Here is a 48059-nt window from a genome sequence, read left to right as displayed (position 1 = left end):
ACCGATTTAGTGGGTTCGCTCGGGCTCAAGTCCGACAGGCTCCTAGCAGCAGGATGTTCATCGCAGCGTAGTTCGTGACGCCGTCCTTTTTTCCTAGAACCTGGTCGATGAAACGCAGGTGGTCGTGATAGCCGCTGACCGTTCCGCAGATCATGCCGTCGGCGTCACCCAGGTGAACCATCATGGCGCCGATCAGCGTCAGGCGGCGGCGCATTTCAACGCGCGCCATTTCCTTGGTGATGCCGCGGCGGCACATCATTTCCCAGTAGGTCGTCCAGTACTGGTTGAACCGTTCATCGTGCTCGGGATTGGTTACCTCGACATCATGGTCGAGCTTGAGACGCAGGCCGAACTTCTCGATGCGAGAGCGCAGTACGGATGGGCGGCCTACCAGAATGGGGCGTGCCAGCGTTTCGTCAACGATGACTTGGACGGCCCGCAGGACGCGCTCGTCCTCGGCCTCTGTAAAGACGATGCGCGCCCGCCCGCCGTTGGTCACGAGTTGCTTGGCCGCGGCGAACAGCGGTTTCATGAAAGCGCCAGAGTGATAGACGAATTGCTGAAGTTGGGCTCGGTAGGCGTCGAGGTCAGCCAGCGGGCGCGTAGCCACGCCGTCATCCATGGCAGCCTTGGCCACGGCCGGTGCAATCCGGACGATGAGGCGAGGGTCAAATGGCTTGGGAATCAGATATTGCGGGCCGAACGAGAGGCCGTAGGAGCCATACGCGGCTGCGACGACGTCGTTTTGCTCTTCCTGAGCGAGGTCGGCGATCGCATGGACGGCAGCTTTCTCCATTTCACGAGTAATCGTCGTCGCGCCCACGTCCAACGCACCGCGGAAGATATAGGGGAAGCACAGCACGTTATTGACCTGATTCGGGTAGTCCGAACGTCCCGTCGCCATGACGATGTCATCGCGCACAGACAGCGCGGCTTCCGGCAGGATTTCAGGGTTGGGGTTGGCCAGGGCCAGTATCAACGGGCGCGGCCCCATGGCGGCTACCATCTCCGGCTTCAACACGCCGCCGGCCGACAGACCCAGGAAAACGTCGGCACCCTCGATCACCTCGATCAGCTTGCGTGCCTCGGTCTTTTGCGCGAAGCGCACTTTGTCCTGGTCCATCAACACGGTGCGACCTTCATAGACCACACCCTCGATGTCGGTCACCCAGATGTTCTCCAGCGGCAGGCCCAAGTCCACCATCAGGTCCAGGCAGGCCAGGGCTGCAGCGCCCGCACCGGACGTGACGACCTTGACCTTCTTGATGTCCTTGCCCACGACCTTCAGGCCATTGATGAACGCAGCCGATACGGTGATCGCGGTGCCGTGCTGGTCGTCATGGAATACGGGAATTCGCATGCGCTCACGCAGCTTGCGTTCGACAACGAAACACTCAGGAGCCTTGATGTCTTCGAGGTTGATACCGCCAAAAGTCGGCTCAAGGACCGCGATGATTTCGACCAGTTTGTCGGGGTCGGTCTCGTTGATCTCGATGTCGAACACATCCAGACCGGCGAACTTCTTGAAGAGTACCGCCTTGCCTTCCATGACGGGCTTGGAGGCAAGCGCACCAATGTTTCCCAGTCCAAGCACCGCGGTCCCGTTGGTGATCACTCCTACCAGGTTGCCGCGGCCGGTGAAGCGGAAGACGTTGGCGGGGTCCGAGACGATTTCCTCGCATGCGGCGGCTACGCCTGGCGAATAGGCTACTGCTAGATCTCGCTGTGTCACCAGCGGCTTGGTAGGCGTCACCGAGATTTTTCCCGGTACGGGAAACTCGTGGTAATCCAGGGCGGCCTGTCTGTCGGTTGTGTTCATTTCAGTTTTTCTTCCTATCGGTTCCAGGATCACGATTTCGTGTGTGGGAAAAGGCCCGTCGATAGGTAGCGGTCGCCCCTGTCGCACACGACGAAGACGATGGTTGCGTCTTCAACCTTCTTCGAAATTTCCAGCGCCGCCCAGCAAGCACCACCCGACGACGCTCCACAAAAAATGCCTTCTTGCTTGGCGAGCCTTCTTGCCATGTCCTCGGCATCTGTTTGGTGGACATTGATCAATTCATCCACTGCCTCTGGACGGAAGATGCTGGGGCGATATGCCTCTGGCCACTTTCGAATACCGGGGATGCGGGAGCCTTCCTCGGGCTGAACGCCGACGATGCGAATTCCCGGGTTCACTTCCTTGAGATATCTCGACACTCCGGTGATTGTTCCGGTCGTACCCATGGCGCTGACGAAGTGCGTGATTCGTCCCTGGCTCTGTCTCCAGATCTCCGGGCCTGTCGTTTCGTAGTGAATGAGTGGGTTGTCGGTATTGCCAAACTGGTCAAGGACCCGCCCGCGACCTTCCTGCTGCAGTCGGGTCGCCGCATCGCGCGCATACTCCATCCCGCCTTCCTTTGGCGTGAGCAGAACATCGGCTCCGAAGGCTTTCATGGTTTGAATGCGCTCGACGGAGCTGTCCTCCGGCATGAGGATCAGCATCTTGTAGCCGCGGATCGCAGCCACCATCGCCAACGCGATTCCTGTGTTTCCCGACGTAGCCTCGATCAGGGTGTCGCCAGGATGGATGTCGCCACGCTGTTCCGCGCGACGAATCATGGATAGCGCGGCCCGATCCTTGACTGAGCCTCCGGGGTTGTTCCCTTCCAGTTTCCCGAGGACAGTGTTTCTTCTTGGCCGATTATTTTGCGCGTCCACATGCCCGAGTGCGATCAGTGGCGTGTTTCCGATTTGGTCCTCAAGAAGGCTGTGACGTACGTCCATATAGTTTTCATCTCCAACGCGTTGAAAGGCATTCCATCTTCATTGGCATCAATGAAGCCAACGACTCTTTTCCTCCCAGCCGTTGAACCATTGGAGCGCTTTCTCCAAGTTGCCCAATGGGTAGAGGTGCAGGCTCAGCGGGCCCAGTTCGAGGCGTTCGGTACTCTCGAGCAACTCGGTCAGAAACCGGTCTGGCCCAGCCGAGTTCAACAGGGATGTCGTCTCCCATCCGTAACGCTGGAGCAACTCAACAGAAGTTCTGACGCGACAGAGCTTGGCAAACTTGAGTATTCCGGAGACACCGGCTGGACTGGGGATGCCAATTCGAATCGGCGCTTTTATGCCTATTCCCCTGACTCGCTGAATCCAGGCGATGACGGCCAGAGCATCGAATGAAAGCTGGGTGGTGATTTCCACATGCAGCCCCTTGGCCTTCAACGCCTCCACCTTGCGTTGCAGGCTATCCAAAAGAATGGCGCCTTCTATACGTGGATGCCCCTCTGGGTAGCCGGCGATACCGATGGCACTGATATTGGTCTCATCCAGGTATGACCCATTAATCACGTCCAGTGAGTCCCTGAATGGCCCACGTGGCACGGCTGGGTCGCCGCCGACAAGGAAGAGGTCTCTTACCCCTTTGATCTGTACAGCCTGATGCAAAAACGAACGTAGTGCTCCTTCCGAGGTGAATCGCCGTGCTGAAACAATCGGTCGTGGAGTGAGCCCCGACGATCGAAGCACATCGATCGCGACGATCCGCTCCTTGGCGGATTCCGCATCAATGAAAGCGATGTTGACCGAGGTGTTGGGAGGCAAATGGGACGCCATATAGGCGAAGCGAAGCGCACCGCCTGCTGTGGTTTCCAAGGAGGGCGTCTGGAAAATAGATGTGCGGACCGCATCCATAAGTATTCATCTCGGGCAAAGTGTTCGTGGGCTCAGGCCACTGGGTGGTAGGGACGGAGTGAGAGATCGCTCACCATTGCTACGGTTTCGGTGTTTCGTTGCGAAACAGGCGGATTGCGATCAGCGCCAGCACCGCCTCGACCGCGGCAAACATCCCGAAAGCAATGGGAAATCCTGCGTCCATGAGCTGACGAAAAGCGAGGCTACCGATCCCGAAGCCAAGAAACAGGGTGCACACGTTCAAGCCCATTGCCTGGCCGGGCCGGTCGCGTCCCACATCCGTGACGATTCCTGCAAGGAGAGGCTGGGTCATGTCATACCCGAGCGAGAGCATGACGACGGGCAGCAAGAACCAGGCAAGTGGCAGATCCTCAACCAACATCAGTACCGCAATCGTGCTCAACCCAAGCCCGAGGGGAAGCAATCGTCCGCGGCCGAACCTGTCGGCGGCACGCCCAATCAGCGGTCCGAGTAGTAAGCCAGGGACCCCGTAGCCAAGGAGTGCAATGCCAATATGCTGCGGCGACAGGCCGTATCTCTGGTCAAGATAGACAGCTAGCCAGGTGAAGACGCCAGAGTGGAACATCGAGTTCACCAGCACGTAGCCATAAGTGCGGGCACCCCGAGGACTTCTAAGCAACTCCCCATAGCCGGTGAGGACAGAGGAGAAGGTCATCGGCGGCATCTTCATTCCCCGCGATAGCCATTCGCGTCTGCACCACAGCAGAACGAGCGTAAGCGATGCCATGCAGGCGACGAGGACCATGACACCTTGCCAGCCAATGGCAGGAGAGATCACCACGCCAAGAGGGGCCCCCACTGCCATGCCGCCGGCCATGGCACCGAAGATCCATCCCAGGGGCCGGCCGCGCTCGGCGTAGGGATACAGCTTGGCCACGACCACCAATGCAAGGGGGACGATTCCGCTTGCCGCAACACCGGTGATCGCGCGCAATATGATCAGGGTCTCAACGGTCCTGCTCAACGCCGTTGCGAGCACCAGCAAGACGAAGAGCGCGAGGGAGCTCAGCATGACCTTGCCAATACCCAGGCGATCAGCGAGCAGGCCAGTGACGAGTGTCGCGATCCCGTAAGGGATCAGGTACGCCGGCACGGCCAAACCAGCTTCGCGCGCCTCTACCTTGAAGAACGACGCGAGTTCAGGAAGCATCGGTGCGATCGCGTAGGCCTGGAAGAAAACGACAAAGGTCGCGAACGCCAAGAGCACCAAAAGTCGTTCCCGGCCTGCCTGGCCAGAATCGGAACTTGCCGCCATATCAATCGGGTGGCTCATTGGGAGGCTGGCGATCGACGTGCGGGAGGCGGATCGATCAGATCGAATCCGGGGCCGGGAGAGTGCAGCCGAATTCCGGCGTCTCCCATGGCGCTGGTCACTGTGTCGACGTACTGGGCCGACAACGGGGTGAGCGGCAGACGCATGCCCTCGGGGATCAGGCCCATCCGCGCCATCGCCCATTTCACCGGAATCGGGTTGGACTCGATGAAGAGCGCTTGATTGATCGCCGCCAGCCGGCGGCTCAAGCTACGGACAGTTGCGACGTCGCCTGCCAGAGCGGCTGCACAAAGCTCGTGCATGCTGCTGGGAAGGATGTTGGCTGTGACCGAAATATTTCCCTTCGCTCCCATGAGGATCAGTGCCGCGGCCGTCGCGTCGTCGCCACTGTAGATAGAGAAGCTCGGCGACAGCCTGTGCAAGAGTTCGTTTGCGCGTCCGATGTCTCCAGTGGCGTCCTTCAACCCCACTACGCCGTCCACTTCTGACAGCGCCAGAATGGTTTCCACCGTCATGCTGGTGATCGTGCGGCTTGGAACGTCGTACAGAATCACTGGACCGTCGCCGGCCTCGACCACAGCGCGAAAATGTTGATAGATGCCAGCCTGCGTTGGTTTGTTGTAGTACGGGACAACGGAGAGGCAGGCGGCAACACCAACTTTCTGTGCTGCGCGTGTCAGTTCGATGGCTTCGCTGGTCGAATTCGCACCGGTTCCTCCGATGATGGGGATGCGACCTGCTGCATGTTCCACCGAGACTCGTATCAACTCGATATGGTCGTCGGTCGAGATCGTTGCCGTCTCTCCGGTCGATCCCATGATGACCAGCCCATCAGTGCCCTGATCGATGTGCCAATCAATCAGCTTTCGGAAGATGTCCCATTCAATGGCACCGTCCGAGGTCATCGGCGTGACCAGCGCCACCAGGCTTCCGCATATTGCCGAATACTTCGCTTCCATGGTTTTATCTCCTGCCCAAATTCACATCGCCACCGTTTCTCTGGATAGCTGCTTTACAGCTTTTGCCAGTCGGGCCAATCCTTCGTCGATCTCTTCGGTCTCAATGACCAAACTGGGCGCAAGCCGAATCACATCCGGTCCTGCCTGCAACACCATCACGCCATGCTCAAGACAGCAGTCCATCACATGCTTTGCTTGGCCCTTCCAGCGATCATTCAGCACGCAGCCAAGAAGCAAGCCGATGCCGCGCACTTCCTTGAACAGGTCGTAGCGCTTGCCGATAACGGTCAATGCCGAAACGAAGTGGGTATGCCGAATCTGGACGCCGCGCAACAGCTCGGGCCGGTCTATGAGCTTCAGTGCCGTCTCGCCTACTGCACATGCCAGCGGGTTGCCACCGAAGGTGCTGCCGTGGGTGCCAAACTCCAGGTGTCTTGCGGCTTCCTTGGTGGCAAGCATCGCCGCCAACGGGAAGCCGCAACCAATGGCCTTGGCCAAGGTCATGACGTCCGGGACGACATCGAAGTGCTCGTATCCGAAAAGGGTTCCCAGGCGGCCCATGCCTGTCTGCACTTCATCGAATATCAAGAGCGCGCCATGGGTGTCGCAAAGTTCACGGGCGCGTTGCAGGTACGCGCGGCTGGCGGGCAAGACGCCGCTTTCCCCCTGCACTGGTTCAATCACGACAGCGCAGGTACGGCTTGATACGGCTGCCTCCAATGCCTGGATGTCGTTGAACGCGACATGCCGGATGCCCTTGATCGGCGGACCGAACCCTTCGGAGTACTTCGGCTGGCCCGCCACACTGACCGTGAACAGTGATCGGCCATGGAAACTGTTCAAGTTCGCAACGATCTCATGCTTGTCCTCGCCGCCAGTACGAACGCCGTAGCGTCTGGCGAGCTTGAATGCCGCCTCGTTGGCCTCGGCGCCGGAATTGGCGAAGAAGACCCGGTCGGCGAACGAGGCCTGCGTTAGCGCGTGGGCCAGCCGCATGGCCGGCTCGTTGGTGAAGATGTTCGATGTGTGCCAGAGACGCTGCGCCTGCAGCGTGAGCGCTTCAACAAGGTCCGGATGGCAGTGGCCCAAGGCATTGACTGCAATACCGCCGGCAAAGTCGATGTACTCAGTGCCATCCTGATCCCAAACGCGTGCACCACGCCCGTCGACGGGAACGACAGACACGGGAGCGTAGTTGGGCACCATGACATGTTCGTAAAGGTCTCGCGATACGGCTACATTCATTGCTGCACTCCTTCCCGCAAAATGCCCTCGAGCGTCGCAAGAAGCCGCGAATTTTCGGATTCGAGCCCCACCGAAATGCGGAGGTGATGGGGCATCCCGTAGCCGTCCATGGGCCGAACGATGATGCCTTTGGCCAGGAGCGCTTCGTAGATCGCTTTAGCGGGACGTTCAAAATCGACGGTGACGAAGTTCGTACGCGAAGGAATCCATGCGACGCCCAACCGAGAAAAGCCATCCTGCAGCTGTTTCAAGCCCTGCCGGTTCACTTCACGCCCCTGTCGCAGATAGTCGTGATCATCAAGCGCGGCACAGGCACCCGCCAGCGCCAGGCTGTTGACGTTGAACGGCTGCCGGACCCGATTCAGGATCTCGGCGATCTCGGGCGACGATGCCGCGTAGCCAACCCGCAAGCCTGCCAGCCCGTAGGCCTTGCACAAGCTTCGGGTCACGATCAGGTTGGGATAGCGCGACAGATAGGCCAGACCGTCAGGCAAGGCCGGATCTTCTGCATACTCGATGTAGGCTTCATCCAGGACGACAAGTGTCTCAAGAGGAACCCTGTCCATGAACGCCTCGAACTGCGCACATTCAAACCATGTGCCGGTCGGGTTGTTTGGATTAGCGAGAAAGACGACGCGCGTGTCCCGGTCGATCGCTTTCAAGATCAGTTCGAGGTCGTTTCCCCACTCGCGAGCGGGTATCTCACGCACCTGCGCGCCAGCGGCAATCGTCGCGGACGCATAGACCGAGAAAGCGTACTGACTGAACACCGCATTGCGGCCGGCACAAAGAAATGACTGAGCGATCGTGATCAACAGCTCGTTCGAGCCGTTGCCAAGAGTAAGCCCATCCGGGTTCAACCCGAACTTGTCCCGGAGCTTGTTTTTCAGCCGATGTCCCGTGCCATCGGGATAGCGGGTAATGGTTTGAAGCGCCTGTTGAATCGCACGAAGAACATTCGGATTGGCGGCCAGGGGGCTCTCGTTGCTCGCCAGCTTGATGATGCTTTCGGCGCTTTGCCCCGTCTCTCGTTCCAGTTCCTCGATGGCCTTTCCGGGTACATAGGGTGCCAGGCGATGAACCTCGCTGACGGCAAGCGACAGATAGTTGATAGTCACGATGAAAATAGTCCGTTGATGTTAGCCATGACGCTGTTCGAACTCAGCCATGTAGCCGGCCAGTGCCGTGACAGCGTCTTCCGAGACGGCGTTGTAGATCGAGGCACGAATGCCGCCTTTGGCCCGGTGTCCCTTCAAGCCCAGAAAGCCTTGCTCGGCGGCACCGTCGAGAAATACCTTTTCAAGCGTTTGGTCGCAGAGCCGAAAAGGAACATTCATATGGGAGCGATCGGCATGCGATATGTCGTTGACATAGAAGCCGCTGCGGTCGATCTGGTTGTAAAGGATGTCCTTCTTGCGTAGATTTCTCGCGCGCATGGCTTCCAGCCCGCCGAGTGATCTGATCCACTGAAACACCAGACCTGACGCGTACCAGGCGAACGTCGCGGGTGTGTTGTACATGGAGTCATGCTCTGCGATCACGCCGTAGTTCAGGATGTCCGGGCAGTACGGATGGACGCGACCCAGCAGGTCCTCGCGAACGATCACCAATGTCATCCCGCTCGGGCCGATGTTCTTCTGCGCCCCTGCGTAGATCAGGCCGAATCGGGATACGTCCAGCGGGCCAGAAAGAATGTTTGCCGAGAAGTCCGCGACAAGTGGGATTTCATCGCCGATATCCGGTATCCAATGAAACTCCAGCCCATCTATGGTTTCGTTCGCGGTGTAGTGAAGATAGGCCGGCGCCGCGGAGATTCGCCATTCAGGCTCGCGCGGAATGGATTGCGGCGCAACGTCGCGGATCGAGGCTGCGATGTTCACCTCGGCATATCGACCAGCTGCGTCAATGGCCTTGCGGGACCAATGTCCGGTATCGATGTAGTCGCAAATTCGCGGTTCGTGGAGCAGATTCATGGGAATCTGGGAGAACTGTTGGGCGCCTCCGCCTTGCAGGAACAGAATCCGGTAGTGTTCAGGTACGCCCAGCAAGTCGCGCAGGTCCCTGCTCATCTGTTCCGCCATTTCCACGAAGTCGGGCGAGCGATGACTGACTTCCATGACGGAGGCACCAGTCTCACGCCAGTTCAACAGTTCAGTCTGAATCTGCGCCAGAACAGGTTCCGGGAGCGCAGCAGGTCCTGCGCTGAAGTTGTAGGCTCTTTTGGCCATTTCCATCGTCATTCGGCTCTTTCAGTCGTGTTGCTCGGGAACTGCTGGACGTTTTGTTGCAGCAGCCGGTCTTTGTTTTGAAGCATCAGGTGCTCATCCCAACCAGGCGCATGACTAGTCGCATACCGAGCGCGACGATGCCCAGTGCAGCGACGCTGCAGAACCAGATCAAGATCAGCCATCCGACGCGCCGCAAGGTTTCGCGGCGCGGGTGAGTAGATGGAGCGCCCATTCAGTGGTACCCCTCGCCAACTTTGACCTTTCCGCGGAAGACGTAATAGGCCCACGCCGAATAGCCGAGGATCATGGGAATGATTAGCAGCGCCCCGACCAAGGTGAATCCCAGGCTTTCAGAAGGTGCCGCTGCATCCCAGATGGAAAGCGATGGAGGCACGATGTTGGGCCAGATACTGATGACAAATCCTGTGTAGCCCAGAAAAATCAGGACCAGTGACCAGACGAAGGGCCCAGCATGAGGGTCGTCATTGAGCGTGCGCTGGATGTAGTACGTTGCAGCTGCTACGAGAACTGGAACCGGCGCGAAGAACCAGATGTTTGGCAGGCTGAACCATCGATCGGAAATCGCTTGATCGGCCAATGGCGTCCAGATCGAAGCAATGGCAATGGCCACCAACACGGCAAATGTGGTCGGCTTGGCGATCCGGATCATCTGCCGTTGTAGGTCGCCTTCGGTCTTGAGCACGAGCCAAGTCGATCCCAATAGCGCGTAAGCAATGACGACCCCTATACCCGTAAAGACGGAGAACGGCGTCAGCCAGTCCATGATCCCGGCGGCTGAGCGACCTCCGACGATCTCAACACCGTCGATGAACGCCCCCAGGATCGCACCTTGGAAGAATGCGGCGACGAACGAGCCCAGCATGAAGGCCTTGTCCCAGAATGGCTTGTGGGCATCGTCGGCCTTGAAGCGGAACTCGAAAGACACCCCGCGCCAGATTAGTCCGAGCAGCATCAAGATGGCCGGAACATAGAAGGCGCTGAGCAAGATCGCGTAGGCTTTGGGGAAGGCCGCCATGAGGCCCGCTCCACCCAGCACGAGCCAGGTCTCATTGCCGTCCCAAACCGGCGCGACACTGTTGACCATGGCGTCGCGGTGGCTGCGGTCCTTGACGAATGGAAAGAGAATTCCGATCCCGAGGTCGAAGCCGTCGGCAATGACATACATCATCACGCCGAAGCCGATGATCAGAAGCCAGATCAGTGGAAGATCGATACCCATGTCATAGCTCCTTTGTCAAACGTCGGTCGAGGTGGGTTGAGCGGGGTCCGTTGCAGCGGAAAGCGGACGTGCAGGTCGCTGATCCAGTGCATCCCCATCGGGCGGGTTCTCGTTAGAATCCGGGCCTCTCCCAATCAGCTTGAGCATGTAGCCGATGCCCGTCCCGAACACCGCGGCATACACCACAAGCAGCACGACCAAGGTGACACTAAGCGTCAGTGCCGAGTGGTTCGAGACCGCGTCTGCGGTGCGCATCAACCCATAGACGACCCACGGCTGGCGTCCAATTTCCGTGACGTACCAACCGGCCAAAAGCGCAATCAGTCCCGACGGTCCCATGAGCAAGGCGAATCGCAGCAGCGCGCGCGATTCGTAGGCTCGCCGGCGCCAGTGCGACCATGCGCTCCAGAGCGCAAGGACGAGCATCAACATACCCAACCCCACCATGACGCGGAAGGTCCAGAACACAATCGTCGCGTTGGGTCGGTCTTCTCGAGCGAACTCCTTCAACCCTGGGTACTGTCCGCTCCATTCGTGGGTCAGAATCAGGCTGCTAAGGTTCGGAATCTCGATTTTGTAGCGGGTGGTCTCGGCATCCATGTCAGGCCAGCCGAAGAGGATCAACGGGACACCTTCGCCTGGCTTGTTTTCCCAATGTCCTTCCATGGCAGCGACCTTCGCTGGCTGGTGTTCGAGCGTGTTCAGGCCGTGCAGGTCGCCGATGAAGACCTGAAGGGGAGCTGTCACGAGCAGTGACCACAGGGCCATGGAGAACATTTTCTTGACCTCGCGCCCGCGGTTACCCTTGAGAAGATGCCAAGCACCCGACGCACCGACCAGTAGCGCGGTGGAGATGAACGCAGCCATCACCATGTGTGCGAGTCGATAGGGAAAGGACGGGTTGAAGATGACCGCGATCCAATCCACCGGCACCACCACGCCATTGATGACCTCGTGTCCCTGCGGCGTCTGCATCCAGCTGTTGGAGGCCAAGATCCAGGTGGCGGAGATCAATGTTCCAATCGCCACCATAACCGTGGCGAAGAAGTGCAGGCGTGGGCCGACCTTGTTCCAGCCAAACAGCATCACGCCGAGAAAGCCTGCTTCGAGGAAGAACGCCGTGAGGACCTCGTAGGTGAGCAGTGGGCCGGTAATGCTGCCGGCGAATTCGGAGTACTGGCTCCAGTTGGTGCCGAACTGGTAGGCCATCACCAGACCCGACACCACGCCCATTCCGAAGTTGACCGCGAAAATCTTGGACCAGAAGTGGTACAGGGTCTTGTAGACCGCATCCTGTTTTTTCAACCACAATCCTTCGAGGATGGCGAGATACGTTGCCAGCCCGATGGTGATGGCGGGAAAGATGATGTGGACCGTGATCGTGAATCCGAATTGAATTCGCGCCAGCTCGAGTGCAGTGAGGTTGAACATGGCTATACCTACCTATTCTGGGAGAGACGATCCAATAGTGTCCGTGGACGCGCCTTGGATTGATCCAGCGCCATCGCTGCCTCTTTCCATCGGACCAGCGGTATCGCTGCTTCGGCGAGCACGCTGGTGTACCCGCACTGGATCAGCATCGAGAATTGGTCAGGCAGCAACGGACCGGCAGCGCGGATGTCGCCGTCGTAGCGATGACGCTCCCGAAGCACTCGCGCCAACGTGAACCCTCGACCATCACGGGATTTAGGGAACTCGATGACGACCACGCGCGTTCGATTGAGCAAGGCAAGCAGGTCGGCGGGGTCTTGGTCTCCAGTAACCCAGACCCCAGTCGCGGTCTTGCCGAACTGTTCTTGGTATGTGTCCCATTGCGATAACAGTACAACGCGGTGGTCGGCCTCGGTCAGTTCTTGATCGTCAACTGGGTACTGATAAGGGTCTGCCAATGGCGTTCCCGCTGTGTCAATGAGTGTCATGAAGTGCCTCCTTGAACAGGCCGATCCCCACGCGACGATAGGTGTCGATGAAGGTTTCGTTCTCGCTGCGATTTTTGAGATAGATGTCGTCAATCGCTTCGATGACGTCTGGAACGCTGTCGTAGCCCACCGAAGGGCCCAGGATCGTTCCGACCGCAGCGCTTTCGTCGGCGCTGCCGCCCAGGCTTATCTGGTAGGACTCCTTACCGCTCTTGTCCAGACCGAGGATGCCGATGTGGGCCACGTGATGATGCGCGCACGCATTGATGCAGCCCGACACATTGAGTTTGAGTTCACCGATTTCGCGCTGCTTGGCCTCATCGAATCGCAGCGCAATACGCTGTGCAACGGGCACGGAGCGCGCTGTGGCCAGACTGCAGTAGTCCATCCCCGGGCAAGCGATGGAGTCCGATATGAGGCCGATATTGGGTGTTGCCAATCCCGCCCTACGCAGCGCCTTCCAGACCGTATAGAGCTGGCTGAGTTCCACATGGGGAAGCACCAGGTTTTGCTCATGAGACACACGAATCTCATTGAGTGAATAGGTTTCCGCCAGGTCGGCAAGCGCTACCATTTCTTCTGCACTGATGTCGCCGGGAATGCCCCCCGCAGGTTTGAGCGAGATCACGGCGCTTATATAGCCCGGGCATCTGTGCGGGTGCGTGTTGTTGCGAACCCAGTGGCCAAACTCTGGATCGGCCTCCAGCATGAGTTCGTGCTCCGGCGATACCGCAGAAAGTTCAGCGAAGTCAGGTGCCACGAATCGCTCACGAATGGCCTGAACGATATCGGGCTCGAGATACTGACGGTCTGCCGGAAGGTTGGTGAACTCATCCTCGATCATCTCGATGAACTTCGCAGGCTTGAGCTCGCGCACAAGGATCTTGATGCGCGCCTTGTAGATGTTGTCCCGGCGCCCCAAGGTGTTGTACACGCGCAGGATTGCCTCTACGTAGCGCAGCAGCTCGCGCTCGGGCAGCCAGTCTCGGACTTTTGTGCCGACGATAGGCGTGCGTCCCAGGCCGCCGCCGGCATAGATCTGAAAGCCAACCTCGCCTGCGTCATTCTTTCTGGCGAGGATGCCTATGTCGTGGAACCGCACTGCAGCGCGGTCAACGGGGCTGCCGGTAATGGCGATCTTGAACTTGCGCGGCAGATAGGTGAACTCGGGGTGATCGGTGGACCACTGCCGCAATATCTCTGCATGCACCCGCGGATCGACCACTTCGTCCAGGGCGGCGCCCGCAAAATGATCGGTCGTGACGTTGCGGATGCAATTACCGCTTGTCTGAATGCAGTGCAGGTCTGCGTCTGCGAGCACGGACAGAATTTCGGGCGAATCCGACAGGCGCGGCCAATTGAACTGCATGTTCTGACGCGTCGTGAAGTGGCCATAGCCCTTGTCGTAGGTCTTCGCCACGTAGGCCAACTGTCGCATCTGGATGGCGCTGAGCGTGCCATAGGGAATGGCCACGCGCAGCATGTAGCCGTGCAACTGCAGGTACAGGCCATTCATCAGTCTGTAGACCTTGAATGCCTCTTCGTCGAGCTCACCCGAAAGGCGCCGTGCAACTTGCTGCTCGAACTGCTGAGCGCGCGTCTTGAGGAACTCGCGCTCCGACGGGTCGTAGCGGTACACGCCCGCATGCGCGACCTCGACGGGCACGACAGGTCTCTCGCGAACGGTGCTGAGCACCCCCGCACTCTCGGCTTGCTTGCCGAAATCCGGACGTACGGAAGGGCCGCGAGATCGCAGCTGTTCGCGGTAGTCGATCGGTAGCGGCAGTCCTTCAACGATCTGGGCAGCGCGTGGTGTCGGCCCAACGATCAGATTCTGCCCAACCGCATGCTCAGCTGCGAGCTTGGCTCCTTCGAGGCGCTCATCGTCAAAGGCACAGGCCAGCTCCAGGGTATCGACCCATTCAAGAGCATCGTTGAGCCACACGACCGCGCCATCGTCAAGCCGGTTCGCAGAGATCAGGTGGTGGTCTTTCATCGGGGTGCATCTCCATCACGGAACACTCGGCGCCGAGGACATGAAGACCCCCAACGCCACCTCATCGCCGGGCATGAGAACCATACAACTTTAAAACGTATGGTAAATATGAGACAATGTACGGCAATTATAATCTCCATTGTATGGATTGACAACCGAGGAATTCATATGGCTACTCGCAACGACGCGAGGGGGGAAGCCCGTGCAGGCTGGATCAAGCAACTGACACCAGGTGCCGGGCCGAGATACCTACAGATCGCAGATCTGATCGGTCAAGCCATCGACTCTGGCGAGCTTGTTGCCGGCGATCTGATTCCGGCACAGCGGTGGCTGGCTTCCAAACTGAATGTAGACCTGACCACCGTGACACGCGCCTATACAGAGGCACGTAACCGTGGGTTGATCGCAGCCTATAGCGGCCGTGGTTCATTCGTGATCGGCTCGGCTGCGACGCAAGAGCATGGTGAGATCGATCTCGCGATGAACATACCGCCTCAGCTCGCGGCGGGGTCCATGGCCGACCTGGTGAGGACCGGTATTCAGGAAGTACTGGCGCGTCAGCCTATCGAGACCCTATCCCAGTACCAGGATGGGTTGTCCAATCGGTCAGCAATTCAGGCCGCACAGGCTTGGCTCAGGCCAGCGCTTGACGGGCTGTCGGGCCAGGACCTGATTGCGTGTGCAGGTGCGCAAGCAGCTATCGCCGGCATCTTGGGTGCAATGGCCCGGGCTGGAGATACGGTTCTTTGCGAGCCGTTGACCTACCCAGGGTTTCTTCATGCTGCCAGGCAGTTGGGTCTAAAAGTGATGGCGGTGGACGCAGACGAGGACGGTGTCATGCCTGATGCGATCGAACGTTGCCACGCTGCCAGCGGAGCGAACCTGATCTATCTGAACCCGACGCTACAGAATCCAACTGCACGCACGATGCCAGAAAGTCGTCGACGCGACATCTCAAGCACGCTAGATCGGCTCGACATGACGTTGATCGAGGATGACCCGTACCGATACTTGGTCAGCGACGCTCCGCCTCCAATCACGACTTTGAGCGGGGGCAAGGGTGCCTATTACCTGGCGACCATGTCCAAGTGCATCTGGCCCAGCCTGCGGACGGCTTTTGTTATGCCGCCACCGGGGACGGACGTCTCCCGCCTACAGCAGGCGTTGCGAGTATCGGGGACGGGATCTGCACTTCTCCTGGCACTCGCTGAGCAATGGATACGTAGCGGGGTGGCAAGTCACATCATCCAGGAGATTCAGCGCGAGACGCGGGCGCGTCAGACGCTCGCCAGATCTCTTCTGCCTGAAGATGCCTACGCCCATCCGACTGGCCTACACATCTGGCTTCCCTTGCCAACGCATTGGAACCAGCACCTCTTTGCCCATGCGCTTGAGGACCACAAGGTGGCGGTAGCTTGCTCGGAATCCTTTAACGCGTCAGCCAAAGCGTGTGATGCCATCCGCATCTCCACAGGGGGAGCATCCAACCAAACCTTGCTGAGGCTGGCGCTCACCAAAGTCGCGAAGCTGCTCAAGGAGGATCGCCGACTGGGCTCGAGAGCGATCGTGTGAGGACGTCCCTACGTCTCGGACCTTATACCGATATGCATACAAGATATGTATAATAAACATACAACATACGAATTAATCCATACATTGAGGATGCGTATGTTTTTTATGGGGCCGACGTGAAGGTCCGATGTGGAGGCGTATGCCTTTTCCACCCTTATAAGAGTTGACTCAAATGAACAAACTAGACGTCCTAAACCGCATCGGTACTTCAAAGATAGTTGCGATCATTCGAGAAGATGATCCGGATGTCGCCTTCAAAGCTGCGATGGCATGCGTCGAAGGTGGCATCAGTTGTTTGGAAATTGCCCTGACAACCCCTTGCGGGCTTGACGTCGTTGAGAGTCTGGCAAAGATGGAAGACGTGACCGTGGGCGCCGGGACCGTATTGGACCCGGAAACGGCCAAAGCAGCAATCCAGGTGGGGGCAGCGTTTTTATTGTCACCTGCCGTCGATCCGGCCGTGATCCGCATGTGCTCTCAGTATGGAGTCGTATCAATACCGGGAGCGTTCTCACCGACCGAAGTCGTTAACGCGTTGGTGGCAGGCGCAGACATCATAAAAATATTCCCTGCGAGCACACTTGGTCCAAGTCATATTCAGAGCATTGCGGCGCCATTGCCGCAGGCGCTCTTTCTACCGAGCGGTGGCGTTACCGTGGAGAACTTTAACGATTGGTTTGTCAAGGGCGTGCTGGCGGTTGGTGTCGGGGGTTATCTGACCTCAACTGCGGCCGCGGGAGACTACGCCTCCGTGACAACGAAGGCGCAGAAGTTTGTGGAGCTTGCTCGCGCTCGGACCGTTCCAAATGTCTGATGCGCCGGCCGAGCAGGTGAGCACGCTCAGTTCGCTAACTGAGAGAGAGCGTGACGAACTGGCAGATTTCGTTCGGCAATCTCATGGACCGCTATTGTCGCGTGCGGCATTCGCTGACGCGCTCTGCCTAGTACTTGAAGATGTCTCGGGCTTTGAGAACCCCAGCCCGGACATGCTCGCGGACTTGATCTGCATCATCTGGGATTGTTATCGATCGATCTCCACCCAGTTGGCCGGTAATGAAGCTCGCGGTTAGCGTAATCGTAATGGATGAGATCCGAGTGACTTCGAGGGTAGCGACTTTGAGCACTGGCGAATTGCCAAGTTTGCTAGCGCAACATGACCACGTCTGGTACTGGTAAAGCACTCAAGCCGTGCTGGCCGTAGTGGTGCGAATAACTTGAAACCAAGCGTATTCTTTTATTCATTCCAGCGACAGTAACAGCCAACAGCCAACAGCCAGCATGCCGAATGGCTCAACCGCTTGCCCCGCAACCAGTTTGTCGATGATCGGCTCAACAAAGCTGTTTGCTGATGTGCATACCATACCGAGGCTGTAGGGGCCCGCATAAGCCAAGCGTCCGTCGGCACCCCATATTGCAACTGAAGGACTGGCAGGAATCTTGTCCATTCCTTCAATGCCATCCAGCGGGGTCAGTTTACCTTGGAGAAACGAAGGAAGTTCCCCTGTTGTCCCAGGCTTCCTCACACTATAAAAGTCGATGTTTGCGCGTCGATACATACTTATCAAATAGCTCAAATGAGCGCCGGTCTCTCGATTACAGACTTTGCAGGCTGGATCCCAAAAATGAACGATCCGAATTCGTCCCGTCGGTCCCGCCAGGTTATCGGGTAGGCGCAGGCCTGAATCGTCGAAAACGATCGCCTGCTCAGCAAAACTGCTAAGCCCCCCGAAGCCAAAGTAATTCCATAGAGCAGTTCCCATAGAAAACATGGCCAACACACCAAGGGAGATAAAAACCTTCCGAGAGTTGTTCTTTATAAACCGATACGACTTGGCTAGACGCGCTTCAATGCTCATTAAAATTGATCCATTGCTAAGGGCGCTCCTGAAACTTGTGCATGTATTGCTTTTCCATCTCCACATGTCATTTTCAGAAGGTGACTGCACGGAATATCAAGAGTCGGCTGCACAGTCTTTTCTGATCTGTGGTCGTCTCAGAAAACGGAAAATAAAGCACGCTAAGCTGTGGAAGCCCCTGCCAAGCTCGTTCCACCTTGCAACGACGCAATCAGCGGACACGAAACATTCCCCTGCCGCGAATGGCAGGCGCACACCAGGTCAGACAGCACAGCCTCCATGCGCGCCAAATCGGCCATCCTCTCGCGCACGTCCTTGAGCTTGTGCTCGGCCAGGCTGCTGGCTTCCTCGCAATGGGTGCCATCCTCCAGCCGCAGCAGCTCGGCGATCTCATCCAGGCTGAAGCCCAACCGCTGGGCTGATTTCACGAAGCGCACCCGCGTTACATCCGTCTCGCCATAGCGGCGAATGCTGCCGTAAGGCTTGTCCGGTTCCGGGAGCAAGCCCTTGCGCTGATAGAACCGGATGGTCTCCACATTGACCCCGGCCGTCCTGGCGAAAACGCCAATGGTCAGGTTCTCCAAATTGTTTTCCATATCGCTTGACTCCGTACATAACTACGGAAGTAAGCTTAAGCTATCCAATTCAGATTCGAAAGGACAAACGCATGTCTGAACCTCAAAACGGGCGCGGCGCGCTCTTCACTGGCGGGCTGGCCGCCATCCTCGCCTCGGCTTGCTGCCTCGGGCCGCTGGTTCTGATCGCCTTGGGGTTCAGCGGCGCTTGGATCGGCAACTTGACGGTGTTGGAACCCTATCGCCCCATCTTTATCGGCGTGGCGCTGGTGGCGTTGTTCTTCGCCTGGCGGCGCATCTACCGGCCGTCAGCCGCCTGCAAACCGGGTGAGGTTTGCGCGATTCCCCAAGTGCGAGCTACTTACAAGCTCATTTTCTGGGGCGTGGCCGTGCTGGTTTTGGTCGCGCTCGGATTTCCCTACGTCGTGCCATTTTTCTATTGATCACAGGAGTTCACCATGAAAAAGCTGCTTTCCGCCCTTGCCCTCGCTGCCGTTGTTGCCCCCGTGTGGGCCGCCACCCAGACCGTTACGCTGTCCGTACCGGGCATGACCTGCTCGGCCTGTCCGATCACTGTCAAGAAGGCGATTTCCAAGGTCGATGGCGTCAGTAAAGTTGACGTGACCTTCGAGACGCGCGAAGCGGTGGTCACCTTCGATGATGCCAAGACCAGCGTGCAGAAACTGACCAAGGCTACCGAGGATGCGGGCTACCCATCATCAGTCAAGAACTGATCATGAAAGACCCGAAGACACTGCTGCGGGTCAGCATCATTGGCACAACCCTCGTGGCGCTGTGTTGCTTCACCCCTGTTCTGGTCATTTTGCTCGGTGTGGTCGGCTTGTCCGCGCTGACCGGCTATCTGGACTATGTGCTGCTGCCTGCGCTGGCGATTTTCATCGGCTTGACCATCTACGCCATCCAACGAAAACGCCAAGCCGATGCCTGCTGCACCCCGAAATTCAATGGAGTAAAAAAATGACCGAAATCACCGTGAATGGCATGACCTGCACATCCTGCGCCACCCATGTCAAAGATGCTTTGGAAAAGATTCCCGGCGTGAATGCCGCTGTGGTGTCCTATCCAGAAAGCCGCGCGCAAGTCATGGCAGACACCGCCGTGAGCCACAACCAACTGCTGGCCGCCATCGCCGCATTGGGTTATCAAGGCTTGATCCGGGTTGGTGATTTCAAAGATGAACCAAAAATCCGTGATGCACTTGAGGGCGCCGGTTTGCATATCGCCATCATTGGCAGCGGCGGGGCCGCGATGGCGGCGGCGCTGAAGGCCGTCGAGCAAGGCGCGACGGTCACGCTGATCGAACGCGGCACCATCGGCGGCACCTGCGTCAATATCGGCTGTGTGCCGTCCAAGATCATGATCCGCGCTGCCCATATTGCCCATCTGCGCCGGGAAAGTCCGTTCGACGGCGGTATTGCGGCAACTGTGCCTGCGATTGACCGCAGCAAACTGCTGGCCCAGCAGCAGGCCCGTGTCGATGAACTGCGGCACGCCAAATACGAAGGCATCCTGGACGGCAATCCAGCCATCACCGTTTTGCACGGTGAAGCGCGTTTCAAGGACGACCAGAGCCTGGTCGTCCGTTTGAACGAGGGTGGCGAGCGCGAGGTAACGTTCGACCGCTGCCTGGTCGCCACCGGTGCCAGTCCGGCCGTGCCGCCGATTCCGGGCCTGAAAGAGTCACCCTACTGGACTTCCACCGAAGCGCTTGTCAGCGACACCATTCCCGCACGCCTGGCCGTGATCGGTTCGTCGGTGGTGGCGTTGGAACTGGCGCAAGCCTTTGCCCGGCTCGGCAGCCAGGTCACGATCCTGGCACGCAGCACCTTGTTCTTCCGGGAAGACCCGGCCATCGGCGAGGCCGTGACAGCCGCTTTCCGCGCCGAGGGCATCGAGGTGCTGGAGCACACGCAAGCCAGCCAGGTCGCCCATGTGAACGGCGAATTCGTGCTGACCACCGGACACGGTGAATTGCGCGCTGACAAGTTGCTGGTTGCCACCGGTCGGGCACCGAATACGCGCAGCCTCGCGCTGGACGCGGCGGGGGTCACTGTCAATGCGCAAGGGGCCATCGTTATCGACCAAGGCATGCGCACGAGCAACCCGAACATCTACGCGGCCGGCGACTGCACCGACCAGCCGCAGTTCGTCTACGTGGCAGCGGCCGCCGGCACCCGTGCCGCGATCAACATGACCGGCGGCGACGCAGCCCTCAATCTGACCGCGATGCCGGCAGTGGTGTTCACCGACCCGCAAGTCGCCACCGTGGGCTACAGCGAGGCGGAAGCGCACCACGATGGCATCGAGACCGACAGTCGCACGCTGACACTCGACAACGTTCCGCGAGCGCTTGCCAACTTCGACACACGCGGCTTCATCAAGCTGGTCATCGAGGAAGGTAGCGGACGGCTCATCGGCGTGCAGGCGGTGGCCCCGGAAGCGGGCGAACTGATCCAGACGGCGGTGCTCGCCATCCGCAACCGCATGACGGTGCAGGAACTGGCCGACCAGTTGTTCCCCTACCTGACAATGGTCGAGGGGTTGAAGCTTGCGGCGCAGACCTTCAACAAGGACGTGAAGCAGCTTTCCTGCTGCGCTGGATAAAAAAAGGAGGTTTTCAATGAGCGCCTACACCGTGTCCCGGCTGGCCCTTGATGCCGGGGTGAGCGTGCATATCGTGCGCGACTACCTGCTGCGCGGATTGCTGCGTCCGGTGGCGTGCACCCCGGGCGGCTATGGCCTGTTCGATGATGCCGCCTTGCAACGGCTGTGCTTCGTGCGGGCGGCCTTCGAGGCGGGCATCGGCCTGGACGCGCTGGCGCGGCTGTGCCGGGCGCTGGATGCTGCGGACGGCGATGAAGCGGCCGCGCAGCTTGCCGTTCTGCGCCAGTTCGTCGAGCGTCGGCGCGAAGCGTTGGCCGATCTGGAGGTGCAGTTGGCCACCATGCCGACCGAGCCGGCACAGCACGCGGAGAGTCTGCCATGAACAGCCCCGAGCGCTTGCCGTCCGAGACGCACAAACCGATCACCGGCTACCTGTGGGGCGCGCTGGCCGTGCTCACCTGTCCCTGCCATTTGCCGATTCTCGCCATTGTGCTGGCCGGCACGACGGCCGGCGCGTTCATCGGAGAGTACTGGGGTATCGCAGCCCTCACGCTGACCGGTTTGTTCGTCCTGTCTGTGACACGACTGCTGCGGGCCTTCAAAGATCGATCATGAGCGCTTCCCATTGAGACAAACCACGCTGTCGCTACGTTGCCTCATGCCGGCATCAAATTCGGCTGAGTAGCTTCTCGCCATCTGGACGTAGCTCACCCTTGGGTGAAACATGCCGATACAGGGTCTGCCGCGTGACGCCAAGTTCCTGGCACAGGTCGCCGACCTTGGTCTCTGGCTGACCCATTGCCGCCATCGCCAGCCGCAGCTTGGCGGCGGTCATCTTGAACGGCCGGCCGCCTTTCCGCCCGCGCGCGCGGGCCGAGGCTAGGCCGGCAATCGTGCGCTCCGCGATCAACTCGCGCTCGAACTCGGCCAGGGCGGCGAAGATGCCAAAGACCAGCTTGCCGGCGGCGGTCGTGGTGTCGATGGCCGCGCCGTGCCCGGTTAATACCTTCAAGCCGATGCCGCGCCCAGTCAGGTCGTGCACGGTGTTGATGAGATGTCGCAGGTCGCGTCCGAGCCGATCCAGTTTCCACACGACCAGTGTGTCGCCAGTTCGCAACGCCTTCAGGCAGCTCGTCAAGCCGGGCCGATCCTCGCGCATGCCGGATGCCTGGTCCTCGTAAAGATGTACTGGATCGACCCCGGCGGCAATCAGCGCGTCGCGCTGCAAATCGGTAGCCTGGGAGCCGTCCGCCTTCGATACCCGCATGTAGCCTATCAGCATGTCGTACCTGTCACATATACGTTCGATTATGTGACAGTGTGCACCGGAAAGTTCTGGTCGTCAAAATTTGTCACTTAACCCGTCATTCTGTCTAAGACATGCAAAGGGTCCATCAGCCTCGTAATGTGACAGAAATTCCGGGGGAATGCCTTCCTTTGCAAAGGTGGCGCGCAACTGTTCCAGGGAAGCGGGATCGCGCCGACCATAGGAAGCCAACGCGAACAGCGAGCGTGCCGTCTCGGGGTCGTGCCGGGCTTCAATGATCGCCTCACTGATAGCTTGGACCGCCCGTTGCCAATGATTGACGGGTTCGGGCTTCGGCGGTTTCGCCGGCAGACCACTGGTGAACCCGGTTTGGAGCTCGGACCAGAACAGCTTTGCATGCTCGCCTGGCGGGCTGATATCCCTCACCTCGATCAAGCTGATTGCCGTTGCCGCCGCCTCCAGCATCTGCAACCGTATTGCCGGGTTCAGGGTTTCATACGGTCGCCACAGACTTTGCCCAGCACGCAGCGGATGCCCGCAGCCTTGCCAGACTTGGCGGAGATACCCCGCGTAGGTTCCGCACGCCGAAAGCGGGGTGTTCAGCTCATCGAGCAGCGTGCGTAGCAGTCGAAACCACAATCCAGCGTGGATGCGTCGGCACGGCAGTTCCACATGGCCGGTCGTCAGTGCCTGCCAGGTACGCCGGTCCATCACTGCAATCGCGTCGCTGGCGGTGCGCGACGCAGTGTCGGCGTTCTCCCAGCCGAGAAACCGCCCAGGCACGCCCCAATAGGATTCCAGCCAGCAGCCATGCAGCGGGCAGCTCAGCATCAGGGGCAGCTTCCATGCAAGCAGTACGGCTTGGTTTGCCGGGTCGTTCAGACAGAGAGGACAGGCGCGATGTATCGGCTGGCTGGGCAGCCAGGCACGCCAGCTCGTGATGGATCGCGTCCTACGGCGGAGTTTCGGCAGCAGCACCGAGAGCTGGAACGCATAGGTTTCCAATGCGTCTGGAATCTGATCATCAAGGCTGTCCAGTAGCCAAGGCACCCAGCCGGCGAAACTCATGCAACGCAGCCGGTCCGGCTCGATGCCGCTCCGCTGGGAGAGCATCGCCAACAGCGCCAGTGGTGGCGCGGTATCCAGGTCATCAACCTGAGCGTGACCAAGATCGTGCTCCAGCAGCTCGGACACCTCCATGTGATAGCAAAGGGCCACGCGGTTGAGCCACGAAGACAAGGCTTCGCCTTCTCTGGGGGCCGGATGCAGTGGCCAGCGTGGCGCTGGCTTCACATCAGTTCCCGCTCGAATTGCCGCCGCCGCTCGCTGGGACCGGTGTAATCGGCCATGCTCAGCGTGCGATGGTTGATCGCTTCCTCGCCGCTCTCCACGGCGACGATGGCCGCCGCCATCAGCAAGTGCGCCAGTTCGCCGATGGTGCCCTCGCTGCGTGTGAGCAGGTAGCGGGCCATGTCCAGCGTGGCAATCGACGAGGGTCGCCGCAGTGGAAGCGAAGCGGCGAAACTGGCCAGCAGTGAGCAGCAATCGTGATTGGCCTCCCATACCGGCAGCATCATCGGCTCGAAGCGATTTTCCAACTGGTCATCGGAGCGGATGGCCAGGTAGGCGTCGCGCGTGCCGACCCCGACCAGTGGGATGCGCAGTTCATTGCCGAGGAAGCGCAGGAGATTGAGGAATTCCCGGCGATTGACGCTGTTACCGGCCAGGACGTTGTGCAACTCGTCGATCACCAGCATGCGCACGCCGACCTTGCGCAGCAGTGCCAGCGCCAGTTGTTCCATTTCTGGCAGCCGTGGGCGCGGTCGCAATGGCGCACCCATCGCCGCGAGCAGCGCGACGTAGAAGCGGATTACCGACGGTTCGGATGGCATCTGCACGACCAGTACCGGAATGTGCTCCTGGTCGGCGTCGGCTCTGGCCGGATGCGTGCGCCGGAACTTCTCGACGATCATCGACTTGCCGTTGTTGGTCGGGCCGACCAGCAGCAGGTTGGGCATGCGTTGCTTGTTTGGCCACGTATACAGGATTTCCAGCCGGTTCAGCGCCTCGACTGCTCGCGGATAGCCGATCCAGCGGTCGGCGCGAAGGCGATGGATGCGTTCGTCCGCCGGGAGACGGGCCAAGCCCTGGGCCGCCGGCAGCAGGTGGGACAAGTCGATGATGGGATATTCTTCCACGGCTACCACTCCTCAATCTGGTCGAACGGTTTGGCCGGCGGCTGGTTGTCTGCCTGCTGCCCATCCATGTCAGCGCCCGGTGGTGGCGTGGTTTTGACAGGCGTTGCCGTTGCCTTGAGATGCTGGCGTCGATCCGCGTCGCGCCGCGCCTTGCGCGTAGCCTTCTGCGCGGTGGTAACGATTTCGCGCATCTGGCCGATCATGCGGAACAACGCCGACTCATCCACCTGTTCGCGCCCTTGCTGCCGCAATTTCGCCAGCGCCTGTCGTTGTTCCCAGAGGGTGACAGCCGGGTGCGACAAGGTACGGTAGGGAATTTCCAGGTAGTGCTGCCCCTCTGGTTCCAGCACCCATATGCGGCTGATGTCGCGCGGGTCGCGCCGGATCAGGAACGCAGGCAAGCGGTCCCGCCGAGCTATCCACGGCTTGAGCGCATCGGCGTAGTAGTGGATGTGGTCGATGACGAAGCCGGTGCGGGTCAGCGTGCGGCGGATGATGGGCAGAAAATCGACCAGAAAAGCCGTAGCGCGAGTGATGACGGTTGGCACGCCGGTCCGCGTGATAGCTTCGGCCCAGCGCGCGGCCGGCGGTTGGAGCAGGCCGTTGTGCACGGAGCCGTGATAGGTGCCGACCGCCAATGTGAGCCAGCGCTCCAGCTCGCGCAGTGTCAGGGCGGCCATCTTCTCGGAGGCGTATTCCCCGCGCTGGTCAGGATTGGAGAAGGTCGTCCCCGGCAATTCGTCGTGGATCATCTGCATCGCCGTGCCGATGATCCGTTCCACGATACCGCCGTAGTGCGGCTGCCCAAGCGGGCGATAGTCCAACCGGATGCCATGCTGCTCGCAGCCACGGCGCAGCGCCTCGCTCTTGAACTCAGCCGCGTTGTCCAAGTAGAGCAGTCTGGGCTTGCCGCTCATCGGCCAATCCATCTCTACGTTCAACCCTTCCAACCAAGGGCGCTTGTCGCAGGCGGCATGCACCAAGCACAAGCCGACCGAGACGGCGGACGGGGCTTCCAGCGTAACGACCATGCCAACCACGCAGCGGGTGAATACGTCGATGGCGAGGGTCAGGTATGGACGGCCAATCGGTTGCCGGTCGCGCTCGTCCACCACGATCAGGTCGATGACTGTGTGGTCGATCTGCACCTGCTCCAGCGGCGCGGAGACGGGTGGCGGAACACCACCAACACCTTGCAGGTCGCGGGCGGCATCTTGTCCTTCCCGGCGGTGAGTGACCTCGCGCGGATCGAGGCCGGCGATCCGCAGAGCCACCGTGTTGCGCGCCGGCACCCGCAGCTTTTGCAGCTTGCACGCCCGCACAACTTCGCGGTGGAACGCCGCCAAGCTACGCTTCTGCTTGGTCAGGAAGCGCTTTTGCAGTAACTCGCGGATGATTCGTTCGACCGACTCCGGCAAGCGGCCTTTACCTTTGCCACCGCTCGACTGCCCAAGAGCCAAGTCAGTGACCAGCCCCGATCCTAGCCGGGCACGGCGGATCAGGACGTAGACCTGCCGCCGGGACAGCCCCAATGCCTGGGCTGCCGCGTCGGCCGCTTCATGCCCAACCGTCTCCGACTGCGCCAACGGCCCAATGATCTCCGCGCGACGACGCGCACGCTCCCATGCCTGTTCTGGCAGGGTGGCCACGCCGTGCTCGGTAATCGGTGCGGTATCGGTCGCCATGCTCATCTCGCTTTGGTGCACACGAGTATTGAGCATAGACGAGTTTCGTGCAGAGGAGTCCTGATATCTGGCTGTCAGGAGCCGTATGCACAAGAGGCTTCAAACCGCGCTGAATGGTGCAGTCGTCTTCTGAAAATGACATCACTGCGATGCGACAGCAGGTACTTCTGCGCCGGCCGCATCACGCCCAAGAGGTAGCGCACGATCTCGATGGCCTGCAGGGACAGTGGCACGATGTAGGGCGGCACGTCCTGCGGCCGCTTGCCAGCCTTGCGCATTTCGTCCTGGAGCTGCTTGACGACCTGCGGCGGAATGATCCACAGGCCGCGGTCAAGGTCGAACTGTTCAGGTTCGGCCAACCGCAGTTCGCCCGTGCGTACCCCCGTCAGGAACAGTAGCCGGACGCCAAGCTGAGTCTGCCAGCCGCGCGGGTTGTAGAGCCGGAGCTTCTGAAGGAACTCGGGCATCTCGGGCAGATGGAGATAAGGATTGTGGGCCACCGGAGGCTTGGGTTCGGCCACCACGTCCAGGTCGGCGGCCGGGTTGACCTCCAGCCCCTCGGCGATGACCAGGGCATAGCGGAACATCTGGTTGAACCAGGTACGGACCTTCTCGGCGGTGGTGAACGCCTTGCGCTTCTCGATCGCCGCCAGGACGCCCAGGAGCTGGGGCCGGCGAATGTCGTAGATGGACATCTTCCCCAGGGTGGGTAGCACGTCCTTGTTGAAGATACGCAGGATCTGCGAAAGCGTACTTTGGCGGCCTTCCTTGAGTTCCTTGCGGCGATGCTCGACCCAGGCATCGAAGACGTTCTTGAAGGTGTATTCGCCGGCCAGCTTGGCCGCATGCCGACGCTGATCGCGTTCGATTTGGGGATCGATCCCCCTGGCGAGCAGGGCCTGGGCCTTGTCCCGCTCGGCGCGGGCCTCGCGCAGACTGATGGCGGGATAGCCGCCCAGGGCCATGCGCTTTTGCTTGCCCAGCCAGGAGTAGCGGAATATCCACGACTTGCCGCCTGCGACAGAGACCATCAGGCTCAGGCAGTCGTTATCGTAGAGGGTGTAGCGTTTGCCGGTGGTCTTAGCCTGCCGGACGATCAGATCAGAGAGTGCCATTTCGAGGCTCCTAAGTAATGACTTAGGCCCTATGCTCGTCATGGTCCCCGCTCAGTCCCAGCAACTATCCGGAAGCCGCCTCACCCGTATTCCTGTGCCTAGATTGGCGCCTAAAAAAGGCTGGCTGTGGGTGGATTTCCGTGGCGCTCGCTGGAATGAAAAAAGGGGCCGAAGCCCCTCTTTTCAACGACTTACAGACGTAAGTAGAAGTCTGTAGATCATAACTTGGAGCGGGAAATCGGTCTCGAACCGACGACCTCAACCTTGGCAAGGTTGCGCTCTACCAACTGAGCTATTCCCGCATTTACCTAAGCCTCACACTGTAGCATGTTTAGCGTCGATAAGTGAAATTATAGAGTACTTTTCGCGTGCTCCAAGAATAGTGCAAAGTTTTTTCCATCAATGTTTCACGGAGCCCCGTGACACATCGGCGGAGGCAGGCACCGCCACGGTTTGGGCACCGTCGTCCTCTGCCAATGCAACAGGCTTGCGCTCGAGTGCTATCTCCAGCACCTTGTCGATCCACTTCACAGCAATGATCTCCAGCCCCATCTTGACGTTGTCTGGAATTTCCTGGAGGTCTTTTACGTTTTCTTCAGGAATCAACACCGTCTTGATCCCTCCACGCAATGCCGCCAAAAGCTTCTCCTTGAGCCCACCAATTGCTGTGACCTCTCCGCGCAATGTGATCTCCCCCGTCATCGCAACATCTGCGCGGACCGGTATTCCGGTCAGCGCAGAAACGATCGCCGTCGTCATCGCAATGCCGGCGCTAGGACCATCTTTAGGGGTCGCACCATCGGGCACGTGGATATGGAGATCTCGCTTCTCGAACGCCTCATCGCGAATACCAAGTAAGCGCGCACGGCTACGCACTACCGTGCGGGCCGCTTCGACCGACTCCTTCATGACATCGCCCAGCGATCCTGTGCGAAGGATGTTGCCTTTGCCGGGCATGGTCGCGACCTCGATCGTGAGCAGATCCCCGCCGACTTCGGTCCATGCCAGGCCAACCACTTGTCCCACTTGGTTCTGCTGTTCCGCGCGACCGTAGGTGTACTTGCGCACTCCCAAGTATTCAGGCAAGTTGTCCGCCGACACCTCCACGGGAGCCGTCAGCTTCTTGAGCTGGATTGCCTTGACCACTTTTCGGCAGATTTTGGAGAGTTCGCGCTCTAGGGAGCGGACGCCCGCTTCACGCGTGTAGTAGCGCACGATGTCTCGTACGGCGGATTCCGTGACCTGCAACTCGGCATCTTTCACACCGTTGTTTTGCATCTGCTTGGGGAGCAAATATTTGATGGCAATGTTGGTTTTTTCGTCCTCGGTATATCCGGAAAGACGTATCACCTCCATGCGATCAAGTAGCGCCGGCGGGATGTTCATCGAGTTCGAAGTCGCGACAAACATGACATCGGAAAGGTCGAAGTCGACCTCCACATAGTGGTCGCCGAACTTGTGGTTCTGCTCAGGATCGAGGACTTCCAATAACGCGCTCGAGGGGTCACCTCGAAAGTCCATGCCTAGTTTGTCAATTTCATCGAGCAGGAACAACGGATTGCGCGCCCCCACCTTGCTCAGGCTCTGCAATACCTTGCCTGGCATCGCCCCAATGTAGGTACGACGGTGACCCCGGATCTCTGCTTCGTCACGCATCCCCCCCAGCGCCATACGCACGTACTTGCGCCCCGTTGCCTTTGCAATGGACTGACCGAGCGAAGTCTTGCCCACACCCGGTGGGCCGACCAAGCACAGGATGGGCGCCTTCACCTTGTCCACCCGCTGCTGCACGGCGAGATATTCCAGGATCCGGTCTTTCACCTTTTCCAGGCCATAGTGGTCCTCGTTTAACACAGCCTCTGCATGGGCAAGATCGTGCTTGACCTTGGACTTCTTGCTCCAGGGCAGTCCCGTGAGCACATCAATGTAGTTGCGAACCACAGTGGCTTCGGCAGACATAGGAGACATGAGCTTGAGCTTTTTCAGCTCACCTTCCGCCTTCTTGCGCGCTTCGACCGGCATGCGCGCGGCCTTGATCTTTTTCTCGATCTCCTCAAGATCCGCGCCTTCTTCGCCTTCGCCCAGTTCCTTCTGGATCGCCTTGACCTGTTCGTTGAGATAGAAGTCCCGCTGGTTTTTCTCCATCTGGCGCTTCACGCGACCGCGAATGCGCTTATCCACATTGAGGATATCCACTTCGCGGTCCAACTGCTCGAACAGATTCTCCAGACGCTGCTTGACGCCTGCCAAGTCGAGAACAACCTGCTTGTTCTCCAGCTTGAGCGGCAAGTGCGCGGCAATGGTGTCAGCCAGCCGCCCCGGATCGTCGATGGCCGAAATGGAAGTCAGAATCTCAGGGGGAATCTTCTTGTTCAGTTTGACGTACTGATCAAACTGCTGCATTACCGCCCGGCGTAGCGCTTCAATTTCACTCGAAGCGGCGTCCTCAGCGGATGCCTGCATGGGCTCAACCGTCGCCGTGAAGTGAACGTCCGATTCATGCACCATGCGAACGTGGGCGCGCTGCTGCCCCTCCACCAGCACCTTCACCGTGCCATCGGGAAGCTTCAGCATCTGCAGGATGGTGGATATGCAACCGACTTCGAACATATCCGAAACCTGCGGTTCATCCTTGGCGGCTGCTTTTTGCGCAACCAGCATGATTCGTCGATCGGCATCCATGGCGGCTTCCAGCGCCTTGATGCTCTTGGGACGCCCCACAAACAGGGGAATCACCATGTGAGGAAAGACCACCACATCGCGCAAAGGCAACAGTGGTAGATCCAGGGGCGTATCGGGCAGGGGTGTGTGTCCGGACATGGGGCAATCCTCTAGTAGTTCCATGGAATATGGTCCATGGACCACATTTTTCAACCCGGCAGCATCTGCACCCAGGTGTTAGCAACATGGCTCGCCGGGCGCATCACTAACGCGCGCGACTCCCGGCGACACACGGCTTTCAGGCGGTCTTGGCGGCCTCGCGATAAACCAGCAAAGGGGCCTTGTTCTCTTCGATGGTGGCCTCGTCCACCACCACCTTTTCCACGTTGGAGACGTTGGGCAAGTCAAACATGGTGCCAATCAACGCTTGCTCAAGAATGGAGCGCAAGCCGCGGGCACCCGTCTTGCGTGCGATGGCTTTTCGCGCGATGGACTTCAACGCAGCGGGACGAATTTCCAGCTCAACGCCTTCCATCGCCAGCAACTTGCTGTACTGCTTGACCAAGGCGTTTTTGGGCTCGGTGAGGATTTGCACCAGCGCGTCCTCGCTCAGTTCGGCCAGGGCTGTGACCACGGGCATGCGACCCACCAACTCTGGAATCAGGCCGAATTTGATGAGGTCCTCAGGCTCGATATCCTGAAACACCTCGGTCAAAGAACGCTGCTTTTTGCTACGCACTGCCGCGCCAAAGCCAATACCGGAAGCTTCAGTACGGTTCTCAATGACCTTTTCCAGCCCAGCAAACGCACCACCACAAATGAACAGAATGTTGGTGGTATCGATCTGCAGAAAATCCTGATTGGGATGCTTGCGTCCACCTTGTGGAGGCACGCTCGCCATGGTCCCCTCGATGAGCTTGAGCAGCGCTTGCTGCACACCTTCACCTGAGACATCCCGCGTAATACTGGGGTTGTCGGATTTGCGCGAAATTTTGTCGATTTCGTCGATGTAGACAATGCCCCGCTGGGCACGTTCCACATCGTAGTTGCAGCTTTGCAGGAGTTTCTGGACGATGTTCTCCACGTCCTCTCCAACATAGCCGGCTTCCGTCAGCGTGGTGGCGTCAGCCATCACGAAAGGCACATCGAGCTGCCGCGCCAAGGTCTGCGCAAGCAACGTCTTGCCCGACCCCGTAGGGCCGATCAACAGGATGTTGCTCTTGGACAGTTCCACCTCGTCCTTACCGGCCTTGTCCTTGTGGCGCAGGCGCTTGTAGTGGTTGTACACGGCGACGGCCAGCGTACGTTTGGCCTTTTCCTGGCCAATCACGTAATGATCGAGGTTGGTCTTGATTTCCGCAGGCGTAGGCAGATCTCCGCGGCCTTCGCGTCCGGCATCGCCGGTGGGCAGCTCATCACGGATGATCTCGTTGCACAGGTCAATGCACTCGTCGCAGATAAAGACCGACGGACCGGCGATCAGCTTCTTTACTTCATGCTGGCTTTTACCGCAAAAAGAGCAGTAAAGGGTTTTTTCGCTGGAGGAGCCTTTTTTCTCGGCCATGGGGGCAATGCCTTATGACTGGGGATGTTGTCAAGATGATAACGAAATAAAAACGGCGTTTCCCACAGGGGGAAACGCCGCGCGCGCCGGCCAAAACTCAGGGGCGCTTGGCAATGACCTGGTCCACGATGCCGTAATCCTTGGCTTCGTCCGCGGTCATGAAATAGTCCCGCTCGGTATCCGCCTTCACCTTCTCGATGGGCTGTCCCGTGCGCTCCGCCAGGATGCGGTTCATCTGATCCTTGGTACGCAGAATGTCGCGGGCGTGGATCTCGATATCCGTCGCCTGTCCGCGGGCGCCGCCCAGCACCTGGTGGATCATGATTTTGGAGTTGGGCAGCGAATACCGCTTGCCCTTGGCCCCTGCAGCCAGCAGGAAAGCCCCCATGCTCGCCGCAAAGCCGCAGCACAGCGTGGACACATCCGGCTTGATGAACTGCATGGTGTCATAGATGGCCATGCCCGCCGTCACGCTGCCCCCCGGGGAGTTGATGTAGAACGAAATATCCTTGTCCGGGTTCTCGCTCTCAAGGAACAGCAGCTGCGCAACCACCAGGTTGGCAGTCTGGTCATTGACCTCACCCACCAGGAAGATCACGCGCTCCTTCAACAGGCGCGAATAAATGTCGTAGGACCGCTCGCCGCGGCCGGACTGCTCAATGACCATGGGGATCATGCCCAGGGCTTGCGTTTCCAATGCGCTCATACGTTTCTCCAGTCAGGCGGATACTGTACCCAGAAAATGAATTGGGGCTTGTGCCGCAAAGCACAAGCCCCGCCGGGTTTCGTCCTCACCCCTGGGTCAAAGCCCGGGGCAAGGGCCAGCTACTCAGGCCTGGCCCATCAGTTCATCGAAGGACACGGCCTTGTCGTTCACCTTGGCCTGGCCCAGCACGAAGTCGGTCACATTGTTCTCGATGACCACGGCTTCCACCTCAGCCAGGCGATTGCGGTCGCTGAAGTACCAGCGCACCACGTCCTCAGGCTTCTCGTAGCTGGCAGCCAGCTCGTCCACGTGGGCCTTCAACTGCTCCGGCTTGGCCTGCAGGTTATTGGCACGCACGAGTTCGGCGACCACCAGGCCCAGGCGCACGCGGCGCTCGGCCTGAGGGCGGAACACGTCCTCGGGGATTTCGGCCTTGTCGGCGTCCTTGATGCCGCGCTGCTTGAGGTCAGCGCGTGCAGCTTCCAGCAGGCGGGCAATTTCAGCCTGCACGCTGGCTTTGGGCAGATCCAGTTCCGCTTTGGACACCAGAGCGTCCATCACGGCTTGCTTGTTGCGGGCCAGCAGGCGGAATTTGACTTCGCGCTCCAGGTTCTTCTTGATGTCGGCGCGCAAGCCTTCCACCGTGCCGTCGGCAATGCCGAGCGACTTGGCCAGTTGCTCATTCACCTCGGGCAGGTGGGCCGCTTCGATCTTCTTGACGGTCACCATGAAGTCAGCCGTCTTGCCAGCCACGTCCTTGCCGTGGTAGTCCTCGGGGAAGGCCAGGGGGAAGGTCTTGCTCTCGCCCGACTTCATGCCGCGCACTGCGTCTTCGAATTCCTTGAGCATCTGGCCCTCGCCCACCAGGAACTGGAAGTCCTCGGCCTTGCCGCCCTGGAAGGGCTCGCCGTCGATCTTGCCCTCGAAATCCACCGTCACGCGATCGCCGTCTTCTGCAGCAGCGGCCAGGGCACGCTGTGCAAAGGTACGGCGCTGCTTGCGCAGGATGTCCAAGGTCTTGTCGATGGCGCTGTCGGTCACTTCGGCGGAGAGCTTCTCGACTTCCGCGGTGGACAGATCGCCGATCTTGACCTCGGGGAACACCTCGAACACGGCCTCGAAAGTCACTTCGCCTTCAGGCGCGCCGTCCTTCTCCGTGATGCGGGGCTGGCCTGCCACGCGCAGGTTGGCTTCATTGGCGGCCTGTGCAAACGCCTCGCCCACCTTGTCGTTCAGCACTTCGTATTGCACCGAATAGCCGTAACGCTGAGCCACTACGCTCATAGGGACCTTGCCGGGACGGAAACCATCCATCTTCACCGTACGGGCCAGGCGCTTGAGGCGCGCGTCCACTTCGGTCTGGATCGTGGTCAGGGGCAAGCTCAGCGTGATCTTGCGCTCAAGCTTTTCAAGGGTTTCAACAGTTACGGCCATGGTTGTTCCTAGTGTCTGGATGTGGACCGTGCCGACTTGCAGTGCAAGCCTGCACCACGTTCCGCCAAAGTCTCACGTTGGTGCGCGGGGGGGGACTCGAACCCCCACACCATTGCTGGCGTCAGGACCTAAACCTGGTGCGTCTACCAATTTCGCCACCCGCGCAGTTCTGAAAGCCACCCGGATGGCAGGCACAGCAGGCCACCCCGGTGAAATAGGTCAAACGGCAGATTTTACCCTGTTGCGGCCCGCCTTTAAATGGAATCGGTTATCGGCGCTCCGGGATCGGGCCGCCGCACACGAAACCACGCTGCGTACATCGCGGGCAGTGCCAGCAGCGTGAGCACCGTGGCCACGACCAGTCCACCCATGATGGCCACGGCCATAGGCCCCCAGAACACGCTGCGCGACAGCGGGATCATGGCGAGCACCGCCGCCGCCGCCGTCAGCACGATGGGCCGCAGGCGCCACACGGCCGCCGCCACGATCGCGTCCCACGCGGGCACGCCGGCCGCACGGTTGAGCTCGATCTGGTCGATCAGGATCACCGAATTGCGCTGGATCATGCCCATGAGGGCGATCACCCCCAGTAGCGCCACAAAGCCGAAGGGCCGGTTCAGCAGCAGCAGCGCCGCAGCTACCCCCGCAATCCCCAACGGGCCGGTGAGGAACACCAGCACGGAGCGGCTGAAGCTATGGAGCTGCAGCATCAGCAACGTGAACACGATGAACAGCATGACGGGCACGCCCGCCACGATGGAGGCCGAGCCCTTGCTGCTCTCTTCCACCGCACCCGCGACCTCGATGCGCACGCCCTTCTCACCGGCCGCCCGCCAGCGGGCCTCCAGCGCGCGCAGCTCGGGCAGCAGTTGCGCCGTAACGGTGGCGCCCTGCAGCCCCTCCACCAGGTCGCCCTGCACGGTGATGACGTAGTTGCGGTTCCAACGCCACATCACCCCCGGCTCCCAGGTGAACACGGGCCTGGCGATCTGCGTGAGCGGAATGGAGCGGCCCGAAGCCGTGGGCAGGTAGGCGTTGCCGATGTCGGAGATCGCCTCGCGCTCGTCCTGCGCCTGGCGCAGCACGATCTCGATGAGCTTGTCGCCCTCGCGGTACTGCCCCACCGTGGAGCCGCTGAACATGATGCGCGAAGCCTGGGCGATGGACTGGCTGGTCACTCCCAGCGCGCGCGCCTTGTCCTGGTCCACCTCCAGGCGAACCACCTTGACCGACTCGTTCCAGTTGTCGTTCACGCCGATCAGGTTGGCGTTGCCGCGCATCAGCGCCTTCACCTCGTCGGCGCGCTCGCGCAGCACGGCCGGGTCGCTGCCCACCACGCGGAACTGCACCGGGTAGGGCACGGGCGGGCCGTTGGGCAGCAGCTTCACGCGGCCGCGCGCCTCGGGGACCTCCTCGGCCAACAACCGGGGCAGGCGCAGGCGCAGCGACTCGCGCTCGGGCAGGCTCTTGGCCAGCACGATGAACTGCGATACGTTGGGCTGGGGGAACACCTGGTCCAGCGGCAGGTAAAAACGCGGGGTGCCCGAACCCACCCACGCGGCCACGCTGGCCACGCCTTCCTGCTCCATCAGCCGCTGCTCTACCCGGCGCACCACGGCCTCGTTGGCTGCGAAGGAGGTGCCCTCGGGGAACCACAGGTCCACCATGATTTCCGGCCGGCTGGAGTCGGGAAAGAACTGCTGCTGCACGCGCCCCATGCCCACCAGCCCCAGCGCGAAGATGCCGATGGTGGCGCCGATGGTGATCCACCGGTGCGCCACGCACCAGTCCACCATGTGCCGGAAGCGGTGGTAGAACGGCGTGTCGAACACCTCGGGCGGCGGCGCATCGGGCGCATGCGGCTTCACCTTCAGCAGCAGCGTGCCCAGGTAGGGCACGAAATAGACCGACACGATCCACGACAGCACCAGCGAAATCACCGTCACCGCGAAGATCGCGAAGGTGTATTCACCCGTGACCGATTTGGCGATGCCGATGGGCAAGAAACCCGCGGCCGTGATGAGCGTGCCGGTAAGCATGGGCTTGGCCGTCACGTCATACGCAAACGTGGCCGCGCGCACCTTGTCGTAGCCCTCCTCCATCTTGCGCACCATCATCTCCACGGCAATGATGGCGTCGTCCACCAGCAGCCCCAGCGCGATGATGAGGGACCCCAGCGACACCTTGTGCAGCCCTATTCCCAGATAGTGCATGGCCAGGAAGGTCACGGCCAGCACCAGCGGGATGGTGATCGCCACCACCAGGCCCGGCCGGTAGTCCACGTGCCAGCCAAAACGCCCGCCCTTGTGCAGCCCCAGCGAAATGAAGCTCACCGCCAGCACGATCACCACTGCCTCGATCAGCACCTTGATGAACTCGCCCACCGAATCGGCCACGGCCGCTGGCTGATCCTGCACCTGGTGCAATTGCACGCCGGCCGGCAGCCGCGCCTGGATGTCGGCCGCTGCAGCGCGCAGCGCCTTGCCCAGCCGGATGATGTCGCCACCCTTGGCCATGGAGATGCCCAGGCCGATGACCTCGTGCCCCTGGAAGCGCACCTTCACCCCCGGCGGATCGACATAGCCCCTTCGCACCTCGGCGATGTCGCCCAGGCGCAGCTGGGCTCCCGAGCCGCCGCGGATCGGCATGTCACGCAGCTGCTCCACGCTGGTGAACTGCCCGCCCACGCGCACCTGCACCACGTCCTGTGGCGACTGGATCGCGCCCGCGCTCTCCACCGCATTCTGCGCACCCAGCTGCTGCAACACCGCGTTGAAGTCCAGCCCCAGCTGCGCCAGACGCTTTTGCGAGACCTCGACCCAGACGCGCTCGTCCTGCACGCCGAACTGCTCGACCTTGGCCACGTCCCTCACGCGCAGCAACTGCTGGCGCACGTCGTCGGCGAAGTCCTTCAGCTCGGCATAGCTGAAGCCCTCACCCTGCAGGGCGTAGATCACGCCGTACACGTCGCCGAACTCGTCGTTGAAGAACGGCCCCTGGATATTGCCCGGCAGCTGGTAGCGCATGTCACCCACCTTTTTGCGCACCTGGTACCAGATGTTGGCCACCTCCGCCGGCTTGGACGAGTCCTTGAGCTCGAAGATGATCTGCGACTCGCCCGGCTTGCTGTAGCTGCGGATCTTGTCGGCGTAGGGCACCTCCTGCAGGGTGCGCTCGATCTTGTCCGTCACCTGCTCGGCCACCTGCTGCGCCGTGGCGCCGGGCCAGTAGGTGCGCACCACCATGGCGCGGAAGGTGAAGGGCGGGTCCTCGTCCTGCCCCAGCTGAAAGTACGCGGCGATGCCCAGCACCATCAGCACCACCATCAGGTAGCGCGTGAGCGCGGCATGTTCCAGCGCCCAGCGCGACAGGTTAAAGCCCTGCTTGGGCTGCGTCTGCTGCATGGGGCGGCTCCTCAGCGAGCGGCAGCGGAGGCCGCTGGCGCTTCATTATTAATAGCTGGTAGCGCTTGTCCTTCGGGCGTTGGAGCCGTTTTTGGCTTGTAAACCGTCACCACCTGTCCCGGGGCCAGCACATGCACGCCCGTGGCCACCACCTGCATGCCGGGGGTGAGGCCGGCGGCGATCACGGCCTCGTTGCCGTCGGCCGTGGCGATCTGCACCGGCTGCAGGCGCACGGTGCCGGTGGCACTGCCGTCCTTGGCCTCATAGACCCACACCACCGTCTGGCCGCCCTCCTGGCGCAGGGCGCTGGTGGGCAGCTTGATCGCCTGCACGCCGCCCCGCGCCAGCACCTGCGGCGCCACATACACGGTGGCGCCCAGCGGCGGCACGTCCGCGCCCTCCACCGCCACTTTCACGAGGAAGGTGCGCGTCACCGGATCGGCGCTGGCCGCCACCTCGCGCACCCGGCCCTGCAGCAGCGCGTCGCCCGACCAGGCGCGCACCTGCACGGCCTGCCCTGCGCGCAACTGGCCCACCTTGTCCTCCGGCACCGAGAACACCGCGTCGCGCGGGCCGTCGCGAGCAATGCGCACCACCGGCGTGCCCGCAGACACCACCTGGCCGGGCTCGGCGTCAACCGACGTCACCACCCCCGGCGCATCCGCCACCAGGCGCGTGTACTCGGTCTGGTTGCCCTGGGAAGCGAGCTGCGCGCGCGCCTGGTCCAGCGAAGCCTGCGCGGCCTTCAGCTGAGCCTGGCGGCGGTCCAGCTCCGCCCCGCTGATGAAGTTCTGCGCGCGCAGCTTGGAAAAGCGCTCGAAATCCGCCGCGGCCAAATCACGCTGCGTGGTGGCGGACGCCACCTGGGCGCGCGCGGCCTGCGCAGCCAGCTCATAGTCGCGCGGATCCAGCTGCGCCAACACCTGGCCGGCCTGCACGCGCTGGCCCAGCTCGGCCTGGCGCTGCACGATCTTGCCGGCCACGCGAAAACCCAGGCGCGATTCCACGCGCGCGCGCACTTCGCCCGCGTATTCCAGGTGCATCTGCAGGGGCGCCACGCCGACGGTGAGCAGTTTCACCGCGCGCACCGGCTCTGGCGCCGGCTCGCGGCGCGAACATCCCGCCAGCGCCAAGGCAGCCACGGCCAGCACCAGTGCAGCACCCGCCACGCCGCCACGCGGCGGCCACAAAAAAACCCCGCGGCGGGGTTGCAATGAAGACGGGCCCGGCAGGCCCGCGGCGCGCTGTGCGACAGGGTGGGTCATGGAAACATCCGGTATGCCAAATTACTGACTGACTGGTTAGTAAGCTATGAGAGGCCGGTCGCTCTTGTCAAGCACGACAATGGCCGCGTGAAGCATCCCGAGTCCCCCGCCCCCCTGCGCGATCCGCGCACCGCGCCCGCCGAGGCGCCGCCGGTCACGCACTACGAGAACTTTCCCGTGGCTTCGCTGCTGTGCCCGCCACGGCTGCGCCCGCCGATCGCCGCGATCTACGCGTTTGCGCGCACGGCCGACGACATTGCCGACGAGGGCACGGCCACCGCCGCCGAGCGCCTGGCCGACCTGCGTGCCTACCGCGCCGAGCTTCAATCCGTGGCGGCCGGGCACTCCCCCCAGACGCGCTGGGCCGCCGTGTTTGGGCCGCTGCAGGCGGTGTTGCGCAGCCACCAGCTGCCCGTGCCGCTGCTGGACGACCTGCTGGACGCCTTCATGCAGGACGTCACCCTGACCGAGGCCGGCGCCACCTACGCCGACCGCGCCGCGCTGCTGGACTACTGCCGCCGCTCGGCCAATCCCGTGGGGCGCCTGCTGCTGCACCTGTACGGCGTGCACGGGCAGGACGCACTGCGCGAGAGCGACGCCATCTGCACCGCGCTGCAGCTCATCAACTTCTGGCAGGACCTGAGCGTGGACCTGCCCCGCGGGCGCCATTACCTCACCGATGCCGACTGCGCCGCCCATGGCGTGGCGCGCGCGGACCTCGCGGCGCAGCGCCGCTCCGCCGCCAGCGACCGACTGGTGCTGGACTGCGCGGACTGGGCCCGCGCTCTCATGCTCCAGGGCAGCCCCCTGGTACACCGGCTGCCCGGCCGCGTGGGGTGGGAACTGCGCCTGGTCGTGCAGGGCGGCCTGCGCATCCTGGACAAGGTACAGGCGCTGGATGGCGCCAGCCTGCTCGCGCGGCCGCGGCTGGGCACGCTCGACTGGCCCCGCATGCTGGCGCGCGCCGCGCGCATGTAAGGGCCGCCCCACCGGCTGCAGCAGCGCGAGCACGCGGGGGTCAATGGGGCCCCATCACCGCATCGCGCGGCGCGCGTGCAACCCTCAGGCCACCCAGCGCCCGGCCCATTCGGCGCGGGCCTGCGCATGGCGCAGGATCTGCGCCAGCGCCTGCGGCACTTCGGCCGCCGCACGGTTGTGCATGCGCCGCGTCGCGGCCTGGTAGCGCGGCAGGTCGGCCAGCAGGGCCTGCACGCCCGATGCGATGGACCGGAAGCTCGGCAACACCAGTCCCAGGCCCTGCTCACCCACCCATTCCGTGCAGTAACGCTCCTGCGGCATGGTCCACGCATTGCGCGTGACGATGGGCGGCAGCCCCATGTGCACCGCCTCGCTCAGGCTGCCGCTGCCCGGCTTGCCGATGAAGAAGTCCGCCAGCTGCATGACGCGCGCCATCTCGCGCGTGTATTCGAGCACCACGGTAGGCGCGTTGCGGCGCAGCGCGCGCAGATCCTGCGCCAGGGCCGCGTTGCGCCCGCACGCCAGGATCAGCGGGGTGTCCGCCAAGCGGCGGGCTATCGTCACCATCTCCCTGGAACCCTCGGAGCCGAACAGCACCAGCCCCACGGGACGCTCGTCCAGCCCCAGCCGCGCCCGCTCGGCGGCACGATCCTGGTCCACCGGCGCATGGAACTGCGCACTCAGCACCATGCCCGAGGTTTCCCAGATGCGGTGGGGCGGAAGGTCCGCAGCGCGCGCCTGGTCCACGGCATAAGGCGAGCCACAGACCACGATCTGCTGGGTTTGCGGCTCCATCCAGAAGCTGGGCGGGCAATCGGCCAGATCGGTCATCACCGTGACGTAGGGCACGCCTGGCAGGGCCTGCTCCAGCGCGTCCGCCATGGCGCGGTTGAAGTTGGGCACCAGCGACACCACCATCGCCGGCCGGCGTGCCGCCCAGTGCCGGCGCAGCGACTGCATGAGCCGCTGGTGGTTCCAGCGGATCATGCCCTGCAGCAGGCGCAACTCGTGCGTCAGCCCCAGCGTCCAGCCCCGGGCCAGGCGCTTGTTGTAGACGTCTTCCGGTTCCATGCCCGTCCACTGGCGAAAACGCGCGTTCGGGTCCAGCACCTCGAAGAGATTGGTGCGGCACACCTGCCACGGCAGCCCGGCGCGGGCGATGGCCGCTTCCAGCGCCAGCGCGGAGGTGCGGTGTCCGCCCCCGGCATTGAAATAGATCAGCTCGACCAACGGGGCAGCTTCAGGCGCCATGGACTTCAATCCGTAGTGACAGGAATGGGTTGCGGTAGTTGTGCGCCGCTCTTGCGCTGCACGGGCATGTGCTGCGCCCAGTGCAGGATCTCCAGGCGCCCATCGGCGTGCTCGGCCAGCGCGCTGAGGCTTTCCACCCAGTCGCCATCGTTGGCATACAGGATGCCGTCGATGTCTCGCAGCTCCGCATGGTGGATGTGCCCGCACACCACGCCGTGCAGGCCGCGCTTGCGCGCTTCGCGCGCCACCGCGTTCTCGAAGTCGCCCACGTAGCTCACGGCGCGCTTGACCTTGAGCTTGAGATATTTGGACAGCGACCAGTACGGCAGCCCCAGGCGCGCGCGCAGGGTGTTCAGGTGCCGGTTGAGCTTGAGCGTGAATTCGTAGAGCGAGTCGCCCACATGGGCCAGCCACTTGGCGCACTGGATCACGCCGTCGAACAGGTCGCCATGGATCACCCACAGCGCGCGGCCGTCGGCCGTCTCGTGCACCCAGTCCTCGGCGACGGCAACACCGCCGAAGTTGAGCTGCACATAACGGCGCGCAAACTCGTCATGGTTGCCGGGGATGAAGATCACGCGCGTGCCCTCGCGGGCCTTGCGCAACAGCTTCTGCACCACGTCGTTGTGCGCCTGCGGCCAGTACCACTGGCGGCGCAGTTGCCAGCCGTCGATGATGTCGCCCACCAGAAACAGCGTCTCGCACTCGGTGTGCTTGAGAAAGTCCAGCAGCGCCTGCGCCTGGCAGCCGGGCGTGCCCAGGTGCAGATCGGAGATCCAGAGCGTGCGGTAGCGCAGCGGGGGGCGCGCCGGGTCGCATGCATCATCCGCCGGGTCGTCCGGCGGCCGGGCCGCGGAGGATTTCCAGGCGTTCAGGAAGGCATCGTCGCGCATCATGAACAGGCATGGTGGGCCGGCGCCACGACAGCGGCATGACATTTCCACGTCTGGCCAGTGACGTTGCGGCGGCGCAGCGCTCTGGCCCTGCGCTGCGCATGTTTCCCCCGCGAGCCCCGCCCAGGGCCATGGGAGAATCACGCCCCCATGAGTCCTGAACAGTACGTCCAGCAAAAGGCCGCCGCCTCCGGCAGCAGCTTCTACTACGCTTTCCTCTTCCTGCCGCGCGAGCGGCGTACGGCCATCACGGCCTTCTACGCCTTTTGCCGCGAGGTGGACGACGTGGTGGACGAAGTCTCCGAAGCCAGCGTGGCCCAGGCCAAGCTGGCCTGGTGGCAGGGCGAGGTGGCCAAGGCCTTTGCCGGGCAACCCAGCCACCCGGTGATGCAGGCGCTGATGCCGCATGCGGCCGCCTACGGCATCGAACAGCGCCACCTGCTGGCCGTGATCGAGGGCTGCCAGATGGACCTGGAGCAGACGCGCTACCTGGACTTCGCGGGCCTGGCGCGCTACTGCCACCTGGTGGCCGGCGTGGTGGGCGAGGTGGCGGCGCGCATCTTCGGCCAGCAAGATGAGCGCACCACGCAGTACGCGCACAAGCTGGGCCTGGCGTTCCAGCTCACCAACATCATCCGCGACGTGGGCGAGGACGCCATGCGCGGGCGCATCTACCTGCCCATTTCCGAGCTGCAGCAGTTCGATGTGAAGGCGCACGAGATCACCAAACGCGAGTATTCGGAGCGCTTCACCGCGCTGATGCGCTTTCAGGCCGAGCGCGCGCACCTCTTCTACGACCAGGCGCTGGCGCTGCTGCCCGACGTGGATCGGCGCGCGCAGAAGCCCGGCCTGATGATGGCCAGCATCTACCGCACGCTGCTGCGCGAGATCGAGGCCGACAACTTCCAGGTACTGCACCAGCGCACGAGCCTCACGCCGCTGCGCAAGTTCTGGCTGGCCTGGAAGGTGCAGGCGCTGGGGATGATGTGAAGGTTGCCATCGTCGGCGCCGGCTGGGCCGGCATGGCCGCGGCCGTGCACGCGGTCCAGGCGGGCCACACGGTCAGCGTGTTCGAGGCCAGCCGCACCCTGGGCGGGCGCGCGCGCGCCGTGGCCGCCCAGCGCGCGGACGGCTCGCCCCTGGTGCTGGACAACGGCCAGCACATCCTCATCGGCGCCTATGCCGAATGCCTGCGCCTGATGCGCGCCGTGGGCGTCACGCCCGACTCCGCCCTGCTGCGCCTGCCGCTGGCGCTGGTGTTCCCGGACGGCAGCGGCCTGGCCCTGCCCGATGCGGCCCCGCCCTGGGATGCGCTGGCCGCCATTGCCCGCGCCCGCGGCTGGAGCCTGCGCGAGCGCGCCGCGCTGTTGGCGCGCGCCGCACGCTGGCGCCTGGCGGGCTTTCAGTGCGCGCCGGGCGCCAGCGTGGCGGATCTGTGCGCGGGCCTGCCGCAGCGGCTGGTGGATGAGTTCATCGCGCCGCTGTGCGTGTCGGCGCTGAACACGCCCGTGGACCAGTCCTGCGGCCAGGTGTTTTTGCGCGTACTGCACGACGGCCTGTTTGCCGGGCGCGGCGGCTCCCACCTGCTGCTGCCGCGCACCGACCTGGGCGCGCTGTTCCCCGAGCCCGCGGCGCACTGGCTGCAGCAGCGCGGCCACGCGGTGCACCGCGGCCAACGCGTGCAGGCACTCGCACGCGACGAGGCCGGCTGGCGCGTGGACGGCTGCGCGTTCGACGCCGTGCTGTTGGCCACCAGCAGCACCGAGTCCGCCCGCCTGGTGGCCGACGCCGCCGTGCCCGCAGCCGAGCGCCCCGCCCTGCAGACCTGGGCCGCCGGTGCGCAGGCACTGCGCTTTGGCGCCATCGCCACCGTGTATGCCGAACTGCCGGGAGCGCGCACCCCGCTGCTGCCCCGCCCCATGCTGGCGCTGCGCGCGCGGGCACAACGGCCCGCGCAGTTCGTCTTCGACCGCGCACTGCTGGGCGGCCCGGCCGGGCTGCTGGCGTTCGTGGTCAGCGCCTTCGAGGGCGAGCGCACCGCGCTGGAGCGCGACGTGCTGGCCCAGGCGGCCGAGGACCTGGCCCTGCCCGGCCTGCGCGCGGTGCAGACGGTGGTGGAAAAGCGTGCCACCTTTGCCTGCACGCCCGCCCTGGCGCGCCCGCCGCGCGTGATTGCGCCCGGCCTGCAGGCCTGCGGCGACTACGTGGCAGGGCCCTACCCCGCCACGCTGGAGGGCGCGGTACTGCACGGCGCGGCGGCCGCGCAGGATTTAGGCCAAAACAGCCTCTAGCGCTTACCTATCAAGCGCTAACAGCTATCGTTTAAGGAGCATCTCAGGCGGCCGCTGCGCGGATTCGCGCGGCAGCACGTCGGCCAGCGTGAGCACCTCCAGCCCCGTGTGCGCCCACAGGCGCTCCAGCGGCGGGGTGCGCGCCAGCAGCAGGCGCTGCACCAGGGGCTCCATGTGCGTGGTGGCCGGCTCGGCCAGCAGCACGTAGCGTGCGTCGGCTGCGTCGGACCCGTCGGCGGCCGTCTCGTCCACCCGCACCACCCAATCCAGCGCCGCCAGCACCGGCAGCACGGACCCCACCTGCAGCACATCCACGCGCAGCCGCTGGGCCAGCTCCAGCACGCTCAGCCCGTGGGGCGGTTGCTGGCGCGCGCGGTGCAGCTGCTGCAGCACCTCCACGGCCAGCAAGAAGGCCCAACCCTCGCCCGTGGCGCAGCGCGCCACGCCGGCGAGCAGGCTCGGCAGATAGGCGGCCACCACCGCACCCAGCAGCACGATGACCCAGGCCACGTACACCCACAGCAGCAAGATGGGCAGCGTGGCGAACGTGCCGTACAGCACCGAATAGGTGGGTACCGACGCCAGGTACAGCGACAGCACTTTCTTGGCCAGCTCGATGCCCACGGCGACGAACACCCCGCCCGCCCAGGCGTGGCGCCAGTGCACCTGGGTGTTGGGCACATAGCGGTACAGCGCCGCCATGCCGGCGGCCAGCACGAAGAACTCGATCGCATCGAACAGCAGGCGCGCTCCGCCCGGTAGCGTGTCGCCGATACCGCGCGACGCGGCGCTGGCGACCGAGGTGGTCAGCGCCAGGCTGGCCGCCAGCACCAGCGGACCGAGCGTGAGCGCGGCCCAGTAGATCAGCACGCGCTGGCCCAGCGGGCGCAGGCGCTGCACGCGCCAGATGTTGTTGAGCGTGCGATCGATGGTGAGGATCAGCGCCAGCGCGGTCACCATGAGGATGGACAAGCCCGCCGCGCCCAGGCCATGCGCCTTGGCGGCGAACTGCGTGAGGTAGCCCAGCACCGGGCGCGAGATGCTGTCGGGCACCAGGCTGTCCACCAGCCAGCGCTGCAGCACGAGCTGCATCTCGGCAAACATGGGGAACACGGTGAACATGGCCAGCGCCACCGTCACGAACGGCACCAGCGACAGCAGCGTGGTGAAGGTGAGGCTGCTGGCCGTCAACCCCAGGCGGTCCTCGCGAAAGCGCTCGCGCAGCGTCTGCGCGGTGGTGCGCCAGGGGAAGTGGGAAAGCTCCACCAGCCACTCCTCGGCACGCACTGCAATGGACTGTAGGGACAACGACATGACCGATATGATGCCAGCCCCATGCATCGCGAAACCCTGCCCCCCGCCCCCGCCCTGCACATCGCCACCGACGTGGCGGCCACGCGCTGGCTGGCCGTGGGCAGCCTGGCGGCGCTGATCGTGCTGTGCCTGGCCTGGGAGCTGTGGCTGGCGCCGGTGCGCCCGGGCGGCTCTTGGCTGGCGCTCAAGGCCCTGCCGCTGGCGGTGCCGCTGGCCGGGCTGCTCAAGCGGCGCATGTACACCTATCGCTGGGTCAGCCTGCTGGTGTGGCTGTATTTCACCGAAGGGGTGGTGCGCGCCTGGAGCGACCCGGCGCCCGGCAACTGGCTGGCGGGCCTGGAGATCGTGCTGTGCCTGCTGCTGTTCACCGCCTGCGCGCTGCATGTGCGGCTGCGCCAGCGTGCCGCCAAGGCGGCCCGCGCTGCCGCGCCTGCATGAGCGTGCTGAGCCTTTGCCTGACATCGACTGGATTGACCGCCATGACCACTGCCCTGCTCGACACCCTGCGCCAGATCGTCGGCGCCGCCCATGTACTGACCGAGGGCGACCTTGCCGCCTATGAACAGGACTGGCGCAAGCGCTCCCATGGCAAGTCCCTGGCCGTGGTGCGCCCGGGCTCCACGGCCGAGGTGGCAGCAGTGGTGCGCGCCTGTGCCGATGCCGGCGCGGCGATCGTGCCGCAAGGCGGCAACACCGGCCTGTCGGTGGGCAGCACGCCCGACAGCAGCGGCACGCAGGTGGTGCTGAGCCTCACGCGCATGAATGCGGTGCGCGCCATCGACCGCGACAACCTCACCATGACGGTGGAGGCCGGCTGCATATTGCAGGCCCTGCAGGAGACGGCCGAGAAAGCCGATCTGCTGTTCCCGCTGTCGCTTGCCGCCGAAGGCAGTTGCACCATCGGCGGCAACCTGTCCACCAATGCCGGCGGCACGCAGGTGGTGCGCTACGGCAACACGCGCGAGCTGTGCCTGGGCCTGGAGGTGGTCACGCCCCAGGGCGAGGTGTGGAACGGCCTCTCCGGCCTGCGCAAGGACAACACCGGCTACGACCTGCGCGACCTGTACATCGGCAGCGAAGGCACGCTCGGCATCATCACCGCGGCCACCATGAAGCTCTTCCCCCAGCCCGCCGCGCAGCTCACCGCCTGGGCCGCCGTGCCGTCGATGGGGGCGGCCGTGCGCCTGCTGGGCCTGTCGCACCAGCACCTGGGGGCCGGGCTCACGGGTTTCGAGGTGATGGGGCAGTTCGCGCTGTCGCTGGTCATCAAGCACATGCCGCAGCTGCGCGTGCCGTTCGCCGGGCTGGACGGCGCGCCACCCTACTACGTGCTGCTGGAAAACAGCGACAGCGAATCCGAGGAGCATGCGCGCCAGCGCTTCGAGGCGCTGCTGGAACTGGCCTTCGAGGACGGCTGCGTGCTCGACGCCGTGGTCGCCGAGAGCCTGTCGCAAGCGCATGAGCTGTGGCATATCCGCGAGAGCATTCCGCTGGCCCAGGCCGAAGAAGGCCTGAACATCAAGCACGACATCTCGATCGCCGCGTCGCGCATCCCCGCGTTCGTGGAGCACACCGATGCGCTGCTGCAGCGCGAGATTCCCGGCGTGCGCCTGGTCAACTTCGGCCACCTGGGCGACGGCAATCTGCACTACAACGTACAGGCGCCCGCGGGCGGCGATGCGCGGGAGTTCCTGCGCACGCAGGAGGACCGCGTCAACGCCCTGGTGTACGACGCGGTGGCGCAGTTCGACGGCTCGTTCTCGGCCGAGCACGGCGTGGGCGTGCTCAAGGCCGACAAGCTGGCGCAGTACAAGTCGCCCGTGGCCCTGGGGCTGATGCGCGCCATCAAGCAGGCCCTGGACCCGCAGGGCCTCATGAACCCGGGCTGCATTCTTCAAAAATGAGAGCTGTTGGCGCTTGTCTAGCAAGCGCTGGAGCCACTTTTCATTCAAGACCATGACCCCACGCCCCATCCGCCACCAATACGAAGACCTGATGCGCCATGTGTTCGAACATGGCACGGCCAAGGGCGACCGCACGGGCACGGGCACCAGGAGCGTGTTCGGCCACCAGATGCGCTTTGACCTGGCCGAAGGCTTTCCCCTGGTGACCACCAAGAAGGTGCACCTCAAGTCCATCATCCTGGAACTGCTGTGGTTCCTGCGCGGCGACAGCAACGTGCGCTGGCTGCAGGAGCGCGGCTGCACCATCTGGGACGAGTGGGCGCGCGACGACGGCAGCCTGGGCCCCGTGTACGGCGTGCAGTGGCGCAGCTGGCCCACGCCGGACGGAGGCCACATCGACCAGATCCAGCAAGTGATCGACACCCTCAAGACCCACCCCGACAGCCGCCGCATCATCGTGAGCGCCTGGAACGTAGCCGAGCTGGACCAGATGGCGCTCATGCCCTGCCACGCGTTCTTCCAGTTCTACGTGGCGCCATCGCAGGTGGCTGGTGAGCCGGGCAAACTGAGCTGCCAGCTCTACCAGCGCAGCGCAGACATCTTCCTGGGCGTGCCGTTCAACATCGCGTCGTACGCGCTGCTCACGCACATGGTGGCGCAGCAGTGCGACCTGCAGGTGGGCGACTTCATCTGGACCGGCGGCGACTGCCATATCTACAGCAACCATTTCGAGCAGGTGCAGACCCAACTGGCGCGCCAGCCCTACGCCTACCCGACGCTGCAGATCAAGCGCCGGCCCGCATCCATCTTTGATTACGCCTACGAAGACTTCGAAGTGGTGGGCTACGAACACCACCCCGCCATCAAGGCGCCGGTGGCGGTGTAGCCAGTCTTTTCATTAAGGAAATCCTGCAAAACCCCGAACGCAGTCTGCTAGAAGCCAGGAAG

General features: G+C 62.4%; 41 protein-coding genes, 2 tRNA genes and 2 pseudogenes. 14 read left to right on the top strand and 31 right to left on the bottom strand.

Annotated features, from left to right (window positions below; translation table 11 throughout):
- Positions 1-43: 43 nt before the first annotated feature.
- From OX89_RS15295 to OX89_RS15240, 13 genes and pseudogenes are all read right to left on the bottom strand, one after another.
- Positions 44-1819: pseudogene (locus OX89_RS15295) on the bottom strand (NADP-dependent malic enzyme); the annotation flags it as partial.
- Between the two features lie 29 nt (positions 1820-1848).
- Positions 1849-2766: a cysteine synthase CysM gene (cysM, locus tag OX89_RS15290; RefSeq protein ID WP_003460350.1), complete on the bottom strand. Its 918-nt coding sequence runs from the start codon at positions 2764-2766 to the stop codon at positions 1849-1851.
- Between the two features lie 48 nt (positions 2767-2814).
- Positions 2815-3633: a methylenetetrahydrofolate reductase gene (locus OX89_RS15285; RefSeq protein ID WP_199856262.1), complete on the bottom strand. Its 819-nt coding sequence runs from the start codon at positions 3631-3633 to the stop codon at positions 2815-2817.
- Positions 3634-3751: 118 nt separating this feature from the next.
- Positions 3752-4966: an MFS transporter gene (locus OX89_RS15280; protein ID WP_197541233.1), complete on the bottom strand. Its 1215-nt coding sequence runs from the start codon at positions 4964-4966 to the stop codon at positions 3752-3754.
- Positions 4963-5925 carry a 4-hydroxy-tetrahydrodipicolinate synthase gene (gene dapA, locus OX89_RS15275; RefSeq protein ID WP_047351269.1) on the bottom strand — a complete coding sequence of 321 codons (963 nt, stop codon included), beginning with the start codon at positions 5923-5925 and terminating at the stop codon, positions 4963-4965. The genes OX89_RS15280 and dapA overlap by 4 nt, the downstream gene beginning before the upstream one ends.
- Before the next feature lie 21 nt (positions 5926-5946).
- Entirely contained in the window at positions 5947-7170 is a 1224-nt protein-coding gene (locus tag OX89_RS15270) for an acetylornithine/succinyldiaminopimelate transaminase (RefSeq protein WP_047351268.1), read from the bottom strand.
- Positions 7167-8288, bottom strand: a complete 1122-nt coding sequence (gene hisC, locus OX89_RS15265; protein ID WP_047351267.1) for a histidinol-phosphate transaminase — start codon at positions 8286-8288, stop codon at positions 7167-7169. The genes OX89_RS15270 and hisC overlap by 4 nt, the downstream gene beginning before the upstream one ends.
- A 21-nt stretch (positions 8289-8309) precedes the next feature.
- Positions 8310-9410 (bottom strand): 3-phosphoserine/phosphohydroxythreonine transaminase, encoded by a 1101-nt coding sequence (serC, locus tag OX89_RS15260; protein WP_157497516.1) that lies wholly within the window; start codon positions 9408-9410, stop codon positions 8310-8312.
- 73 nt (positions 9411-9483) lie between these two features.
- Positions 9484-9630 (bottom strand): DUF2474 domain-containing protein, encoded by a 147-nt coding sequence (locus OX89_RS18285; protein WP_084002079.1) that lies wholly within the window; start codon positions 9628-9630, stop codon positions 9484-9486.
- Positions 9631-10638: a cytochrome d ubiquinol oxidase subunit II gene (cydB, locus tag OX89_RS15255; protein ID WP_047351266.1), complete on the bottom strand. Its 1008-nt coding sequence runs from the start codon at positions 10636-10638 to the stop codon at positions 9631-9633.
- Between the two features lie 15 nt (positions 10639-10653).
- A complete protein-coding gene (locus OX89_RS15250; RefSeq protein ID WP_047351265.1) occupies positions 10654-12069 on the bottom strand; it encodes a cytochrome ubiquinol oxidase subunit I in 1416 nt (471 codons plus the stop codon).
- A gap of 8 nt (positions 12070-12077) precedes the next feature.
- On the bottom strand, positions 12078-12557 hold the full coding sequence (locus OX89_RS15245) for a DUF934 domain-containing protein (protein ID WP_047351264.1): 480 nt from the start codon (positions 12555-12557) through the stop codon (positions 12078-12080).
- Complete coding sequence (locus tag OX89_RS15240; protein ID WP_047351263.1) at positions 12544-14553, bottom strand: DUF2849 domain-containing protein; 2010 nt, start codon at positions 14551-14553, stop codon at positions 12544-12546. The genes OX89_RS15245 and OX89_RS15240 overlap by 14 nt, the downstream gene beginning before the upstream one ends.
- Positions 14554-14721: 168 nt before the next feature.
- Between OX89_RS15240 and OX89_RS15235 the strand changes: the two genes are divergently transcribed.
- Together OX89_RS15235 and OX89_RS15230 are read left to right on the top strand one after the other, a co-directional pair.
- Complete coding sequence (locus tag OX89_RS15235) at positions 14722-16125, top strand: PLP-dependent aminotransferase family protein (RefSeq protein ID WP_047351262.1); 1404 nt, start codon at positions 14722-14724, stop codon at positions 16123-16125.
- Positions 16126-16297: 172 nt separating this feature from the next.
- Complete coding sequence (locus OX89_RS15230) at positions 16298-16939, top strand: bifunctional 4-hydroxy-2-oxoglutarate aldolase/2-dehydro-3-deoxy-phosphogluconate aldolase (protein ID WP_047351261.1); 642 nt, start codon at positions 16298-16300, stop codon at positions 16937-16939.
- A 424-nt stretch (positions 16940-17363) separates the two neighbouring features.
- Here the strand turns inward: OX89_RS15230 and OX89_RS18280 are convergent, their stop codons facing one another.
- Both OX89_RS18280 and merR read right to left on the bottom strand, forming a co-directional pair.
- Positions 17364-17981 (bottom strand): DUF6436 domain-containing protein, encoded by a 618-nt coding sequence (locus OX89_RS18280; RefSeq protein ID WP_157497514.1) that lies wholly within the window; start codon positions 17979-17981, stop codon positions 17364-17366.
- 161 nt (positions 17982-18142) lie between these two features.
- Positions 18143-18577, bottom strand: a complete 435-nt coding sequence (merR, locus tag OX89_RS15225; protein WP_036991831.1) for an Hg(II)-responsive transcriptional regulator — start codon at positions 18575-18577, stop codon at positions 18143-18145.
- Positions 18578-18648: 71 nt separating this feature from the next.
- Here merR and merT point away from each other — a divergent pair, with 71 nt between their 5' ends.
- Genes merT through merE form a run of 6 tightly spaced genes read left to right on the top strand, consistent with a single transcriptional unit; the run spans position 18649 to position 21796 of the window.
- A complete protein-coding gene (merT, locus tag OX89_RS15220; protein WP_001294667.1) occupies positions 18649-18999 on the top strand; it encodes a mercuric ion transporter MerT in 351 nt (116 codons plus the stop codon).
- A gap of 15 nt (positions 19000-19014) precedes the next feature.
- Complete coding sequence (gene merP, locus OX89_RS15215) at positions 19015-19290, top strand: mercury resistance system periplasmic binding protein MerP (RefSeq protein WP_000735441.1); 276 nt, start codon at positions 19015-19017, stop codon at positions 19288-19290.
- 2 nt (positions 19291-19292) lie between these two features.
- Entirely contained in the window at positions 19293-19538 is a 246-nt protein-coding gene (gene merF / locus OX89_RS15210; protein ID WP_000654684.1) for a mercury resistance system transport protein MerF, read from the top strand.
- Positions 19535-21181, top strand: coding sequence for a mercury(II) reductase (gene merA / locus OX89_RS15205; protein WP_047351260.1), 1647 nt, complete (start codon positions 19535-19537; stop codon positions 21179-21181). Before merF ends, merA begins: the two co-directional genes overlap by 4 nt.
- Before the next feature lie 16 nt (positions 21182-21197).
- Positions 21198-21563, top strand: coding sequence for a mercury resistance co-regulator MerD (gene merD / locus OX89_RS15200; RefSeq protein WP_003465059.1), 366 nt, complete (start codon positions 21198-21200; stop codon positions 21561-21563).
- A complete protein-coding gene (gene merE / locus OX89_RS15195) occupies positions 21560-21796 on the top strand; it encodes a broad-spectrum mercury transporter MerE (RefSeq protein ID WP_001087809.1) in 237 nt (78 codons plus the stop codon). The genes merD and merE overlap by 4 nt, the downstream gene beginning before the upstream one ends.
- A 52-nt stretch (positions 21797-21848) precedes the next feature.
- On the opposite strand, the gene OX89_RS15190 is transcribed toward merE, so the two are convergent.
- The 13 genes and pseudogenes from OX89_RS15190 to OX89_RS15130 form a co-directional block, all read right to left on the bottom strand.
- Positions 21849-22463, bottom strand: coding sequence for a recombinase family protein (locus tag OX89_RS15190; RefSeq protein WP_000904941.1), 615 nt, complete (start codon positions 22461-22463; stop codon positions 21849-21851).
- A 60-nt stretch (positions 22464-22523) separates the two neighbouring features.
- The gene (locus OX89_RS15185) at positions 22524-23741 is read right to left on the bottom strand and encodes a TniQ family protein (RefSeq protein ID WP_011517528.1); all 1218 of its coding nucleotides are present in this window, start codon (positions 23739-23741) and stop codon (positions 22524-22526) included.
- Positions 23738-24646 (bottom strand): TniB family NTP-binding protein, encoded by a 909-nt coding sequence (locus OX89_RS15180; RefSeq protein ID WP_009687862.1) that lies wholly within the window; start codon positions 24644-24646, stop codon positions 23738-23740. The genes OX89_RS15185 and OX89_RS15180 overlap by 4 nt, the downstream gene beginning before the upstream one ends.
- A 2-nt stretch (positions 24647-24648) precedes the next feature.
- Positions 24649-26331 (bottom strand): DDE-type integrase/transposase/recombinase, encoded by a 1683-nt coding sequence (locus OX89_RS15175; RefSeq protein WP_011875634.1) that lies wholly within the window; start codon positions 26329-26331, stop codon positions 24649-24651.
- Between the two features lie 137 nt (positions 26332-26468).
- A pseudogene (locus tag OX89_RS15170) lies at positions 26469-27446 on the bottom strand (tyrosine-type recombinase/integrase); the annotation flags it as partial.
- 226 nt (positions 27447-27672) lie between these two features.
- Positions 27673-27748, bottom strand: a tRNA-Gly gene (locus OX89_RS15165).
- 97 nt (positions 27749-27845) lie between these two features.
- Positions 27846-30266 carry an endopeptidase La gene (gene lon, locus OX89_RS15160; protein ID WP_047351259.1) on the bottom strand — a complete coding sequence of 807 codons (2421 nt, stop codon included), beginning with the start codon at positions 30264-30266 and terminating at the stop codon, positions 27846-27848.
- 139 nt (positions 30267-30405) lie between these two features.
- A complete protein-coding gene (gene clpX / locus OX89_RS15155) occupies positions 30406-31671 on the bottom strand; it encodes an ATP-dependent Clp protease ATP-binding subunit ClpX (RefSeq protein WP_011804642.1) in 1266 nt (421 codons plus the stop codon).
- A gap of 97 nt (positions 31672-31768) precedes the next feature.
- The gene (gene clpP / locus OX89_RS15150) at positions 31769-32377 is read right to left on the bottom strand and encodes an ATP-dependent Clp endopeptidase proteolytic subunit ClpP (RefSeq protein ID WP_015912823.1); all 609 of its coding nucleotides are present in this window, start codon (positions 32375-32377) and stop codon (positions 31769-31771) included.
- Between the two features lie 123 nt (positions 32378-32500).
- Entirely contained in the window at positions 32501-33811 is a 1311-nt protein-coding gene (tig, locus tag OX89_RS15145) for a trigger factor (RefSeq protein ID WP_047351258.1), read from the bottom strand.
- Positions 33812-33889: 78 nt separating this feature from the next.
- Positions 33890-33976, bottom strand: a tRNA-Leu gene (locus OX89_RS15140).
- 89 nt (positions 33977-34065) lie between these two features.
- Entirely contained in the window at positions 34066-37215 is a 3150-nt protein-coding gene (locus tag OX89_RS15135) for an efflux RND transporter permease subunit (RefSeq protein WP_047351257.1), read from the bottom strand.
- Between the two features lie 11 nt (positions 37216-37226).
- Positions 37227-38480: an efflux RND transporter periplasmic adaptor subunit gene (locus OX89_RS15130; protein WP_047351256.1), complete on the bottom strand. Its 1254-nt coding sequence runs from the start codon at positions 38478-38480 to the stop codon at positions 37227-37229.
- An 87-nt stretch (positions 38481-38567) separates the two neighbouring features.
- Here OX89_RS15130 and hpnC point away from each other — a divergent pair, with 87 nt between their 5' ends.
- The gene (gene hpnC / locus OX89_RS15125; protein WP_047351255.1) at positions 38568-39458 is read left to right on the top strand and encodes a squalene synthase HpnC; all 891 of its coding nucleotides are present in this window, start codon (positions 38568-38570) and stop codon (positions 39456-39458) included.
- A gap of 84 nt (positions 39459-39542) precedes the next feature.
- Here the strand turns inward: hpnC and OX89_RS15120 are convergent, their stop codons facing one another.
- Together OX89_RS15120 and OX89_RS15115 are read right to left on the bottom strand one after the other, a co-directional pair.
- The gene (locus tag OX89_RS15120; protein WP_047351254.1) at positions 39543-40709 is read right to left on the bottom strand and encodes a glycosyltransferase; all 1167 of its coding nucleotides are present in this window, start codon (positions 40707-40709) and stop codon (positions 39543-39545) included.
- 5 nt (positions 40710-40714) lie between these two features.
- Complete coding sequence (locus OX89_RS15115) at positions 40715-41605, bottom strand: UDP-2,3-diacylglucosamine diphosphatase (RefSeq protein WP_047351253.1); 891 nt, start codon at positions 41603-41605, stop codon at positions 40715-40717.
- Between the two features lie 147 nt (positions 41606-41752).
- Between OX89_RS15115 and hpnD the strand changes: the two genes are divergently transcribed.
- Together hpnD and hpnE are read left to right on the top strand one after the other, a co-directional pair.
- Positions 41753-42592 carry a presqualene diphosphate synthase HpnD gene (hpnD, locus tag OX89_RS15110; RefSeq protein ID WP_015912817.1) on the top strand — a complete coding sequence of 280 codons (840 nt, stop codon included), beginning with the start codon at positions 41753-41755 and terminating at the stop codon, positions 42590-42592.
- Positions 42589-43893 carry a hydroxysqualene dehydroxylase HpnE gene (gene hpnE, locus OX89_RS15105; RefSeq protein ID WP_047351252.1) on the top strand — a complete coding sequence of 435 codons (1305 nt, stop codon included), beginning with the start codon at positions 42589-42591 and terminating at the stop codon, positions 43891-43893. The genes hpnD and hpnE overlap by 4 nt, the downstream gene beginning before the upstream one ends.
- Before the next feature lie 24 nt (positions 43894-43917).
- Here hpnE and OX89_RS15100 read toward each other — a convergent pair whose 3' ends face one another.
- Complete coding sequence (locus OX89_RS15100; protein ID WP_011804632.1) at positions 43918-45207, bottom strand: YihY family inner membrane protein; 1290 nt, start codon at positions 45205-45207, stop codon at positions 43918-43920.
- A gap of 21 nt (positions 45208-45228) precedes the next feature.
- Here OX89_RS15100 and OX89_RS15095 point away from each other — a divergent pair, with 21 nt between their 5' ends.
- Genes OX89_RS15095 through OX89_RS15085 form a run of 3 tightly spaced genes read left to right on the top strand, consistent with a single transcriptional unit; the run spans position 45229 to position 47997 of the window.
- Entirely contained in the window at positions 45229-45645 is a 417-nt protein-coding gene (locus OX89_RS15095; protein WP_011804631.1) for a DUF2069 domain-containing protein, read from the top strand.
- Between the two features lie 41 nt (positions 45646-45686).
- The gene (locus OX89_RS15090) at positions 45687-47111 is read left to right on the top strand and encodes an FAD-binding oxidoreductase (RefSeq protein ID WP_047351251.1); all 1425 of its coding nucleotides are present in this window, start codon (positions 45687-45689) and stop codon (positions 47109-47111) included.
- 52 nt (positions 47112-47163) lie between these two features.
- Positions 47164-47997: a thymidylate synthase gene (locus OX89_RS15085; RefSeq protein WP_047351250.1), complete on the top strand. Its 834-nt coding sequence runs from the start codon at positions 47164-47166 to the stop codon at positions 47995-47997.
- Positions 47998-48059 lie beyond the last annotated feature (62 nt).

Source organism: Diaphorobacter sp. J5-51 (assembly GCF_001023515.1).
Classification (GTDB): Bacteria; Pseudomonadota; Gammaproteobacteria; order Burkholderiales; family Burkholderiaceae_C; genus Diaphorobacter; species Diaphorobacter nitroreducens.
This window is presented reverse-complemented; position numbering and strand designations above follow the sequence as displayed.

Excerpts from the sequence above, each read along its gene's own strand:
- cysM (WP_003460350.1), bottom strand. The coding sequence starts at position 2,766 with ATGGACGTACGTCACAGCCTTCTTGAGGACCAAATCGGAAACACGCCA.
- OX89_RS15280 (WP_197541233.1), bottom strand. The coding sequence starts at position 4,966 with ATGAGCCACCCGATTGATATGGCGGCAAGTTCCGATTCTGGCCAGGCA.
- dapA (WP_047351269.1), bottom strand. The coding sequence starts at position 5,925 with ATGGAAGCGAAGTATTCGGCAATATGCGGAAGCCTGGTGGCGCTGGTC.
- OX89_RS15270 (WP_047351268.1), bottom strand. The coding sequence starts at position 7,170 with ATGAATGTAGCCGTATCGCGAGACCTTTACGAACATGTCATGGTGCCC.
- serC (WP_157497516.1), bottom strand. The coding sequence starts at position 9,410 with ATGACGATGGAAATGGCCAAAAGAGCCTACAACTTCAGCGCAGGACCT.
- OX89_RS18285 (WP_084002079.1), bottom strand. The coding sequence starts at position 9,630 with ATGGGCGCTCCATCTACTCACCCGCGCCGCGAAACCTTGCGGCGCGTC.
- cydB (WP_047351266.1), bottom strand. The coding sequence starts at position 10,638 with ATGGGTATCGATCTTCCACTGATCTGGCTTCTGATCATCGGCTTCGGC.
- OX89_RS15250 (WP_047351265.1), bottom strand. The coding sequence starts at position 12,069 with ATGTTCAACCTCACTGCACTCGAGCTGGCGCGAATTCAATTCGGATTC.
- OX89_RS15245 (WP_047351264.1), bottom strand. The coding sequence starts at position 12,557 with ATGACACTCATTGACACAGCGGGAACGCCATTGGCAGACCCTTATCAG.
- OX89_RS15240 (WP_047351263.1), bottom strand. The coding sequence starts at position 14,553 with ATGAAAGACCACCACCTGATCTCTGCGAACCGGCTTGACGATGGCGCG.
- OX89_RS15235 (WP_047351262.1), top strand. The coding sequence starts at position 14,722 with ATGGCTACTCGCAACGACGCGAGGGGGGAAGCCCGTGCAGGCTGGATC.
- OX89_RS15230 (WP_047351261.1), top strand. The coding sequence starts at position 16,298 with ATGAACAAACTAGACGTCCTAAACCGCATCGGTACTTCAAAGATAGTT.
- OX89_RS18280 (WP_157497514.1), bottom strand. The coding sequence starts at position 17,981 with ATGAGCATTGAAGCGCGTCTAGCCAAGTCGTATCGGTTTATAAAGAAC.
- merR (WP_036991831.1), bottom strand. The coding sequence starts at position 18,577 with ATGGAAAACAATTTGGAGAACCTGACCATTGGCGTTTTCGCCAGGACG.
- merT (WP_001294667.1), top strand. The coding sequence starts at position 18,649 with ATGTCTGAACCTCAAAACGGGCGCGGCGCGCTCTTCACTGGCGGGCTG.
- merP (WP_000735441.1), top strand. The coding sequence starts at position 19,015 with ATGAAAAAGCTGCTTTCCGCCCTTGCCCTCGCTGCCGTTGTTGCCCCC.
- merF (WP_000654684.1), top strand. The coding sequence starts at position 19,293 with ATGAAAGACCCGAAGACACTGCTGCGGGTCAGCATCATTGGCACAACC.
- merA (WP_047351260.1), top strand. The coding sequence starts at position 19,535 with ATGACCGAAATCACCGTGAATGGCATGACCTGCACATCCTGCGCCACC.
- merD (WP_003465059.1), top strand. The coding sequence starts at position 21,198 with ATGAGCGCCTACACCGTGTCCCGGCTGGCCCTTGATGCCGGGGTGAGC.
- merE (WP_001087809.1), top strand. The coding sequence starts at position 21,560 with ATGAACAGCCCCGAGCGCTTGCCGTCCGAGACGCACAAACCGATCACC.
- OX89_RS15190 (WP_000904941.1), bottom strand. The coding sequence starts at position 22,463 with ATGCTGATAGGCTACATGCGGGTATCGAAGGCGGACGGCTCCCAGGCT.
- OX89_RS15175 (WP_011875634.1), bottom strand. The coding sequence starts at position 26,331 with ATGGCGACCGATACCGCACCGATTACCGAGCACGGCGTGGCCACCCTG.
- lon (WP_047351259.1), bottom strand. The coding sequence starts at position 30,266 with ATGTCCGGACACACACCCCTGCCCGATACGCCCCTGGATCTACCACTG.
- clpX (WP_011804642.1), bottom strand. The coding sequence starts at position 31,671 with ATGGCCGAGAAAAAAGGCTCCTCCAGCGAAAAAACCCTTTACTGCTCT.
- clpP (WP_015912823.1), bottom strand. The coding sequence starts at position 32,377 with ATGAGCGCATTGGAAACGCAAGCCCTGGGCATGATCCCCATGGTCATT.
- tig (WP_047351258.1), bottom strand. The coding sequence starts at position 33,811 with ATGGCCGTAACTGTTGAAACCCTTGAAAAGCTTGAGCGCAAGATCACG.
- OX89_RS15135 (WP_047351257.1), bottom strand. The coding sequence starts at position 37,215 with ATGCAGCAGACGCAGCCCAAGCAGGGCTTTAACCTGTCGCGCTGGGCG.
- OX89_RS15130 (WP_047351256.1), bottom strand. The coding sequence starts at position 38,480 with ATGACCCACCCTGTCGCACAGCGCGCCGCGGGCCTGCCGGGCCCGTCT.
- OX89_RS15120 (WP_047351254.1), bottom strand. The coding sequence starts at position 40,709 with ATGGCGCCTGAAGCTGCCCCGTTGGTCGAGCTGATCTATTTCAATGCC.
- OX89_RS15115 (WP_047351253.1), bottom strand. The coding sequence starts at position 41,605 with ATGATGCGCGACGATGCCTTCCTGAACGCCTGGAAATCCTCCGCGGCC.
- hpnD (WP_015912817.1), top strand. The coding sequence starts at position 41,753 with ATGAGTCCTGAACAGTACGTCCAGCAAAAGGCCGCCGCCTCCGGCAGC.
- OX89_RS15100 (WP_011804632.1), bottom strand. The coding sequence starts at position 45,207 with ATGTCGTTGTCCCTACAGTCCATTGCAGTGCGTGCCGAGGAGTGGCTG.
- OX89_RS15095 (WP_011804631.1), top strand. The coding sequence starts at position 45,229 with ATGCATCGCGAAACCCTGCCCCCCGCCCCCGCCCTGCACATCGCCACC.
- OX89_RS15090 (WP_047351251.1), top strand. The coding sequence starts at position 45,687 with ATGACCACTGCCCTGCTCGACACCCTGCGCCAGATCGTCGGCGCCGCC.
- OX89_RS15085 (WP_047351250.1), top strand. The coding sequence starts at position 47,164 with ATGACCCCACGCCCCATCCGCCACCAATACGAAGACCTGATGCGCCAT.